Annotated in this window: 38 protein-coding genes (1 of these 38 only partly in view); 33 read left to right on the top strand and 5 right to left on the bottom strand. The window is 57.9% G+C overall.

The genetic code is table 11. The features are described 5' to 3' along the window. Positions 1 to 1,770, bottom strand: partial view of an AAA family ATPase gene (locus I6F31_RS33300; protein WP_225132787.1) — the 5' portion only. Its footprint begins 567 nt before the window's first position; the window shows 1,770 of its 2,337 coding nt (coding positions 1-1,770); it begins with the start codon at positions 1,768 to 1,770; the stop codon falls past the left edge of the window. Between the two features lie 341 nt (positions 1,771 to 2,111). Between I6F31_RS33300 and rfbC the strand changes: the two genes are divergently transcribed. The 19 genes from rfbC (at position 2,112) to I6F31_RS33395 (ending at position 30,023) form a co-directional block, all read left to right on the top strand. Next, a complete protein-coding gene (rfbC, locus tag I6F31_RS33305; protein ID WP_036029165.1) occupies positions 2,112 to 2,669 on the top strand; it encodes a dTDP-4-dehydrorhamnose 3,5-epimerase in 558 nt (185 codons plus the stop codon). Between the two features lie 14 nt (positions 2,670 to 2,683). Next, complete coding sequence (gene rfbB / locus I6F31_RS33310) at positions 2,684 to 3,742, top strand: dTDP-glucose 4,6-dehydratase (protein ID WP_225186821.1); 1,059 nt, start codon at positions 2,684 to 2,686, stop codon at positions 3,740 to 3,742. A 7-nt stretch (positions 3,743 to 3,749) separates the two neighbouring features. Then, on the top strand, positions 3,750 to 4,739 hold the full coding sequence (gene rfbD / locus I6F31_RS33315) for a dTDP-4-dehydrorhamnose reductase (RefSeq protein WP_082641359.1): 990 nt from the start codon (positions 3,750 to 3,752) through the stop codon (positions 4,737 to 4,739). Beyond that, positions 4,648 to 5,535: a glucose-1-phosphate thymidylyltransferase RfbA gene (rfbA, locus tag I6F31_RS33320; RefSeq protein WP_109143414.1), complete on the top strand. Its 888-nt coding sequence runs from the start codon at positions 4,648 to 4,650 to the stop codon at positions 5,533 to 5,535. Before rfbD ends, rfbA begins: the two co-directional genes overlap by 92 nt. A gap of 109 nt (positions 5,536 to 5,644) precedes the next feature. Continuing rightward, positions 5,645 to 12,925 (top strand): DUF4082 domain-containing protein, encoded by a 7,281-nt coding sequence (locus I6F31_RS33325; RefSeq protein ID WP_225186822.1) that lies wholly within the window; start codon positions 5,645 to 5,647, stop codon positions 12,923 to 12,925. A 10-nt stretch (positions 12,926 to 12,935) separates the two neighbouring features. After that, a complete protein-coding gene (locus I6F31_RS33330; protein WP_057029412.1) occupies positions 12,936 to 13,256 on the top strand; it encodes a hypothetical protein in 321 nt (106 codons plus the stop codon). Then, the gene (locus tag I6F31_RS33335) at positions 13,234 to 15,453 is read left to right on the top strand and encodes a peptidase domain-containing ABC transporter (RefSeq protein ID WP_225114281.1); all 2,220 of its coding nucleotides are present in this window, start codon (positions 13,234 to 13,236) and stop codon (positions 15,451 to 15,453) included. The genes I6F31_RS33330 and I6F31_RS33335 overlap by 23 nt, the downstream gene beginning before the upstream one ends. Continuing rightward, entirely contained in the window at positions 15,450 to 16,877 is a 1,428-nt protein-coding gene (locus tag I6F31_RS33340; RefSeq protein WP_074448161.1) for an HlyD family type I secretion periplasmic adaptor subunit, read from the top strand. Before I6F31_RS33335 ends, I6F31_RS33340 begins: the two co-directional genes overlap by 4 nt. 852 nt (positions 16,878 to 17,729) lie before the next feature. After that, positions 17,730 to 18,242 carry a glycosyltransferase gene (locus tag I6F31_RS33345; protein ID WP_036029170.1) on the top strand — a complete coding sequence of 171 codons (513 nt, stop codon included), beginning with the start codon at positions 17,730 to 17,732 and terminating at the stop codon, positions 18,240 to 18,242. A gap of 281 nt (positions 18,243 to 18,523) precedes the next feature. Further along, positions 18,524 to 19,588 carry a Gfo/Idh/MocA family oxidoreductase gene (locus tag I6F31_RS33350; RefSeq protein ID WP_036029172.1) on the top strand — a complete coding sequence of 355 codons (1,065 nt, stop codon included), beginning with the start codon at positions 18,524 to 18,526 and terminating at the stop codon, positions 19,586 to 19,588. A gap of 48 nt (positions 19,589 to 19,636) precedes the next feature. Beyond that, entirely contained in the window at positions 19,637 to 21,109 is a 1,473-nt protein-coding gene (locus I6F31_RS33355) for a lipopolysaccharide biosynthesis protein (protein WP_036029173.1), read from the top strand. A 14-nt stretch (positions 21,110 to 21,123) separates the two neighbouring features. Next, positions 21,124 to 21,651, top strand: a complete 528-nt coding sequence (locus I6F31_RS33360; RefSeq protein ID WP_036029176.1) for an acyltransferase — start codon at positions 21,124 to 21,126, stop codon at positions 21,649 to 21,651. Positions 21,652 to 21,742: 91 nt separating this feature from the next. After that, entirely contained in the window at positions 21,743 to 22,918 is a 1,176-nt protein-coding gene (locus tag I6F31_RS33365; protein WP_225147623.1) for a DegT/DnrJ/EryC1/StrS family aminotransferase, read from the top strand. A gap of 5 nt (positions 22,919 to 22,923) precedes the next feature. Further along, on the top strand, positions 22,924 to 23,916 hold the full coding sequence (locus I6F31_RS33370) for an NAD-dependent epimerase/dehydratase family protein (protein WP_225147708.1): 993 nt from the start codon (positions 22,924 to 22,926) through the stop codon (positions 23,914 to 23,916). A 306-nt stretch (positions 23,917 to 24,222) separates the two neighbouring features. Next, entirely contained in the window at positions 24,223 to 25,080 is an 858-nt protein-coding gene (locus tag I6F31_RS33375; RefSeq protein WP_225147622.1) for a glycosyltransferase, read from the top strand. A 168-nt stretch (positions 25,081 to 25,248) separates the two neighbouring features. Then, entirely contained in the window at positions 25,249 to 25,764 is a 516-nt protein-coding gene (locus I6F31_RS33380) for a UDP-N-acetylglucosamine--LPS N-acetylglucosamine transferase (RefSeq protein ID WP_225139932.1), read from the top strand. Between the two features lie 505 nt (positions 25,765 to 26,269). Further along, positions 26,270 to 27,418 carry a DegT/DnrJ/EryC1/StrS family aminotransferase gene (locus I6F31_RS33385; protein WP_225147621.1) on the top strand — a complete coding sequence of 383 codons (1,149 nt, stop codon included), beginning with the start codon at positions 26,270 to 26,272 and terminating at the stop codon, positions 27,416 to 27,418. Between the two features lie 115 nt (positions 27,419 to 27,533). After that, the gene (locus I6F31_RS33390) at positions 27,534 to 28,691 is read left to right on the top strand and encodes a glycosyltransferase family A protein (protein WP_225114277.1); all 1,158 of its coding nucleotides are present in this window, start codon (positions 27,534 to 27,536) and stop codon (positions 28,689 to 28,691) included. 48 nt (positions 28,692 to 28,739) lie between these two features. Then, on the top strand, positions 28,740 to 30,023 hold the full coding sequence (locus tag I6F31_RS33395) for a glycosyltransferase (RefSeq protein ID WP_225147620.1): 1,284 nt from the start codon (positions 28,740 to 28,742) through the stop codon (positions 30,021 to 30,023). Positions 30,024 to 30,201: 178 nt separating this feature from the next. Here I6F31_RS33395 and I6F31_RS36585 read toward each other — a convergent pair whose 3' ends face one another. Beyond that, complete coding sequence (locus tag I6F31_RS36585) at positions 30,202 to 31,116, bottom strand: class I SAM-dependent methyltransferase (RefSeq protein ID WP_346656510.1); 915 nt, start codon at positions 31,114 to 31,116, stop codon at positions 30,202 to 30,204. A 793-nt stretch (positions 31,117 to 31,909) separates the two neighbouring features. Here I6F31_RS36585 and I6F31_RS33405 point away from each other — a divergent pair. The 5 genes from I6F31_RS33405 (at position 31,910) to I6F31_RS33425 (ending at position 37,416) form a co-directional block, all read left to right on the top strand. After that, positions 31,910 to 32,923 carry a glycosyltransferase family A protein gene (locus tag I6F31_RS33405; protein WP_225114274.1) on the top strand — a complete coding sequence of 338 codons (1,014 nt, stop codon included), beginning with the start codon at positions 31,910 to 31,912 and terminating at the stop codon, positions 32,921 to 32,923. A gap of 225 nt (positions 32,924 to 33,148) precedes the next feature. After that, positions 33,149 to 34,423, top strand: a complete 1,275-nt coding sequence (locus tag I6F31_RS33410) for an O-antigen ligase family protein (protein WP_225139936.1) — start codon at positions 33,149 to 33,151, stop codon at positions 34,421 to 34,423. A 72-nt stretch (positions 34,424 to 34,495) separates the two neighbouring features. Continuing rightward, positions 34,496 to 35,479 carry a glycosyltransferase gene (locus I6F31_RS33415; RefSeq protein ID WP_225114272.1) on the top strand — a complete coding sequence of 328 codons (984 nt, stop codon included), beginning with the start codon at positions 34,496 to 34,498 and terminating at the stop codon, positions 35,477 to 35,479. Between the two features lie 153 nt (positions 35,480 to 35,632). Further along, positions 35,633 to 36,694 carry a glycosyltransferase family 4 protein gene (locus tag I6F31_RS33420; RefSeq protein ID WP_225186826.1) on the top strand — a complete coding sequence of 354 codons (1,062 nt, stop codon included), beginning with the start codon at positions 35,633 to 35,635 and terminating at the stop codon, positions 36,692 to 36,694. After that, positions 36,691 to 37,416, top strand: a complete 726-nt coding sequence (locus tag I6F31_RS33425) for a polysaccharide deacetylase family protein (RefSeq protein WP_057029398.1) — start codon at positions 36,691 to 36,693, stop codon at positions 37,414 to 37,416. Before I6F31_RS33420 ends, I6F31_RS33425 begins: the two co-directional genes overlap by 4 nt. 5 nt (positions 37,417 to 37,421) lie before the next feature. Here I6F31_RS33425 and I6F31_RS33430 read toward each other — a convergent pair whose 3' ends face one another. After that, on the bottom strand, positions 37,422 to 38,105 hold the full coding sequence (locus I6F31_RS33430) for a class I SAM-dependent methyltransferase (RefSeq protein ID WP_057029397.1): 684 nt from the start codon (positions 38,103 to 38,105) through the stop codon (positions 37,422 to 37,424). Between the two features lie 2,415 nt (positions 38,106 to 40,520). On the opposite strand from I6F31_RS33430, the gene I6F31_RS33440 reads away from it, so the two are divergent. From I6F31_RS33440 to I6F31_RS33455, 4 genes are all read left to right on the top strand, one after another. Then, positions 40,521 to 41,537, top strand: coding sequence for an aldo/keto reductase (locus I6F31_RS33440; protein ID WP_225147618.1), 1,017 nt, complete (start codon positions 40,521 to 40,523; stop codon positions 41,535 to 41,537). 771 nt (positions 41,538 to 42,308) lie between these two features. Further along, on the top strand, positions 42,309 to 44,738 hold the full coding sequence (locus I6F31_RS33445) for an Ig-like domain-containing protein (protein WP_225147617.1): 2,430 nt from the start codon (positions 42,309 to 42,311) through the stop codon (positions 44,736 to 44,738). 93 nt (positions 44,739 to 44,831) lie between these two features. After that, complete coding sequence (locus I6F31_RS33450) at positions 44,832 to 46,766, top strand: type I secretion system permease/ATPase (RefSeq protein ID WP_225186823.1); 1,935 nt, start codon at positions 44,832 to 44,834, stop codon at positions 46,764 to 46,766. After that, positions 46,763 to 48,076 (top strand): HlyD family type I secretion periplasmic adaptor subunit, encoded by a 1,314-nt coding sequence (locus tag I6F31_RS33455; RefSeq protein ID WP_036029191.1) that lies wholly within the window; start codon positions 46,763 to 46,765, stop codon positions 48,074 to 48,076. Before I6F31_RS33450 ends, I6F31_RS33455 begins: the two co-directional genes overlap by 4 nt. 313 nt (positions 48,077 to 48,389) lie before the next feature. Here I6F31_RS33455 and I6F31_RS33460 read toward each other — a convergent pair whose 3' ends face one another. Next, entirely contained in the window at positions 48,390 to 48,782 is a 393-nt protein-coding gene (locus I6F31_RS33460; protein ID WP_109143422.1) for a hypothetical protein, read from the bottom strand. A 324-nt stretch (positions 48,783 to 49,106) separates the two neighbouring features. On the opposite strand from I6F31_RS33460, the gene I6F31_RS33465 reads away from it, so the two are divergent. The 5 genes from I6F31_RS33465 to I6F31_RS33485 all read left to right on the top strand — a co-directional run bounded on the left by I6F31_RS33465 (position 49,107) and on the right by I6F31_RS33485 (position 53,888). Then, on the top strand, positions 49,107 to 49,709 hold the full coding sequence (locus tag I6F31_RS33465; RefSeq protein WP_036029196.1) for a transglutaminase-like cysteine peptidase: 603 nt from the start codon (positions 49,107 to 49,109) through the stop codon (positions 49,707 to 49,709). Positions 49,710 to 49,803: 94 nt separating this feature from the next. Next, a complete protein-coding gene (locus tag I6F31_RS33470) occupies positions 49,804 to 50,601 on the top strand; it encodes a hypothetical protein (protein ID WP_225147615.1) in 798 nt (265 codons plus the stop codon). A 462-nt stretch (positions 50,602 to 51,063) separates the two neighbouring features. Further along, the gene (locus I6F31_RS33475; RefSeq protein WP_082641489.1) at positions 51,064 to 52,137 is read left to right on the top strand and encodes a glycosyltransferase family 2 protein; all 1,074 of its coding nucleotides are present in this window, start codon (positions 51,064 to 51,066) and stop codon (positions 52,135 to 52,137) included. Positions 52,138 to 52,143: 6 nt separating this feature from the next. After that, positions 52,144 to 53,058 carry a polysaccharide deacetylase family protein gene (locus I6F31_RS33480; protein WP_057029391.1) on the top strand — a complete coding sequence of 305 codons (915 nt, stop codon included), beginning with the start codon at positions 52,144 to 52,146 and terminating at the stop codon, positions 53,056 to 53,058. Further along, a complete protein-coding gene (locus I6F31_RS33485) occupies positions 53,052 to 53,888 on the top strand; it encodes a formyl transferase (protein WP_082641484.1) in 837 nt (278 codons plus the stop codon). Before I6F31_RS33480 ends, I6F31_RS33485 begins: the two co-directional genes overlap by 7 nt. A gap of 91 nt (positions 53,889 to 53,979) precedes the next feature. Here I6F31_RS33485 and I6F31_RS33490 read toward each other — a convergent pair. Continuing rightward, on the bottom strand, positions 53,980 to 56,510 hold a 2,531-nt coding region (locus I6F31_RS33490), incomplete at its 5' end, for a DUF4082 domain-containing protein (RefSeq protein WP_225186824.1).

Below are 56,510 nucleotides of genomic sequence, written 5' to 3' on the forward strand. Positions count from 1 at the left end.
GGTCTTCCCCTCATTCGGTAACGCAGAGGTAATGCCGACGACCTGGGAAGAGATTTTCGCCGGGTTGTGGTCGATCGCTAGCTTGATGGAACGAATGGCCTCCGTATATCGAGATAGTGGCATCCCGACCACGGTCTGATGAATTGCGGTTGGAGACGAGGCTATCCGTCGCTGAACATCATCATCGGTCTTCTGAAGGCGGATTGGTGGTTTGGGAGATTTGCGGGCCGGCAACAACGGGACCAAAGATAGACAAGGCAACTCCAGTACGGTTTCCACCTGTGAAGAGGTCCGAAAGACGCGGTCCATGAGGTCTCTGAGGAGCGCCAAGCCGATGCCCAGCGCGAGACCGCCGAGAATGCCAAACGCCAGGATCAACCTTGCTTTCGGCTTGCTCTTGCTCGCCGGCGGCGAAGCCGGAAAAAGTACCCGCGTATCCGAGGTGGGAAACGTCTCCTGCTGTGTAGAGCCCATGTAGCGCTGAAGGAAGGTCTCGTACAAGCTATGCAGGCCCTTTGCCTTGCTTTCCAAGTCCTTGATGGTCAGCTCAGCAGAATTGACCGAACGGGATTGCGAAACGGCTTTGGATAATTGCTTTTCGATCTCTTCCTGGCGCTGTTTGGCCAGTTCGAATTCGCTTCGGCTGACCTCGGCAAGTCTCTTGACCTCGTCAAAAATGGAGACGCGGAACTCTCGCGCGCGGTTCCGGATATTGACGACTGCCAAGTGGTCACGACCGACCCTCGCGGCCAACTCGGCCTCCCGTCTGGTGAGCTCCAGATATTGCTGGCGTAGCCCGGTAATAATCTGGCTGTTAAGCGCATCCGTTCCAATAGCATCCAGATTGTCTATAGAGGACGGCTTTTTCGGGTCGACGGCAAGGAGAGTTTCATAACGAGCCAACTTGGCGGTGGCTTCAGATGTCTGAGCACGTGCGGCGGCCAATCGATTGTTGATTTCCGTGATCTGCTGCTCGTCGATGGGCTTTCCACCCAGAGAAACAATGTTGTTCTGAGCCTTGTAGACGTCGACGGCACGTTGCGCGGCGAGGGCTTGGTCCCCCAGATCACGTAGCCTCTCCTGCAGCCAACTGGTTGCCTTGCGATTGGCGTCGAATTTTGCATTGAGCTGGTCTGCAACATAAGTGTCGGCTATCGCATTCACGATCTCCGCGGCCCGAGCTGCGTTGCTCGAGCTGTAGCTGATCTCAATGACCCGGCTGTACCCGACACGTCCAGCGGAAAGCCGACTGAGAAATGCGTCTACGAGAGTGTCCGATGGTTCGCCATTCGTCTCGGGTGGCGCATCCTTCTTCGATCTAGTCGAGGGCCATGGCCAAATTCGTTGCCAGAGCGCCTGCAAAGAGAGGCCGGATGCACTAAAGTCCGGATCCTCGGCCAGTTTCAACTTGTCAATTACTGCAACCGCATTGGCCTTTGATCTCAGGAGCTGAAGCTGTGTCTCGATTTGACTGAGATCGAAGGCCGGCTCGGCGAGGAGTGATTGCTGCTGGACAAATTGAGGCCTGGGATTGGCCAAAAGGATCTGAACCTGCGCCGTATAGGTTGGGGAAGCCACACGGAGATAGAGCAAGCTGGCCGCAGTGGCGAGTACGGCGGTAACAAGGATTACGAGATACTGACGCCGTAGTAGCCCGATGCCGAAATTGATGACGTCGGTGATCCCTCCACCGTCCGCCTGGGCGGGTTGAGCCGGTCCGTTCACCGGCAGCCGCATTCTATCCGCATGTTGAAGATTGTTCTGAAGCATCACGTACCTGTCCGACGATTGGTCACATTGCGCCCGCCCGCCCGCAGGCGGCATTTAAAGCGATCTGCGAGATGGTATGAAATTATATACCTTATAAAAACCTGCTTGCCAAATTAAATAGACAATATATTAATCGAAGCGGAGATGAAAAATGCAGGTGCGGCGGCTTTGCTCAAAGGGGCGTTTGCTAATGCCCTGAGATTTCCGTGACTTGCAGGCTGATCTAACGGCTTTCGCCGAAATCGTGCGACGGTTTCGTGGTTGATTGTGAGCGTGAAGATTAATCTCGACGGGGATTATGGTCCGCCTCAACGAATTGAGAGCGGACAGAAGGGTACCCAATGTTGGAGCTGCGATCCTTGGCGATCCCTGATGTCAAAGTCATTCGCACAGATCGGTTTTCCGACGCCCGCGGTTACTTCTCTGAGACCTTCCAGCGATCAGCGTTTGCAGAGAAGGGAATTCTCCATGACTTTGTTCAAGACAATCAGTCCAGCTCGGATCAGATCGGCACGGTGCGCGGCCTGCACTTCCAGCGGCCGCCGTTCGCCCAGGCGAAGTTGATACGGGTGTTGAGCGGGGCGATTCTCGATATTGCAGTTGACCTCCGGCGTTCATCGCCCAGCTTCGGCAAGCACATCGCGATACAGTTGGATAGTGAAACCGGCGAGCAGGTGTTCATCCCGAAGGGGTTTGCGCACGGCTTCTGTACGCTGCAGCCCAAGACCGTCGTCTTATACAAAGTCGACCAGGTCTATGCCCCAAGTCATGACGGTGGCGTTTATTGGGCTGATCCAAGGTTAGCGATCGAGTGGCCCGTGACGTCCTCAGAAGCCCACGTGTCGCCAAAGGATCAGACTCTTCCTACGCTCAGCCAGCTCGGTTGCGTTTTCGACTAGTGGAGACGAGTAGAATGCGTATCTTGGTGACCGGCGGAGCGGGCTTTATCGGTTCTGCGGTCTGTCGCCGTTTGGTGCTACAGACCGGTGCCGCAGTGATCAACATAGACAAGTTGACGTATGCAGCCAATCTGGCTTCGCTCGCGAGCATCGAGAAGCTGGAGACTTATGCGTTCCTGCAATCCGACATCTGCCATCGCGCGGTCATGGATCTTGCGTTCGCTGACTATGAGCCTGACGCGATCATACATCTGGCCGCCGAAAGCCACGTCGACCGCTCCATCAACGGACCTGACGCCTTCGTCAATACCAATGTGGTTGGCACCTACACGCTGTTGGAGACGGCCAGAGCCTACTACGAACGTCTACCGGCTTCGAGGCGGAAGCACTTCCGATTCATCCATGTGTCGACAGACGAAGTCTACGGCTCGTTGGGACCAGATGATCTATTTCGCGAGGATACACCCTACAGGCCGAGCTCGCCCTATTCGGCGAGCAAGGCCGCCGCGGACCACCTCGCACTCGCGTGGTTTCGGACCTACGGCCTGCCGGTGATCGTGTCGAACTGCTCGAACAATTACGGGCCGTATCAGTTTCCGGAAAAGCTCATCCCGCTGACGATTCTCAATGCGATCGACCGGAAGCCTCTGCCGGTCTATGGCGACGGAAGGAATATCCGCGACTGGCTTCACGTCGATGATCATGCCGCGGGCTTGATACGACTTTTGCACGAAGGAAGGCCCGGCGAGAAGTACAACTTCGGCGGAGATGCCCAGCGATCCAACCTGGAGGTCGTCACCCGGATCTGTGACGTTGTGGATCGCTTATCTCCGGGCGCGGGGTGCAGACGTTCTCTCATTACGTTCGTGCCGGATCGTCCCGGGCATGATGCCCGCTATGCAATAGACGCATCGAAAGCACATCGCGAGCTCGGCTGGAAACCGATCAGAACCTTCGAACACGGCCTGTTCGAAACCGTCGGATGGTATCTCAAGAACCGCGCCTGGTGGGAGCGTGCTCGTAGTGGGGTCTATGACGGCTCGCGTCTGGGTCTCCTGGCCGCCCAAAACTGAGGTGGAGATGACAGATCGACCAATCCTCTTTGCCGGACGGAATGGTCAGCTGGCAATGTGCCTTCGTGATCTTGCCACAACGCGCGGTTTGCCTGCGGTGGCTCTCGGGCGCCCAGAACTCGATCTAGAGAATCGGGAAGGTATCGACAAGCTCATTGCGTCGATCGGGCCGTCTGCGATCATCAACACGGCCGCCTATACGGCGGTAGATCAGGCCGAAGCTGAAGCGGCGAGGGCCTTCAGCATCAATCGCGATGGCGCGGCCGCGCTGGCGGATGTCGCGTGGCAAATGAACATTCCGCTCATCCATCTCTCGACCGACTATGTATTCGACGGTGCGAAACCCGAGGCGTACGACGAAAGCGACATTCCGGCGCCGTTGAACGTCTACGGCGCATCCAAGCTTGCCGGGGAGGCTGCTGTATTGGCAGCGCACCCGCTCGCGACCGTGATCAGATGCTCCTGGCTTTACAGTCCCTATGGCAGCAACTTCGTCCGAACGATGCTGCGGCTATGCGAGACGCAGCAGGTCGTAAGGGTTGTCAGCGACCAACATGGTAACCCGACTTACGCGTTCGACCTCGCAGAAGCCGTCCTTCGGATCGCTCAGCGATCACTAACCGACGATCGCAGGGCCACGGCCGGCATCTTTCATCTCGGTGGCCAAGGCGAGGCAAGCTGGCACGATTTTGCGCAGGCAATCTTCCACGAGTGTTCCCGTCGTGGAGCGCGGATTCGGGCGCTCGAGGCGATCACGACTGAGGAGTTTCCGACCGCTGCGCGCCGGCCTCTGAACTCGCGTCTGGACTCATCCAAGGCCGAACGCGTGTTCGGGATCCGCTTGGCGCCTTGGCGCCATTCACTCCAAGTTTGTCTGGACCAGCTGGTCGGAGAAGGAGAAACCGATGCTGAAGGGAATCGTGCTGGCTGGCGGCAGCGGAACGCGCCTCTATCCGATCACACGAGTGGTCAGCAAGCAGTTACTTCCGATCTATGACAAGCCCATGATCTACTATCCCCTGTCGACGCTGATGCTGGCAGGGATCCGCGAAATTCTGATCATCACCACGCCGTCGGATCGGTGTCAGTTCGAGGGATTGCTAGGCGACGGCAGCCAATGGGGGATCAAGCTTAGCTATGCCGAACAAACCCGCCCCGCTGGTCTGGCAGACGCGTTCATTGTCGGGGCCGATTTCATCGGAAGCGATCGCGTGGCGATGGTGCTTGGGGATAATATTTTCTTCGGAGATGGCCTGAGCGAGTTGCTTGCCAGGGCGGCAGGTCGCGCGGAAGGCGCAACCGTCTTTGCCTATCACGTGCGAGACCCAGAACGGTACGGCGTGGTCGCGTTTGATGAAGCGGACCGCCCCGTGTCGATTGAAGAGAAACCCAAACGGCCGGCTTCGAACTGGGCAATCACGGGGCTGTATTTTTTCGACAACCGCGTCGTCCGCTACGCTCGCCGTGTCGAGCCATCGGCGCGCGGCGAGCTCGAGATTACCGATCTTCAGATGCGTTACCTTTCGGCCAATGCGCTCCACGTTGAACGCATGGGGCGGGGATTTGCGTGGTTGGATACCGGCACGGTCGAATCTCTCATCGACGCAGGAACGTTCGTCCAGACCCTGGAGAAGCGGCAGGGAATGAAGATTGCGTGCCTCGAGGAGGTCGCGTTCAGACTTGGCTTCATTGATCGCGATCAACTTCTAGCGTTGGCTCAACCATTGGAGAAGAGCGGCTACGGCAAATATCTGAGCGAAATCACGCGACTGCCGCAGTTTGCCTCGCGTTAGCACCACTCGGCCGATATCGAATCTGAGTTAAATTAATGTATTGAATTGACCGCAGTTTAAAAGACAATTAAAATATTGAGAGGCGATTATTTATTTAATCGGTATGCTCATGCTGGTTCAAAAGGCGAACGCCTTCGGCCGGGGAACTCGGCACGTTCTTTGGGAGCAGGATGTTCCAGCCCTTTGGCAGGAATTGCCGGTCGCGAGCGCTTTCGCGGGTTTCGACGCACTTGGCCTCTGGGCTCCGCGGGGTGTTGATCGGTCAGTAAGCGGGGCATTCGCTCCAGGGGGGGACGTCTCGTTCTTCGAACGGACGTCTCGGGCCGACTCGGCGGGCTTGCGCGGCGTTTTGCCCGCTCTCTTCGCTGCACCTTCCCGGTCGCGATTGCCTGCGCTGCTATCTTCGACGTCTTTGACGAGCGGTCATAATGGCCTGACGCCAACGCTCTCATTTGTGGCGAGCGAAGCGGCGCGGAAATCACAATCGACTTCCACCCCAGGCGCCACTCACTGGGTGCATCCGATTGACGGAGCCTGGAATGTCGCAGCGAACTGGAGCGCCGGGCTCCCAGGCACCATCGACGCTGCGTTCCTCGATGCAGCCGGAACGTATGTCGTCACGAGCTCGGGCGGTGTTGATATTGGGAGTCTAATCCTCGATGCAGGTGCGACGCTTTCGTTGGATGCCGGCTCGCCATTTATCGTCGAACGCGATGTGCTGAACAATGGGACAGTCGAGGTTGGAGCGTTCCTCGGCAATCGCATTCCGACCGGGGAGTTCAGGGGTGACGTCAGCGGTACTGGATCTTTCGAGATTGCAGACAAGGCGATCTTGGAGATCGGAGGTTCGGTTTCCGGCCAGTTCTTGAATGGATCGTTCTCCGGCATAACGGTGTCGTTCGAAACGGGAACTGGCACGCTTGTCCTCGATCAGTCGGCCAACTTCCACGGCTTGATCGCGGGTTCGTCGCCGGGAGCGCCGCTTGCGCCAGGCAACCTCATCGACTTGAAGGATCTCCCCTTTACATCGTCGATGTCGGCGACCGGCCAATACGACAATAGCTCGAATATCAGCACGGTCGATTTCAGCAACGGTGCGGCCAATGTCTCCTTGCTGTTCTCGGGGATGGACTTGAATTGGAATTTTGAAAGCGATGGGCAGGGAGGCACCATTGTTTCCGATCCGCCCACGAATCCCATTGTACTGGAAAACCAGAAGCCAGGTACGCCGAAGAGTGTCTGGCAGATTCAGCCGGGCGAGAATTCAACTCTGACAGAAGGATTTGCGACAGCAATCAGCACCAATGTCGGAGGGACGGTCCAATTCAAGATCAACAACCTGACCGGCAACCCGAACTATCGCGTCGATGTCTACCGGCTCGGCTATTACGGCGGCGATGGTGCCAGGCTGGTTACGAGCCTGCAGCATCAGGCCGCAACGGCGGTCGTCCAACCCGATCCATTGCGCGATCCGTCGACCGGGCTCGTCGATGCCGGCAATTGGAGCGTGACCGATTCCTGGAGCGTACCGGCCGATGCGGTCTCGGGCGTCTACATAGCCAGCGTCGTCAACGGCACCGAGATTTTCCAGATCCCATTCATCATAAGGAACGACGCTTCGCACAGCGACATCGTCCTCCAGACAAGTGATCAGGACTGGCAAGCCTACAATGGCTGGGGAGGGGCCAACCTATATTTCGGGAATGGTCCGGGCGTCCGTGGATCAGCCTACGCGGTCAGTTACAATCGCCCCCTCATAACGCGTGACGGCGAGGGAACTTTTTCCGAGGGGGGAGACTCCCCGTTCACGGCTGAGTTTGCGGCCATTCAGTGGCTCGAGCAAAACGGGTACGACGTTTCTTACATTTCGGGAATCGATGCTGCGACAAACGGCTCGTTGTTGCTCAATCACAAAATCTTCATGGACGCGGGGCACGACGAGTATTGGACCGAAGCTCAGCGTGCCAACGTACAGGCCGCAGCGCATGCTGGCGTGAACCTTGCATTTCTCACAGGCAACGAGATCTATTGGAAAACAAGGTTGGCACCCAGCATCGATGGCAGCGGATCAGCCAATCGCACACTCATTAGCTACAAGGATACGCACGCAAATGCGTTGATTGATCCAACAGGACAGGCGACCGGCAATTTCTCTGACCCGCGGTTCGGTCCGCCTCTCCCCTCGAACGAGTTGACCGGTACATTGTTCGCGGTCAACGCATTCCGGTACGATACGATCACGATACCGTATCCAATGACCCAGTTGCGCTTCTGGCGCAATACGGCTGTCGCGCAAACGTCACCCGGGCAGACCGCCTCGCTCGTACCTGGCCTGTTAGGCGTTGAATGGGACACGGCGCCGGACAACGGATTTCGCCCAGCGGGGTTGATGAGTGTCTCATCTACCACATTGCAGGTGAATGGACAGCTTCTCCTCGATTATGGCAACACGTTCGCAAACGGCACGGCAACCCACAATCTCGTGCTGCATCGGGATCCCGTCAGTGGCGCACTGATATTCTCGGCCGGTTCGATCAACTGGCCGTGGGCGCTTGCAAGCGACCACGACGGACCTGCGACTCCGGTAGACCCTAATGTCCAGCAGGCGATGGTCAACCTTTTCGCTGATATGGGCGTTCAGCCGGCGACGCTGCAAGCAAACCTGACGGCCGCGATTCGGTCGACCGACACCACGGCGCCGACGTCTAGTATCGGCAATCTCTCGGCTGCCAGCGTTGTCGAGGGGCAATCGATCACGGTGACGGGGACGGCCAATGACGCGGGCGGAAAGATTGCCGGCGTCGAAATTTCCACAGATGGTGGAAACACCTGGCACCCAACCAACAGCAATGTCGGCGCGGCGACCGTGACCTGGTCATACACGTTCGTCACAGGGGCCAAAGGGACCTATAATCTCAAAACCAGGGCGGTCGACGACAGCCTGAACCTGGAAACATCCGGTGCGGGCGCAACCTACACGGTCACACCATCTTCCAACCTGACACTCTTCAGTAGTACCGATACGCCTGCGTTGCTCTCAGACAGCGACTCCGCCTCGGTTGAGCTCGGCGTCAGATTCGTCCCGGCCGTCTCGGGGAAGATCACCGGCATTCGCTTCTACAAAGGGCCTCAGAATACTGGCACCCACATCGGAGATCTCTGGACCGCAAACGGCACGCTGCTTGCGAGCGCCACCTTCACCAACGAAACCGCGAGCGGCTGGCAGCAGGTCAATTTCGCCACGCCTGTGAGCGTGAACGCTGGCACGACGTATGTTGCTTCCTACCACGCGAACACCGGTCACTATTCGTCGACCGACTTCTACTTCATCGGTTATGGAGGCGTTACGAAAGGTGCGCTCACCGCGCCGGGTAGCAGTCTCAACGGTGTCTATGCCTATGGCAGCGGCCCGACCTTCCCCAGCACCGTTTCCTCCACGAAGGCCCCGAATTACTGGGTAGACGTCGTTTTCGATGATTCAGGCGTGGCGTCGCCACAAGCTAATGGCGACAGTGGCTTCACAGTTACCCAGAATGGCTTGCTGAATATTGCGGCATCGACGTTGCTTGCGAACGACACCAACCCGTCCGGGCTGGCTTTCTCGCTTACCAGCGTCGGTAACCCGGTCAACGGAAGCGTAAGCTACAACTCGCAGAACCAGACGGTGACCTTTGCTCCTACCGATGGCTATGCCGGCGCGGCGAGTTTCACGTACACGATCACAGACACGAGCGGCCAAAGTGGTTCCGGCCAAGTGTCCCTCAAGGTCAACTATCCGGTCTCCTCGCAGAGCCTGTTCGGCACCAATGATGCGCCAAGCGTCCCCAATTCCGGGGATACCAGCCCCGTCGAAGTCGGAGTCAAGTTCACCGCATCGGTGAACGGGACGATAACCGGCCTGCGCTTCTACAAGGGATCGTTGAATACGGGTCCCCATATTGCGGATCTCTGGAGCTCGACCGGAACTCTGCTCGCAACTGCGACGTTCACGAACGAGACAGCCAGCGGCTGGCAGCAGGTCAACTTCTCTACGCCTGTGGCGATTACGGCAGGCACCATTTATGTCGCGTCTTACCATACCAACGGCAATTATTCCGGTACCCAGAACTATTTCACGACATCGCTTGCCAACGGGCAGCTAACAGCTCCGGCTGGCAGCAACGGAGTCTATGCCTACGGATCCGGAAACACGTTCCCGACGAATACCTTCAAATCCTCGAACTACTGGGTCGACGTCGTCTTCAACGGCTCCTCTAGTCCCAACAATACGGCGCCAACTGCGGTCGCCGACACCGGTGATGCCACCGAGAAGGGCGGCGTGAGCAACAGCGTCGGTGGCACGGCGGCGACTGGCAACGTGCTGACCAACGATACCGATCCCGACGCGGGCGACACCAAGACGGTCACCGCCGTCAGCTTCGGCTCGACCGGCGGCACACTCGGTTCAGCGCTGTCTGGAGCGCACGGCAGCCTTGTGCTCAATGCCTCGGGCGGCTTCACATATACGGTCAACGAGACCGATGCGGCCGTGCAGGCCTTGCGGCAGTCGACCGACACGCTCAGCGATATCTTCAATTACACGATGCGCGACGCCGCCGGCGCCACGGCATCGTCCACACTCACCGTCACAATCCATGGCGCCAACGACGCGCCGGTGCTGGCCGCCCAGACCGGCAATCAGACCGCAACGGTCGGTACGCCATTCTCGTTGACGCTGCCTGCGGGTACCTTCACCGACGTCGATTCCGGGGATTCGCTCGCCTACACGGCGACAGCCGCCGACGGCACGGCACTTCCCGCATGGCTGACCTTCAACGCCTCGACGCGGACCTTCAGCGGTACACCAACGTCCAGCAATGTTGGCACCCTCAGCATCAAGGCCTCGGCCACCGATCTCGGCGGCCTGTCAGCCAGCGAGACGTTTGATCTCACGGTGACGACAACGCCCTCAACCGTGAGCCTGTTCTCGAGCTCGGACACGCCGGCCATCCTGTCGAATTCCGATGCGTCGCAAGTCAATCTTGGCGTGAAATTCACGTCCTCCGTGGCCGGCACGATCACTGGCGTCAAGTACTACAAGAGTGCAAACGACCCCGGGACTCATACGGGCTCGTTGTGGAGCAGTACCGGCACGCTGCTGGCGAGTGCGACGTTCACCAACGAGGGCAGCAGTGGCTGGCAGACCGTCACATTCAGCAATCCCGTGTCCATCTCGGCTGGCACGACCTATGTGGCGAGCTTTCACAGCAATGGTCATTATGCGTCCACCACCAACTACTTCACCACCGCGCGCACCAGCGGTCCACTCACGGCTCCTGCGAGCATCAACGGCGTCTACACCTACGGCGCCGCTAACCTGTTTCCGACCAGCACGTACAACGCCAGCAATTACTGGGTCGACGTCGTCTTCAACGGCTCCTCCAGTCCCAACAATACGGCGCCAACTGCGGTCGCCGACACCGGTGATGCCACCGAAAAGGGCGGCGTGAGCAACAGCGTCGGTGGCACGGCGGCGATTGGCAACGTGCTGACCAACGATACCGATCCCGACGCGGGCGACACCAAGACGGTCACCGCCGTCAGCTTCGGCTCGACCGGCGGCACACTCGGTTCAGCGCTGTCTGGAGCGCACGGCAGCCTTGTGCTCAATGCCTCGGGCGGCTTCACATATACGGTCAACGAGACCGATGCGGCCGTGCAGGCCTTGCGGCAGTCGACCGACACGCTCAGCGATATCTTCAATTACACGATGCGCGACGCCGCCGGCGCCACGGCATCGTCCACACTCACCGTCACAATCCATGGCGCCAACGACGCGCCGGTGCTGGCCGCCCAGACCGGCAATCAGACCGCAACGGTCGGTACGCCATTCTCGTTGACGCTGCCTGCGGGTACCTTCACCGACGTCGATTCCGGGGATTCGCTCGCCTACACGGCGACAGCCGCCGACGGCACGGCACTTCCCGCATGGCTGACCTTCAACGCCTCGACGCGGACCTTCAGCGGTACACCAACGTCCAGCAATGTTGGCACCCTCAGCATCAAGGCCTCGGCCACCGATCTCGGCGGCCTGTCAGCCAGCGAGACGTTTGATCTCACGGTGACGACAACGCCCTCAACCGTGAGCCTGTTCTCGAGCTCGGACACGCCGGCCATCCTGTCGAATTCCGATGCGTCGCAAGTCAATCTTGGCGTGAAATTCACGTCCTCCGTGGCCGGCACGATCACTGGCGTCAAGTACTACAAGAGTGCAAACGACCCCGGGACTCATACGGGCTCGTTGTGGAGCAGTACCGGCACGCTGCTGGCGAGTGCGACGTTCACCAACGAGGGCAGCAGTGGCTGGCAGACCGTCACATTCAGCAATCCCGTGTCCATCTCGGCTGGCACGACCTATGTGGCGAGCTTTCACAGCAATGGTCATTATGCGTCCACCACCAACTACTTCACCACCGCGCGCACCAGCGGTCCACTCACGGCTCCTGCGAGCATCAACGGCGTCTACACCTACGGCGCCGCTAACCTGTTTCCGACCAGCACGTACAACGCCAGCAATTACTGGGTCGACGTCGTCTTCAACGGAACCAGCGGCAGCAACCAGCAACCGGTGGCTACGACTGACAGCAGCTTCCACGCCACTCAAGGCGTCCCTCTCACTATCGACGGGGCGGCACTGCTTGCCAACGATACCGATCCGAACGGAGACGCTCTGACGATCACTGGCGTGAGCGGTGCCGCTAATGGGACCGCCAGCTTCAACGCCCAGAACAATTCGGTGACGTTTACGTCAGCGAGCGGCTTTACCGGGCCGACTTCTTTCGACTACTCCATCTCAGACGGCCGTGGCGGCACTGCAAGCGCCTCCGTCAACGTGACGGTGCATGCCCCATCGTCCAACGTCGTTAGCCTGTTCAGCTCCAATCCCACGCCGAGTGTTGTATCGGCCAACGATGGCCAGGCGATCGAGGTTGGTATGAAATTCCAGGCCTCCGCCCCAGGTGATATCATCGGGCTACGCTTCTACAAGGGACCGTCCAACACGGGTACGCACGTTGCCGATCTGTGGAGCAGTACCGGCACGCTTCTGGCGACGGCCACGTTCACCAACGAAACGGCGAGTGGCTGGCAGCAGGTCAGCTTCAGCACTCCGGTGACGATCGCGGCGGGGACCACGTATATTGCGTCTTACCACAGTGCGGGGGGCTATTCTGCGGATCCAAACCTCTTCGCCAGCTCCCTCACGAGTGGACCGCTAACGGCTCCGTCGTCGTCGTCGAGCGGCGGCAACGGCGTTTACGCGTATGGGACCGATAGTTTGTTCCCGACGAGCAGTTTCAACGCGACGAGTTACGCCGTAGACGTCCTGTTCAGACCTCAGCTAGCAGCATAGGAGACGTAAGATGCACGCCGAACTTTATACCGATGGAATCGAAGAAATTACCGTCAGTGGAACCATCGTCCGCGTCGATCTGGTCAGTCTTTCACCGACAGAGCGTGACGCCAACAACGCTCCGAAGCGCGTATTTTCTCAGCGGCTGATCTTTTCGGTCGAATCTTTCGCTAACTCGGTCGACGTAATGCAGAAGGCGCTCCAGGGCCTGGTCGATGCGGGCGTCGTCCGGCGGAACCAGCCAGCTCAATCGCACAACGGTGCGTCGGGAGTACGTGATGCGCTGGCGCACAACACACGGTCTCTGAATGTCTCTTCGAACTTCCGCTGACATCGATGCCGCTGGCGGCGCGAAGGACCGGGTTGCGGACGCGCCCGCGCCCGGATTGTCGACCCAGACGGCATTGGAATGCCTGTCCAAGGTTTCCAGTCACCATGGCATAGATCTGCCGGTCGAACGCTTGAAGCATGCGTATGCGGTAGCCGGCCCGCTCTCGTTGAATCTCCTGCTGCGCATGGCGAAGGATGCAGGCCTGCGCGCGAGGAGCACGAAGCTGGATTGGGGCGCGCTGATTCATCTTGGAGAGGCCTATCCGGCGCTGGCGAGGCTCGCCAATGGCAACTGGATCGCCGTTCTTGGTGCGGGACGGCGAACTGATGGCACCGAGGTCGTCAGCATCTTCGACCCGCTCGCCGACCGCAAGCACGAGGTCTTGGTTGTCGAGCGCGATCGATTCTGTGCGCAGTGGGCCGGTGACACGATCCTGATCAAGCGCGAGCAGTTGACACAGGATGGCCGAGGGAGTTTCGGCCTGCGGTGGTTTGTGCCGGAACTGCTTCTTCAATGGCGGCTGTTCAGGGACGTCGCCATTGCCGCCATCCTGCTCTATGCGTTGGGCCTCGTCATCCCGATATTTTTCCAGCTCGTCATCGACAAGGTTTTGGTTCACGAAAGCTTCACCACTCTGTACGTACTCGCGGTAGGAGCGGCCGTAGCGCTCGTCTTTGACGCGATATTCGGCTTTCTGCGGCGCTACTTGTTGCTATATGCGACCAACAGGGTCGACATTCGCGTCGCTACGAAGACGTTCGGTCATCTCCTCGGGCTACCGGTTACGTTTTTCGAGCACATGGCCGCCGGAGTCCTGGTCAAGCACATGCAGCAGGCGGCGAGGATCCGTGAGTTTCTGACCGGGCGCTTGTTTCTGACGACCCTCGATGCGCTTTCGCTGTTCGTCTTCCTGCCGGTCCTTGCGCTTTATAGCGTCAAATTGACTTTGATGGTCCTGGCCTTCACCGCCGCGAGCGGCGCCGTCGTCGGCCTGCTCATGGGTCCATTTCGACGACGACTGTACGATCTATATCAAGCGGAAGGTGCGCGGCAGGCTCTCCTCGTCGAAACAGTTCACGGCATGCGCACCGTGAAATCGCTGGGGATGGAGCCAGTGCAGAGCAGGGTGTGGGATAGCCGCTGCGCGCAGTCCGTGACCATGCGATTCGGTGTCGAGAAGATCTCCGCAGGCGCCCAGGCGCTTACCGGATTTCTGGAGAAGATCATGACGCTCGGAATCATTTCCGTCGGGGCACTCGATGTCTTTGCCGGCGAAATGACAATCGGCGCGTTGGTCGCCTTCAATATGCTGGCCGGCAGGGTCTCCGGACCGCTGGTCCAGCTCGTGACCATGGTGCACGAATACCAGGAAGTGGCTCTTGCCGTGAAAATGCTCGGCGAGGTGATGAATCAGAGGCCTGAGCGCGACGGTCGGAAAGATGGGCTGCGGCCCGACCTTGCCGGCAAAATCGAGTTCGAAAGTGTCTCTTTTCGCTACGGATCCGAGGGATCGCCGGCGCTTGATGATGTCTCCTTTACCGTCGAGCCAGGATCGATCTTCGGGATCGTGGGACGGAGCGGCTCAGGCAAGACGACTCTCACCAGGCTGATTTCGGGCATGTATCCGGTGCAGCAGGGGCTGCTGCGCATCGACGGATATGACTCGAGGGAGCTCGACCTCGCGCATCTGCGCCGAAACCTTGGGATCGTCCTGCAAGACAATTTCCTGTTTCGCGGGACGATTCGCGACAATATCGCCTGCGTGAAACGTGATGCCACCTTTGCCGAGGTCGTCGCTGCAGCTCAGCTCGCAGGCGCCGACGAGTTCATCGAACGGTTGCCGCGTGGCTTCGACACCATGCTTGAGGAGGATGCATCGAACCTGTCCGGCGGGCAGAAGCAGCGGCTCGCGATTGCGAGAGCTCTGATCGTCAATCCAAGGATCTTGATTTTCGATGAAGCGACGAGTGCCCTCGATGCCGAAAGCGAAATGATCATCAGGCGCAATCTCCGCCGTTTGGCGGCAGGACGTACCGTTATCGTCGTCTCGCATCGGTTGTCGATGCTGACCGAAGCAAGCCAGATCCTGGTGATGGACCGCGGCCGAATCGTCGATATGGATCGCCACGACCACCTCCTGTCGAAATGCACTATCTACAGGCATTTGTGGAATCAACAGATGAAGCAGATTGCATGAGGGAGACTGGTCCATCACGCGCGGATGTGAATCCGAACGGTCTCGTTCCGGCCAGATCGGTCGAGCGCCGCCGCAAGCTATTCAGGCCAGTACCGAGGCGAGCGCCAGTCATCGCCGAGTTCCAGTCCGATGCGACCGAACTCGAGCAGCAAGCGCCACCGCGGCTCGCGCGCTTCATCCTTTACGGCGTACTTGCACTAATTGCTTTCGTGGTCATCTGGGCTTCCGTTTCGCAGGTGGAGATGATCGTCACGGCGCAGGGAAAACTTACCACGACGCGTCCCAACCTGGTCGTGCAGCCGTTGGAAACGTCGGTCATACGCGAGATCCACGTCAAGGCCGGTGATCGCGTCAACCGCGGCGACGTTCTGGCGACGCTCGATCCGACGTTTTCGCAGGCGGATTTCGACCAACTGCGCGGCAGAGTGGCTGGATTCGATGCGTCGATCGATCGTCTGAGCGCTGAATTGAACGGAATCGAGTATGCCGTCAAAGAGCTGACGAACGCGGATCAGATCCTGCAAGGCAAGCTGTTCTTGCAGAGGAGAGCCGCCTACGAGGCGCAGATTCAGAACTACGACGCACAGATCGCATCCGCGCAAGCCAATCTCAAGACGGCACAGAATGAAGAGGCGGTTCTCCTTCAACGGCTCGACACGATGCGTTCGATTGAAGCGATGCGGACCACGCTGATGGATAAGGAGGTCGGTTCGAGGCTGAACTTCCTGCTGTCTCGCGATGCTCGGCTCGAGGTCGAAAGCAATCTGGCGCGTGTTCGCGGCAGTATCGCCGATAGTACCCATCGGCTCGAAAAGGCCCGCGCTGATCAGAAAGTGTTCGCCGAGGAGTTTCGTCGCACCACCTATCAGGAACTGGTGGAGACGCTGCCGAAGCGCAATAGCGCGGCAGAGGAATTGAAGAAGGCCGAGCTTCGTCGACAGTTGATCATCCTGCAGGCGCCGGCAGATGCCGTGGTGCTGGATATCGCGAACCGGACAGTCGGCTCGGTGGTTCGCGAGGCCGAAACGTTGTTTGTTCTGGTTCCGCGCGACGTGCCGCTTCAGGCGGAGGTCAACGTCGAGGGGCGGGATATCGGTCAGGTGGCGCTCGGACAGTCGGTTCGGATCAAGTTCGAAGCGTTTCCCTTCCAGAAGTATGGAACTGCAACGGGAGAAGTCCGCGTCATCAGTCAGGATACGTTTTCCCCGGATACGAAGGCCGAAGGTGCGCGCCGCGCGCCAGCTCCCTATTACCGCGTACTGGTCGATTTGTCGGACACGCACCTTCGGCTGCCGGCTGAACGCATTCAACTGATTCCGGGTATGGCGGTGACGGCCGAACTGAAAGTCGGCAAGCGCACCGTGATCTCCTACTTCCTCTATCCATTGCTACGCGGACTGGATGAAAGCATCCGGGAGTACTAGGTAATTCAGCGTAGATGCCGGTTCAGGTAGATCAGTCCTCATCCGGAGAGGGCGCGCGCTCGCGAGAGTCGAACTACGCCCTTTGAGGCTTGGTGCTGCAGCCCGAACATGGCCGCCGGGCGCACACCCATCGTCTGGATGGATCTTTCCCGACCAGTAAAATCGCTCGCAGGAGGCGTGATCTCCAAACGCTCAATGTGTTGCTTGTCTGTCCACCTGCCGCCTGAGAGCACTAGGCCTTAGCAGATACTTCGTCCAACGTCCCTCAGCTGACTGCACTTCAGGGCCGAAGTATGCCTTCGGGGTGGCATTACAGGCGATTGTCGAAGAGTGCTGCGCGCGCTGTCGGGTGCGCGTGTCGGCACTTGCATCGAACTGACGGAGGAAGTCGCGGCGGTGGAGGGCAAGAGCGTCGCACGCTGTTTCATTCCATATCGTCAACCGCGGGGCCGAAAGCTTCAAAGTCGCGAACAAATACCGCGAGAAAATAGGGACGGATCTAAAATTTTAATTTATTTATCTTCTTGAAAATAACCGCCCGGACGGTATTATAGAATAATAATAATTAAATGCTGTTTCGATTGAATAATACATTTTTCTGCAGAGGGTTGCGGTGCGTGCGTGGATGTTTGCGATGGTCCTTCGATACTCAAGGTATGGCCGACACCGTCGATCTCGCGAGCGCGGTTGTGGGCTGGCCGGCGTTCGACATCTTCGCATGCGCAGTGGGCGTCGCCTCGTATGTAATTCCACCGCGAATGGCCGGACCGCATTTGTCAGGAGCCAAGTCGCGTGTGGTGGCGGTACGTCACCTTGTTCGCATGTCAAACGCATCTATGAAGGACTCGCGTTATGATTTTCGTAACAGTCGGAACGCAAGTGCAATTCGACCGTCTGATCCGAACGGTCGACGAATGGGCCGGTGCACGCGCAAGGAGCGATGTTTTCGCTCAGATCGGGCCATCAAACTATCCATTCAAGCACATCCGTACCGAGCGGTTCATTGACCCAAGTCGATTCAAAAGTTGCGTCGAGGCGGCAAGCGTGGTGATCGCTCATGCAGGCATGGGCTCCATTATCACCGCCCTCGAGCTCGGAAAACGAATTATCGTCATGCCACGCCGCGCGAGCCTGGGTGAACACCGAAACGATCATCAGATCGCAACGGCAAAACAGTTCGCCGCGCAAGGCCGTATTGAGGTCGCTTTCGAAGAACGGGAATTAACGGACAAATTGGATCAGTTGGACATCGTCAATCGATGCGAACGCCTCGGTGGTGAAGCATCGCCGCAGCTGATCATGGCAATTCGGAGTTTCATCGAAACGGGACATGTTCGTTCCGGACCTAACAGCGCTTCAGCTTAGGCGGTGGATATGAAAATACAATACGGCCGAGCCTCTTCTCCTGTCCAGTCGTGCCGTAACGATGACGGAGACCTCCGCCTAAGCCAGCAACGAAGATTGCCAAAAGCGCACCGCCCTGCTCGACGTCGCCATGGCAACCGTGAGCTGGAATGTCCTAGACACACTGCGCGTCTGTCCGTGTTCACTTGGCCGCGGAGGTCAGCGGTGTGGCCATCGCCAGGACTGTCGAACTAACCTAGCAAGTTGAAAACCTCACGCGAGTTTTGATCACTGGTGCAGTTATGTCGAACGATACAGTTGGCATTGGGGTTGTCGGATACGGCTATTGGGGACCGAACCTGGTCCGCAATTTCGCTGCTCATCCTTCGGTACGTCTAGTTGGTATAAGCGACCTTGATCCGGAGAAGCTCGCGACCAGCAAGCGTCTTTATCCGGGAGCGATAACGACGTCCTGTTACGACGAATTGTTCAAGAACCCGGCCATCGATGCCGTGGCCATCGCTACGCCGGTTCATACACATTATGAATTGGCGCTATCCGCGCTCAAGGCGGGAAAGCACGTTCTGGTTGAAAAGCCGCTGGCACAAAGTTCAGATCTGGCCCGACGCCTGATCGATGAGGCAGCTCGGCGCGGTCTAATACTGAGCGTGGATCACACTTTCGTCTATACGCCGGCCGTGCGGAAAATCCGCGAGCTCTTGCTTAAGAAGGAGCTCGGTGAAGTCTATTACTACGACAGCACGCGGGCCAGCCTTGGCCTGTTCCAGAGCGACGTCAACGTGATCTGGGACTTAGCGGTGCACGACATTTCGATTATCCACCATATCTTGGATGAGAGGCCTGTTGCAGTTTCGGCGACGGGATCGTGCCATGTGGCCGGCTCGCCGGAAAGCATGGCCCATATCACATTGTTCTTCGATAGCACATGCGTTGCCCATATCAGCGTCAACTGGCTCTCGCCAATCAAGGTCCGCCAGACGTTCATTGGAGGCAGCAAGAAGATGATCGTCTATGACGATCTTGAACCGACGGAAAAGATCAAGGTGTATGACAAGGGTATCACCGTGGACGGCCCCTCCGATCACGCCCATCAATTCCGGATCGGTTATCGGGCTGGAGATATGTGGGCGCCCCACGTCGCTCCTAAGGAAGCGCTGCAGGTCGAGGTCGAGCATTTCATCGCTTGTGTGCGCAATGGGACGCCACCGATCTCGAGTGGCATGTCCGGACTGCGGGTGATCGAGGTCCTGGAGGCTGCATCTCGGTCGATCGCCGAACACGGCAAGCCGGTCCTACTGAAACGGCAGGAGTACAGGAGTCCGGAACGTGCGACGGCGACGGTTTGAAGCATTGGCGGGCGACACGGTATCCGCGAACAGCGCGACGGTCTCGCGATGAATTCGGTAGAACGTTCCATCCTGTTTTCAGCGGCCGACCGCTATGGCAGCCTTATCCTGGTCTTCGTTGCCACCGCTATCCTCGCTCGTCTGCTTTCGCCGGCAGAATTCGGGGTCTATGCAGTCGTCACTGCCATCACGACGGTGATTGGCGCATCCTTTTTTGAGTTCGGGGGCGGAAACTATCTGATTCAGAAGCGTGAATTATCCACGGCGGACGTTCGCTCCGCGTTCACCATCACGCTCGGAATATCGGTAGCAATTGCGCTTCTGCTGTTCGTGCTTGCGGGCCCGCTCTCGGAGCTCTTTGCCCAGGACAGTCTCAGAAAGGGCATCCAGGTGGCGGCGCTGAATTTTGTTCTAGTCCCGTTTCACGGGACAACATCCGCTCTGCTCCGCCGCGACATGAAATTCGGCACGCTGGCCGTGTGCAACCTGGCAACCGGAGCGGCGACGGCCGTCGCATCGATCGTGCTTGCGATGGCGGGATTCAGCTACATGGCGCCAATCTGGGGCGGATTGGCGGGGAGCATTGTATTCACCGTGATGCTGCTTGCCAATCATCGGGACTGGGGCGTCTTGCGTCCATCGCTGCTCGGGCATCGCGAGGTAGTCAACTTCGGTCTTTACTCCAGCGCGGTCAGCGTCATCAATCTCGTCTACAATCTGGCGCCGCAGCTGCTGCTCGCCAAGATCCTGGATTTTGGATCTGTCGGTCTGTACACCCGGGCTACCAATCTGACACAAATGTTCGACCGGCTCGTCGCGCAGGCTCTAAATCCTGTCATTATGCCGGCGATTGTCGCACAACGCAGGGCAGGGGCGGATCTGAAGGCCGTCTATCTCGAGGCAGTTGAACTCCTTTCGGCTGTGCAGTGGCCGTTCTTGATTTTTGTCGCGCTCATGGCTCAGCCGATCGTTCTGATTTGGCTCGGGCAGACGTGGCTGGAAATAGTTCCCTTGGTCCGCATTCTCTGCATTGCAAATCTTGCGCTATTCGCGGCTTGCCTTACCTATCCCGTGTTCCTCGCTGTTGGAAGCGTACGCGACGCCTTGGTGTCTTCGCTCATCTCGCTACCACCTTCGCTTCTGGTCGTTCTGGGCGCATCGTTTTTCGGCGTAGAGGCTGTCGCAAGCGCGGCCCTCGCAACACTGCCGTTCCAGACCGCCGTGGTGATATATTTCCTCAAACGTCATCTGGCCTTCAGTTCAGGGGAGTTTTTCCGCGCCTCTCTGAAGAGCGGCCTGGTGACGTTCGCTATGGCCCCCGGTGTACTGGCTTGCGCCGCATTGATCGAAGCGGGCATGCTTACTTCCCTGACCGGCCTGATACTGTCGTTCCCCATTGCCGGCCTCGGCTGGTGGTGCGGATTGACAATGACCGGCCATCCGCTGCTGCATCAGCTTCGCCACGTTGCAGACGGGCTCTTCCGGAGTGCGCCGAGGCTGCGTCGATCACGTCCGGCATAATCTGGAGGACAACCATGCCAATAACGAAGGATGTGAAGCTAGGCCGTGACGTCAGGATATTTCATCCCGAGCTGGTCAACCTGTATGGTTGCACCGTTGGCGATGAGAGCAAGATTGGAGCCTTCGTCGAGATTCAGGCGGGGGCAAAGATAGGTGCGCGTTGTAAGATTTCGTCGCATACCTTCGTCTGCGAGGGCGTCACGATCGAAGACGAAGTTTTCATCGGCCACGGTGTGATGTTCACGAACGACAAATATCCGAAGGCGACAACCGCAAATGGTCGTCCTCAGCTGGCTTCGGACTGGACACTTCAGCGCACTCACGTCGGTAGGAGAGCCTCCATCGGCTCGAATGCGACCATTCTATGCGGCGTGACGATCGGAGAGGGGGCCTCCGTAGGTGCGGGAGCGGTGGTGACAAAGGACATTCCCCCCGGCGCAGTCGTGGCCGGCGTGCCTGCTCGGATTCTGGCCGCCGCTGACGACGGGGTGCCAAGCGGTCGTAGCTCAGCAGAGCCGCTTCAGAAAGACTATCACCGGTAATATATATTCTGCTTGAATTTAACGCTTGATTAAATTTAATAGTGGGATTTAAATAGCCGATATAATGTCGATCAAATCAAGGCTTTGAATCTTGATACCCTTCCTGGACCTGAAAGCGCAATACAGCCAGATCAAGCCGGAAATCGACGCCGCAGTGGCGAGGGTCGTCAGTAGCGGGCACTTTGTGCTCGGACCCGAGGTCACAGCCTTCGAGGAACGCTTTGCAAACTATTGCAGGACCACCGCTTGTCGCGCGGTGAACAGTGGCACCTCGGCGCTTCACCTTGCCTTGCTGGCGGCCGGCGTCGGATCCGGTGACGAAGTCATCACGGTCTCCATGACGTTCGTCGCAACAACCGCAGCTATTCTCTACAGCGGCGCCAGGCCGGTATTTGTCGACGTTGACCCGGTAACATGGACGATGGATCCCAGCTTGATCGAAGCTGCGATCACACCGCGAACCAAGGCGATTCTGCCAGTTCACCTCCACGGGCTGATGGCCGACATGGATCCGATAATGGCCATAGCGCGTCGTCACGGGCTGGTCGTCATTGAGGACGCCGCGCAGGCGCACGGCGCGGAATATCGCGGACGTCGCGCAGGCTCGATCGGCGATCTGGGATGTTTCAGCTTTTATCCGGGCAAGAACCTCGGAGCGTTTGGCGAGGGTGGGGCGGTCGTCACCGACCGGCCTGAATTCGCACGCCGCGTGTCCCTGTTGCGGGATTGGGGGCAGGAGGCGAAGTACGACCACGTCATTGCCGGATACAACTATCGCATGGACGAAATCCAGAGCGCGGTACTGAATGTCAAGCTGGACTATATTGAGCATTGGACGGACGCACGTCGGTCGCTGGCTGAGCGATACAATGCGCTGCTTTCTGGTCTTCCATTCGCGCGTCCCCAGCCTCCCCAGTACGCCCGCCACGTGTATCACGTCTATGCGGTCAGATCGGAGTGCCGCGACGACGCGCTGAACCGGTTGCGTGATGCCGGGATTGGCGCCGGGATTCACTATCCCGTCCCAGTGCATCTGCAGAGGGCATATGCAGAACTCGGCTATCGGGCCGGTGATCTCCCCGTCACTGAGATGCTCGCGAACGACTTCCTCTCTCTTCCCATCTATCCCGAGTTGCGGCCGGAACGGACGGCCGAGGTTGTCGGAATATTGAGGAGTGCGGCGCTGCGGCCTAGCGCAGACATCAGCACCCGGTCGGAGCATCCACAAAGCTTCATGACATGGTCGCACAACAGGAGAGCGTCTTGATCGATATCAAGGGTAAACGCGTTCTGGTCACCGGCGGGGCAGGATTTATCGGCTCCCACATCGTTGATCTGCTCTGCGACGAGGGCTGCATCGAGATTGTTGCCCTCGACAACATGATCAGAGGCCGGCCGGAAAATCTCCGGCGGGCGCTCGGGCGTGGGCCCGTAAGGCTGGTTCACGGCGACATTCGCGATCGCAAGCTGATGGAAGCGTTGGTCAAGGCTGCCGACATCGTCTTTCACCAGGCCGCGCTCCGCATCACTCATTGTGCGGCCGAACCGCGCCTGGCTAAGGAGGTCATGGTGGATGCCACCTACGACCTGCTGGAGCTGTGCATCAAGCACGATATTGAGAAGATCATCGCGGCCTCTTCGGCATCGGTATATGGCATGGCCGAGGAGTTTCCGACGACAGAGCGGCAGAATGCCTACAATAACCGAACCCTATATGGGGCCGCCAAGGCGTTTAACGAAGGGCTACTGCGGGCTTTCAACGATGCATGCGGCCTCGACTATGTGGCATTCCGGTATTTCAACGTCTATGGCAGCCGGATGGACATCCACGGACGGTACACCGAGGTCTTGATCCGCTGGATGGAGCGGCTGGAAGCCGGATTTCCTCCCGTTATCTTTGGCGACGGCCGTCAGACCATGGATTTCGTCCACGTCCGCGACGTCGCGCGTGCCAACATCCTTGCCGCCAGGGCAAAGATTACCGATGAGGTCTTTAACGTCGGGAGCGGCACTGAAACAAGCCTGACCGAGCTGGCTACGGTACTTGCGTCGGTGATGGGACACCGCGGCCTCACGCCTGAATTCGCGCCGGAGCGCTCGGTCAATCCAGTACCGCGACGGCTGGCCTCGACGGGTAAGGCAGAGCGTTTGCTGGGCTTCCGCACCACGGTTTCGCTGGAGCAAGGGCTCGCAGATCTCGTGAAATGGTGGCGATCCGAGCGCGAGCTCGCTTCGGAACATCAGCGGCAGGCGGCGGCATCGTGATTCCGATCGCAATGTCGCTACTTGCAGATCAAGAGACCGAAGCGGCGCGCCTGGCCGTTCTCTCTGCTTGGGCGTCGGAGCGTTCGAGGCCGAGGCGGAACGCGCGGCCCTGCCATCCGGCTAGGTTCGGTAGAGTCCGCAGACGGGGGTGAGCACGGGTTCGCCCCTGTAGTCGGCTCGGTCGATGCCTGTGCGGCGCCCGCGCAAAGTCATCGGCTGTGAGGCTGAACCACCCCATGAGGCTGATCGAACCTGTGGCAGCCTTAGAGAGGTACGCAAATTTGATCGATCTCGACCGGACCATTCATGATTTCGATCGTCGTCCCAGCCCACAATGAGAGTTCTGTGATCGCACGGACGTTGAGGCAATGGGTTGGCAACCCAGCTTCGGACCAGATCCGTGTGGTCGTCGTCTGCAACGGGTGCTCAGACGACACTGCGAACGTCGCCCGGCGTTTCGGCCCAGCCGTCAATGTTGTGGAATCGAACATCGCAAGGAAGACCCACGCACTGAACCTTGGCGATCAAATCGCGGACGGTTTTCCGCGGATTTATGTTGATGCCGATATTTTGATTACCGTTGATGCCATTCTGGCTTTGGCAAGCCGCCTCGATGATGGTGGCGTTTTGGCGGTCGCGCCTACAGCCGACATCAATCTGGCAGGCTGTTCCTGGCTCGTCCGTAAATACTTCGGAATCCGGTCACGGCTGCCATCCTCGCGTGAGGGTATCGGCGGTTCTGGCGTGTATGCCTTATCTGAGGCGGGACGCAAGCGGTTCGGCCAATTTCCAGACATCACCGCTGATGACACCTTTGTTCGACTTCAGTTCAGACCAGAAGAGCGGGAGACACTGCCCCGCGTTAGGTCCATGGTATTCGCCCCACGCACTCTGCTGCAGCTTATCGCCGTCAGAACTCGTGCCTACAGGGGAACATTCGAGCTCGCCCGGCGCTTTCCTGAACTGCGTGTCAACAAAGGACCGGCGAATGGCCGGGCGCTCATTGCGCTGTTCAAGGAACCTCGCTTATGGGCCGGACTATTGATTTATTGTGGGGTCAACATTGCCGCTCGCTGTAAGGCTACCCTGGGTTCCCGACTTGGAGCTCATCGTTGGCAACGCGACGACACTTCCCGTGCGGTACTATCAGATTCAATCAAGTAAGATTCAAATTCGGCTGGCCTGACAGGAAATCGGACGTACCGCGCATATAAATCGCTTGATTTTAAATGGCGGCATGTTAATTTAAATTAAAATATTAAATGCAGGCGCCGAGGACCCGATCCGTTCATGGGAGCTTGCGAGCTTGCAGCGTTCTAGGGAGGCCAGCCCATGCTTCTCAGCCCGGTTTTTCACCGCAAGACGTTGCTCAAGAACAACACGCCGCGGTCACCCGGCACTCGGCCGAAACTGCTGGCGGTCTCTTCGGGTGGGGGCCATTGGGTGCAGCTGTTGCGGATCAAACCCGCCTTCGAGCATTGCGAAGTCACGTTCGTCACCGTCCACGACTCCTATCAAGCCCAGGTGCCCGACCACAAATTCTACCTTGTCAATGATGCTAACCGGTTGACCAAAATCGCGCTGTTGAAGGCGGCGCGCAGAATGGCCTGGATCGTTTGGAATGAAAGGCCGGACATCGTCGTTTCGACGGGTGCCGCTCCGGGATATTTGGCACTACGGTTTGGACAAATGATGGGTGCGCGCACTATCTGGCTCGACAGCATCGCCAACATCGAGCAGCTTTCGATGTCGGGAGACCGTATTGGTCATTGCGCCGACCTCTGGCTGACGCAGTGGCCCCATCTGGCGCGACCTGAGGGACCTCATTACACAGGCGCGGTGCTATGAGTTTCCTGGCGGTCGGAATGCCGTCACAGCTGGACCAGCAGCTCCATGTCTTCGCGCATCGTGATTTCTCGTGACGGCATTGCTTGCATGATTACCTCAAGCTTGGAAGTGGATGATAGTCATGCCTCCTTGAGGGGGACTGGATCGCAGTTGCCCCCGGGCGACCATCTGCGCTGACGCGGTGGTGTCGCGTGACGTTCGGCTACGCGACCGTCGTGTCGTGCGCATCGGCTGCAGGAAGGCAGGTTGGCGCCTGAAGCTGCCCCCGATAGTGGCAGACATCTACATTAGATTGATTTATTATCGTTGGGTTAATTGACTTAATATAATAATCTATGACAAATAAATCGCGACGCCGCATCGCGCTCCAGGAATAGGAATAGTCCTTGATGTCCTTGTCAGGTTTGAAAGCTCAAGATCGTCGGGCCAGTTCTGAGATCGATGTAGCGCCAAGCCCGGGCAGGGGTTGGTCTGGGCGGCTCGCCAGCAGGAGGGCGATAATCCCGTGATTCCGATCGCATTACCGTTGGTTGCTGAGGAGGAGGCCGACGCAGCTCGCGCAGCTGTACTCTCCGGCTGGGTCTCGCAGGGCCCCCAGGTGGCAGCCTTCGAGCGCGATTTTGCGGCCCTGGTCGGTGCGCCTTATGCCTGCGCCGTTTCCAACTGCACAACCGCCCTGCATTTGGCGCTCGTCGCCCTGGAGATTGGGCCTGGCGACGAGGTCATCACGGCGAGCCACTCGTTTATCGCCACGGCCAATTGCATCCGGTATTGCGGCGCGACTCCGGTCTTTGTCGACATTGATCCCGGTACATACAATATCGACCCTAACCGGGTTGCCGAAGCGATCACTCGGCGCACACGCGCGGTGATCGCCGTCCACCAGATGGGTATGCCCTGCGATCTGACAGCCCTCGCCACGCTGGCCGATCGCCAGGGCATCATCTTGATCGAGGATGCGGCCTGCGCAGCCGGCAGCCAGATCCGAGTGGATGGCAGCTGGGAGCGCGTCGGCAAGCCGCATGGGCGGATCGCCTGCTTCTCCTTTCATCCCCGCAAGGTCATCACGACCGGCGAGGGTGGGATGCTCACCACCTCCGATGCGAAGCTCGACCATAAGTTCAGGCTGTTGCGCCAGCATGGCATGAGCGTTCCGGACATCGTGCGGCACGGCTCACAGCAGGTGATCTTCGAGAACTATCTGGTAGTCGGCTACAACTACCGCATGACCGATATACAGGCCGCGGTCGGACGCGAGCAGCTCGAGCGGCTGCCTGCACTGGTGTCTCGACGCCGCGCGATCGCGGCCCGCTATCGAGAAATGCTCGGCAATTTCGGAGGCCTGAGACTGCCGATCGAGCCCGAATGGGCGCGGTCCAACTGGCAGAGCTATTGCGTTGGGCTGCCGGACCGCGTCGACCAGCTCAAGATCATGCAAAGCCTGCTCGATCAGGGCATCGCGACTCGACGCGGCATTATGTGCTCGCACCGGGAAGCGCCCTACGCCAAGGACAAGCACCGCCACGATCTGCGGCACTCCGAGTTCGCGCAGGACAATTCGATTCTGTTGCCAATTTACGCGCAGATGAACGAGGAAGACCAGGAGCGGGTCGCCTGCGCGTTGCGAAGGGAGCTCCAAGCCTCTGCATTGTAATAGGCCGCGTTCCTCAAGGCCCAAGACGCTCTGTGCGTTCTTCATGGCGCGTCATCGAGCAAGTTACGGCTTAGGCTCATCAAAGTGCGGATCCACAATAGGCGAGTTATTCCAAATGCAAAAGCCGCTTGTTAGCTTTGTCGTCCCTTGCTACCGACTGGCTGCTTTCTTGCCAGAATGTGTCGACAGCATCCTCTCGCAGACCTTTGAGGATTTCGAAATCCTCATCATGGATGATTGCTCTCCGGACAACACGGAAGAAGTTGCCAGAACATTCACAGACAGTCGCGTTACCTATGTCAGGAACGAGCAGAACCTGGGAGCGCTCCGGAATTACAACAAGGGAATACTCTTAAGTCGAGGGAAGTACGTTTGGCTTATATCGGCTGATGATCGCTTGCGCCGACCGTACATACTGCAAAGATACGTCGAAACCCTGGAAAATCATCCGGAGGTCGGCCTCGCGTTCTGCCCCGGGGTTAGCCTGAGACGTGGAAAAGAAGGTGCAGTGATAGATTACTCGACCTATGGAGACGTCGATACGATCGTCAGGGGAGAGGAGATCATCAAGCACTCATTGAAAGTAAAAGGAAATGCGATTCTGGCTGCGTCGGTGCTTGTTCGACGTGACTGTTACGAGACACTGAGCCTCTATCCGGTCGACGTGGTATGGGCCGGAATTCCGGTCGATTTCATATGGGGCGGCGATTGGTACATGTGGCTATTGTTCTCCTTGCACTATCACGTGGCATACTTTGCAGAGCCGATGGTGTGTTACCGTGAACATGAACTCAGTATGACAAACGCCATCACTCAAGAGAAGATCGATATCTGCTGGCACTCCGAGTTGGCCGTCATCACGATGATATCGCAGGCTGCCAAGGAGAAAGGCGCCCTGACAGTATATAAGGCTTGCTTGGGTGCGCTCGCCAACTTCTATGCCAAACATTGTGCCTCAAAACCCTATTCGTGGATGGGGCAGACATCCTGGTCCACTATAGATCTTCAGCAGGTGGAAGCGACACTCGATCGCAGCCCTTATACTGAGCAGGAGAAGGCGTGGATCCGTTCACGCATCATGGTGGCGCTGGCTGAGATCTATTATTCAGAGGGCGATTCTGTATCAGCGAGATCATACTATTTGAAGGGATTGAAGCTGAAGCCTTTCATGCTGCCGGTGTTCTTGAAATTGATTGTTCTTTCATTCGGTGGTCCAGGCCGGCAGGTTCGCGAGTTGCTGCGAACCGCTCGAGAGCATTTGGTGCGAGGCTGATTGAAGGATCAGTTTCCGAGTTTAACCGACTCTTTTGCTGTAAGTTCGATGAAGAAGACCCTAGTGATCAGCGACAGGTTTCCTCTGCCTGAGAAGTTTGGCGCTGACATCAGAACCATGAATCTCGCACGATACTTTGCCGGCCTTGGGCCCGTCGATATTGCGTATCTCTCGGATTTGCCCTCCGGCCTGCGACAGATGGCAGGAGCGGGGGGACATCTCGAAAAGGAGGACGTATTCTCCGGGAAGTATTGTTTACAGAAGCTGGAGTACCCTAGAACCTTGCGGGGACGGTTCGGAATGTCGGTCCGTGGCTTTCCGTATCCCGTTAGAGAGTATAGCAAAGCCTCGATGGAGAAGTTGGTCGCGCTAATAGAGTTTGGCGGCTACGATTTTGTGCTGGTGCGATACCTCCGGAATACCGCCGGGTTTTTTGGATTGTCACAGGCGGCGAAAATGAAGGTCATCGTTGATATTGATGACGTCCTGACTCTTTCACTCTATGATACGCTGTTTACCCCGACGAATAATGCCCTGAGGAAACTGTTCCGTGCCATCAACAAGGTGCTCCTGACTTACTATCAAACTCGTTGTGTGACCGCCTTTGGCGCCTGCTTGGTATGTTCCGAGAAGGATAAATTGGATCTGTGGGGTGAAAAGGCCTCTGAAAGTATCTTCGTTGTGCCAAACACGTTGGGGATGAGAGGTCCAGGAAAACTCCCCATGGGGAGCGGGTTCGCCGGCCGACACATTTTGCTGTTTATTGGTGCGCTTCACTATCAGCCTAATGTCAGCGGCTTGCTCTGGTTTTTGGAGAACGTGTATCCGCTCTACAGGAATGTGTACCCCGATGCCGTTCTTTTGGTTGTTGGACGTGACCCATTGCCAGAGGTGATCGAAGCTTGCGCTCGCTCAAAGGGAGTCGAGTTGCATCCCGATGTCCCTGATGTCGTCGAGTACTACAAGGACTGTAGAGCGGTTGTTGTGCCATTGCTCGAGGGTAGCGGGACGCGGTTAAAGGTTTTGGAGGCGGCACTCTTGGAGAGGCCCATTATCTCTACAAGGAAAGGTGTAGAAGGGCTGGATGTCGTCTCTGGCGTTCATTTTTTGGAGTTCAATGATGATCGTAGCTTCTGCGAGGCGTATAGGGCCTTAAGCAACGAAACGGTCTATGACGCTCTTGTGGCGAGCGCTGAAAGCATGGTTCTAGAAAGATATTCAAACAGCGCTCTTTCTGCTTCAATGAGCAAGGTGGTTGCATATATCGATTCAAGGAAGGCCAAAATGTCCTCGCCGAGGTCTCACACCCCCCGCAGGGCAACCTTCCGGTGAAGCTTTCAATTAGCTACGAATTCTCATCCGTCCAGAGCGCCACTGCCCAGGTGCGGGACCGGGAGGACCCCTGCAGTCCGCGCCGCATGTCGCAGGCTTGGCCGATCTCTTAGTCAATCGCTCTCATGCCCTTGCACTTCAAGCGTGACCCTCGGCTTGGACTTACGGTGATCCAGCCCTAGGCAGCGTTCAGCAGGAAAGCTACCTGGTCGCCCTGCTGTTCAATATTCAGCGTTGCCGCCCTCTTGGCAAACTCTCTCATTTCCCGCCGGCTGAACACATCATCTGGTCTGGATGATGCGAGCGGCTTGGAGTTCCTGTACATTTCGCTTCCCCAGAACTGAAATGCAGTCGAGTCGTCGATTGATTGCCTAACACGCAAACCACAGCGCTCCGCCAATGCACTCATTCCCTTGCGAGAGGGTATCACAACGTGGCGCGGCGCATCCAGTTGCACCCAGTTCGGGCCGTACTCTCTCCACGCATGCGAGGATGAAGTTGGGATGCGAACCAGAATGCGGCCACCGGGCGCAAGTAGCCTTCTTGCATTGCTAAGACTTTGGTCCGGCTCGGGCACGTGTTCTAACGAATGATTGAACATGATGAAGTCAAACTCGCCGGACATACTCTGAAGGTCCGATTTTTGAATCGTCACGGCACCTGCTGCTGGTTCGACAATGTAGGGATCGACTCCTGTAAGATTCTTGAACCCTGCCGCAGACATTCTGTAGAGAAGTTTCCCGGACCCGCAGCCTACGTCAAGCACCCGAGAACTGGGATTAATTCCGAAGCATCCGATGACCGCTACGATGGGGTCGTACCTCACAAAGGACGCCACGGCTCCCAATATGCTTTTGGTGCCAAGTGCGTGCGCGTCCCTGACGGCAGTAACACGCGAATTCCGCGAAGGTTTGGAGAATGAGTAATACCCATCGGGGTAAAGGCGACTCTCATCGGCTACGTCCGATAGGCGCTGGATCGTCCCACAATCACTACATTCCTGGTACTCAAACCGCTCTTTTGTGCCAAACATCATCTCAATAAAGACGTGGTGGCGATGTTCGCTGTCTGACAAGCAAGTTTTACAAATCATATCGAGTACCTAGCCACAACGGCGGATCGACTGCCGGCTCAGCGATCGGTGAGGCCGTAGAGGTGCAGTGTCCTCACTATGACGCGAAACTGACGAGCTTGCCGACGCCTTCGGCCTGATCGCTCTGTCCAACCCCTTGATCGGGCCGTCACTTTGCATGCCCCGCCTGTCGTTCTCGCCGGGTTGCGGCCCGCGGGCAATCAAGCGGAACTCCGTTGGCGCCCGGAGGTCGAAGCTTCTTGTATCTGCAATGAATATAATAAACAAACTGCCGGCTGTCCAAATTAAATAGGCAAAGATCGCATGTTTAATTCCGAGAGCTTCCTCTTAAAGTTCAACCGAAGCCGCGTCGCCCGGGATTAGGCTGCGCCGGCGTGGGCTTTGCCGGCCGCACCCCGTAAACGTTGAGCATGGTCGGGGCGCGAGGCCGGTATTTCAGTCGAAGCTCGATGTTATAATATACCAAAACGCCTCCCTTATATTTAAATAGATGGCGATTGAAAATTAAACCAGATTTAATTATGTTGAGGCGCGGAGGAGCCTTCCGAGGGGCTCCGGGTCTGACAGGCGGGATGCCATGCGTCCTGATGCGACACGGAGTTTTATTCTTGAGTGCAGACAAAGCGGTGAGTAGGCGGAATTTCATGTGCTTGCGGACTGCGTCTCCGGCGGAACCCGAGAAAGCCATTCTTGGTTTGCGCGCTGAAGCATTGCAAAAAGTCTGGCCAGCGAACCGGGAGGTCGTGCAGATGGCGCCGGCGTGTCAGGCTCGACTGAGCAGGAGCATTTCGTGATGTCCAAGGCACATCCGCCCAAGGCTGGAGGAAGGGCTGAAGACCCCTTGGTCACGGTCGTGATGTGCGTGTACAACGCTGGTAAATATTTTCGTCCGTCGCTGTTGAGCATAATTAATCAGACATACAGGAACCTGGATATTCTCATTGTCGACGATGGTAGCTCGGACGGTTGCTTCAGCTCAGTTCAGGATTTGCTGGTAGATGAGCGTGTTCGCGTGATCCATCAAGCGAACTCAGGCAAGCCTGTTGCTATCAATCGAGCGCTCGATCGGATCCGCGGCGAGTTTTACGCAATTCAAGACGCGGATGACATCAGCTATCCAACTAGAATCGAAAAGCAGGTTCGTGCGCTGCTCAACAGCCCGCATTTGGCTGCCGTGTTCTGCGGCAACGAGCTCATCATCAACGAGAGATTCATGGCACCCGTGTTTTCGCCGAAAAGCGAGAGCGACTGCCAGTCCGAGATCAGGGCCTTTCAAATGCCGGCTCTCGATCCCACGGGAATGTTTCGAATGTCATTGGTTGGCGATATCCGGTTCGAGCCGTCGTTAATGGTTGCCGAGACCTGCGATTACATATGGAGAGTCGGGGAGGTGCATCCGATGATCGTATTGGGGGAGTGCCTTTATGCCTACCGCATTCTTCCCAATTCCCTCAGCCGACGGGCGCCAACCTGGCGGAAGCAGTTTGAGGTCGATGTCTTCAGGCGAGCATGCGAGCGGCGCGGTTTGCGGTTTGAGCAGGGTTGCGCGGATGCGATGTGCGGCTACAGAGGATCTAACAACAGTTTATTGGACAACAACATCGCCGCCCATTTCATCAAGAGCGTGCTGGATTGGCGTAGGTCGAACCGTCGGTTGTCGGCATTAAAGACGGGTTGGCAATGTGCGTGTTTGCACCCAGCGGATCCGCACTACTACAAAGCGCTGGTTTACGCCTTGATTTCACCTAGCGTAGCGAGCCGCCTGCGTCGTGACTTCCTGGCGACTCCCCTGGAGACGACGAAATGAAGCGCCTCGTAGGGAGGAACCGTCGCTTTGTGGGGCGCCTCGGCTTCGAGCGCGCTGCTTGTTTGCAGAACTTCTCAGATATTTGAGGTACTCGCGTTGACCCGCAAAAGCTTAGAATTGGAATCGGGTTCTCAGCTTACGTATCTGTATGGTCGGCAGCGGAGTCCAGTTGGTCGCGCGGCGGGGGCGCCGCGTTGGGGGACGGAACTGTATCTGAAGCTATTGTTGGTCGCGATTGTCTTGCCCGAAGGGCTGTCTTTCTTCGTCGGCGATTTTCGCCTCTCGGTTGCTCGAGTTCTAATTTTCTGTTCCTTCATCGCCGCGCTACAGCAGCTTGGACAGCGTCTAGGCACGCGAACCGTCGTCTGCGTCCCATCGGATATCTTGGCCCCGCTTACGGGCGTTTGGATGATGTTGGCTGCCACAGTCACTGATGGTCCGGCGGGTTTTAAAGGGGCTGGAATCGAGGCGCTCGAATTTGTGGGCGCATACCTGACGTTCCGGTTTCTTCTCGGGCCGGTCGATAGTTCCGTTCGAATAGCACGGTTCTCCTGCAAGCTGATGATTGTGATCGTCGGCATAGCGCTCCTTGACCCGCTGAGTGATAAACTGTTCACCTATGAGTTCATCAAAGGTATTACCGGCTATGCGAAGCTCAGTTACGATGGACCATTAGCAATCAGGGCTGACACGTTCTATCGGGACGGTGTCGTTCGCGCCATGGGGCCGCTCGAGCATTCGATATTGTTCGGTGCTGTTTGCGTTTGGTTTGGTGTCGTGGCCTTCACTACGTTTAGGCACCAGGTACTCGGCTGGGGTGTGGCGGGCATCGCCCTCATCGGTGTGTGGTTTTCGCAGGCGCGCAGTCCATTGTTGGCCTATTTGATCGGATTTGCGCTGGCGAGTTTCTATGCCGCAAGCCCTCGCTTCGCTGCCCGATGGAAGTTGGTCGGGTTGTGTGTGACCGCGCTACTCCTTGTTGTTTTCACTTTCTCTGGCAGCCCGGTCGCAACCCTTGTGCGCCTCAGCGGAGTAAGCCCGGAGGCGGCATGGGCTCGCCAAGCGATTTGGGACACGGGAGGACCTGTGGTCCTCGGTTCGCCGATCTTCGGAATTGGTTTGAACGGCGACTGGAATTGGCAGTCGCATGGCGCGCTCGTGAGTTCGAGCGTGGATGCCTTTTGGCTTGCCACCGCAATGTCGTATGGAATTCCGGGAAGCGCATTGATCCTTTTGACAATTGCCAGCGCATGCTGGCTTGGCTCGATCGACAAATCGCCTCACCTTACTCCCGAAGAGAGACGGCTGTCAGTGGCGCTCGGAATTGTAATAGCGACGATCGCGTTTCTAGGGTTCATTGTGCACTTTTGGGGCATTTGTTGGATCCTCATCGCTGTGTTTACCGGGATGCGAGCGAACCTCGCGGAGACCGCCATACTGCGCGATAGAGCCGCACCAGCGGCGCAAACGAGGTGCAACCCGATTACCGGAGACATTTGAAGACGGTGGACCGCGAGGTCATTACGCTGGCAGGGATGCCGATCAGGATTTCTCGCTGCGCAGGACTAAAGCATGAAGGTTTCCATTATCATACGAACTTACAATCGTGCGTACATCATCGGAGAAGCGATCGAGAGTGCCTTGAATCAGACGTATGGGAATTTCGAGATAATCGTCGTTGATGATGGATCCAAAGACGGCACGGCCGCAGCGGTGAAAAAGTTTCGAAGCGACAAAGTACGTTACATTCGGCATGATCGCAATCGCGGGGTCAGTGCGGCAGGCAACACGGGTATAAAGGCCGCCAACGGCGATATCATTGCTCATCTGGATTCGGATGACCTGTGGAAGCCGGAGATGCTCAGCAGTCTCGTCGATGTTTTGCGTCGTCATCGTCAGATTGGCGCGGTGTTCTGTGACGTTGAGGTCGACCGTGGCAGATCCACGTCGTCAATTGTCTCAAGCATGCGTGCATTTCCGAAACTGCTCGCATCGCGCTCGCGCTCTGATTTCGATGTCTTTCTCTTCAGCAGCCGTGAGATGTATCTGTGTTTGCTGGAAGAAGTGCCTATCAAGCCGACTGCGGTATTGATCCGGCGCACTGTTCTGGATGAGCTTAGAGGTTATAATGAATCATGGTGTTCGGGCGAGGACTGGGAACTGTACCTGAGAATCTCGAAGCATCATGGATTTGGATACGTCGATCGCAAGCTCGCAGTTATGCGGGTACTCGAGGATTCAACCCTATCGAAATTCCAGGAGGAGGATAAGTCGTCCTTGCTGCAGCTGGCAGTGAGCGAGAAGAAGGGGCTTCGGCGAGATCGCGAAGCACTCGAAGCGGCAAATCGTGCAATCGCTCGGCATTGCAAGGATCTGGGATGGATCTATCTGCACTCGGGAAGACGAATGAAATCGATCTCAACCTACGCTCGCGGATTTGCCGAAACGGGACACGTACCTCTCGTTATGAGAGCCGGCGTGGCTCTTATGCCTCTGTCGCTTACTGCGGGTTTGAAAAAGCTACTTCTATCCAGCGATCGCTCGCTCGCTCCATGAGAGATCTTTCCGGCGAAGTGGTCGATGGTCCCTGTGTGCGTGAATAGAATGACTCAAAACCACATCTCCGACAGGCCGGCGGCACGGCGGATTGCATTCGCCACGATCGGGGATGGGCGCCTGGTCAGGTTCTGGTCCGGTACCCCGTTTCACATGTCGAGATCGCTCGCAGGTGAAGGTCATGAGGTGGTCCATATCGGTCCGTTGAGCGCACCGATACTGCCTTTATACAAGACGTATTCCAGGCTTTGCCGTGCCTTTCGCAGGCGCGGCCGTTCCCCGTTGCATGCGGGGGCGGTCGTTGCACAGTATGCAGCGGACTCAGCGCGTAAAATCCGAGCGGTGTCGCCCGATATCGTCTTCGCGCCGGCCGGCTCTACCTTCGCATGGAGTGTGCCTAACGGCGTTCCGCTCGTCTATGCGTCCGACGCGACCTTTCGGCTCATTGAGAACTACCATCCTAACTATCGAAACTTGTCGCGAGGTGCTCGGGACATCGCTGAACGCGTGGAGCGGGACACGATCGCGCGCGCGGATCTGATCCTCTACCCGTCGGAATGGGCAGCCGAATCTGCCATCAGGGACTACGGTGCCGACCGTAGCCGGGTGCATGTCATTCCTTGGGGCGCCAACCTCGAAGAAGCGCCGGATCGTGCCTCCGTGCTAGGTTGCCGCAAGCCGGGTCCCTGCCGTCTCCTCTTCATCGGCGCCAACTGGGAGGAGAAGGGCGCTGACATCGCGGTCGGCGTCCTCGCTGAACTGAGGAAGAGGGGCATGGAGGCGGAGCTCGTGATCTGCGGATGTACTCCGCCGAAGTCAGTTGCTCAGGATGGCCTGACGATCATCCCTTATCTCGACAAGTGTGATCGCGAACAGCGCAACCGACTGGATCAACTCTATCGGGACGCGGATCTATTTCTGCTGCCGACCCGGGCGGATTGCTATGGAATTGTGTTCTGTGAAGCCGCGGCCTATGGAGTACCGAGCATTGCGCCGGCCACTGGCGGCGTCCCCTGCGCTGTCCGTAAGGGGGAGACGGGCTTGTTGTTGCCCCCGAACGCGACGAAGGCGGACTATGCGGCGGTCATCTTCGAGACCTTTGCTAACCAGGATCGGCTGGCACGCCTGAGACAATCGAGCCGCGCCGCCTTCGAAGCCCGATTGAACTGGCAGGCTTGGGCCCGGCGGGTTTCAGATCTGATAGAAACTCTATGATCGTCTTGAATTATCATGAGCTGGTGGAAGCCTCGCCTTCGAACGCGTGGTGCCTGACTCATGAGGCGTTCGAAGTGCATCTCGCACTTTGCGGGGAAGCGCTGGTCTCGCCCCAGAATTTTCTGGAGCATTGCTCCGATCCGACATCCCACGGCACCGGCGCGGTCCTGTTGACTTTCGACGATGGATTTATTTCGGACTATACGCATGTCTACGCCCGTTACATGACGACCGGTCGTATTCCGGGTTTCATGTCCTTTATCCCGGTAGACTTTGTAGGCTCGCCGGGACGTATGAGTTGGGACATGATCGAGGAGCTTGACAAGGGGGGTGTTGCGATCGGCTCACATGGCATGGCCCACGTCGATTTGACGACTGTGTCGGACGTAGAGCTCGAGCGCGAGCTCGGTGTGTCCAAGTCGATGCTCGAGGATCGCCTCGGTCGACAGGTAGCTCTCTTCGCCTTCCCATATGGACGGTTTTCCCGACGGGTCTGGGAGGCCGCGCTGAGGGCTGGCTACACACACCTCTTTACAATCCAGCTTGGATATCATCGCGGCTTCGAATCTTTTTTGTACTCCCGCCTTTGTATGACGAACAACATGGATGCGGAGTACATGCGCCGCCACTTGCGCGATCCGGATGCGATGCGCGGCGTTTCCTGGAAAATCAGCACAAAGCTCGGGCTCTATCGCCAACTCATGCGCTTGCGGTATCACTAGCGAATTTAGTATTTTGGCGGTTTCAGTGCTGTGCAAAGCCAGGACATTGCCCGTTGAGTCGTCTTGGCCTCGTCGATCACCTCGAATGCTCGTTTTGCCTCCCGCAACACTGCCAATGATCGCCGTGATGCGGTGTAGTTCGAGACGATGATGCAGCCTCCCGGTTTGAGTGATTGCGCGTAACGCTCGAGCGACCGAACGGGGTCGCGCAAATAGAAAAGAGACTCGTTGAAGACGATGACATCGAAACGGCCGTCGGGTTCGTACACGTCGCCGTCAGCCTGAGAAAAGTCAGTGCGATCGTCGTTGTACAGACGGAGCTTCTCGATTGCCACGTCAGAGATGTCCACTCCGACGTAGCGTTCATATCCAAGCTGCTTGAAGCGCTCGAATAGCATGCCGTCTCCGCAGCCGATCTCGAGGTACTCGCCGCCACGTCTAAAAGCGTCCATGAAACCAATGAGTGTCCAGTAGCGAGCTACTTCGCGCTGCATGTAGGTCCAGAGGCCATCGCTGTACTCGGCGTCCCAAGTGGATTTCGCTTTTGGGCTGTCACCGAACCCCTGCGCAGTCTCCCACTCGCTAACGGCACGCCCCAGCGCGTCGCCAAAAGGCAGCCGGGCCAATCCGAAGGCATAGTACGCGGCGCGCACCCGGCGCCATGCGTGGTAGTGAAGTGCTGCAAGCATTCCCAACCTGCCAACGCGTATTCGACGTCAGATAGTTTAATACAGGTGAAGTTATCGACAGATCAAGAGTGTACGGCGGGCGAGAACTGCAGATTTCATAGTACCTGTGAGGTGAGCTTCGCCCGGTCAATTCGCCTGCGCATCTCGGACCTTTGTCCGTGAGCCGCCAAGGAACGATTCCCGCAAATGTCTTGCGCTCCTATCGTTCCGTGATCGGATCGAGAGTACCACGCTCCGCAGAATCACAGCACGTCCCAATAACTCGCCCCGCTGCCAACGCGCGGGCATCATCAGGTAGTGGCTGGACGCTGCCACATCGGGTCTTCCGTTGTCGCGGATCGGGTCTAAAGCATTGTTTCTAGCTGAAAGCCGGCCGGGAGTATTGTCCGCGAGAAGGTAGTGCTTTTGGCAGGAGCTACACACTCCGAATATTCGGAGAAATGGGTTGGCTTGTGCAATGCAAAAATTAAATGCCTATTAACAGTTGACGGATGTATTTAACTGCGCCTATCATTATTCGTTTTTGCAATTTGTGACAGAAAATCAAAGCCATGAGTAATGGTTTTGCGGAAGCGATAATTTCCCTTTCATTGCATGCATTGCCAGGGCGGTTGCGCCTAAGCGTTAAACCTGGAGCGCTCGGTTACCGGGTTGGTCGACGGATTTGTCTTAAGTCGCTGTTTACAGCTGGTGGCCCATCGCTGTCCGCTTGGCATGCTAGCCCCCGACCAATTTTCGCTTGAAGGGAGTTGTCATGCAGATCGGGCCGGCGCTTTCAGGTGTATTAGGTACCACGACGATTGAGGAGTTGCGGCGCCCGGGAGCGCAGGATGCGATCGTGATCGGCGGGGGAGCCGCCGGGGGATTGGCGGCGCTCTTACTCGCCGAGGCTGGCCTGCGCGTGCTTGTGCTTGAGGCCGGGTGGCAGAATTCGCCGCGAACGACTGGGATGCGCCGAGCTATAGCCGGGATGAGCCGTAGGCTCGCGGACCCTGCGACACTTCGGTTGCTCCCTCCTGCGGTTGTTCCCTTTGGCAAGATGGCCTTGAGAGGCCTCGGCATGTTGCGCCAGCCCATCCAATCTCGCTGCAGCATCTGGGGCCGAGCACCGGACTCGTTTGTAGATGATCATGACCTGCCTTACGTGACGCCACGGAGCCAACCTTTTGTCTGGATACGCGCGCGAAAGCTCGGCGGACGCGTGGGCCTTCCAGGGCACGGCCGGCAATACTATCGGCTGAACTCCTCCGACCTTGCGCCGTGCGATGGATTGAGCGCGCCTTGGCCGCTAGAGCCGGGTGAGTTGGACCCCTGGTATTCGATGGTCGAGCGACGGCTAGCGCTTGCCGGTGCCATGGATGGCGTACCATGGCAGCCTGACAGTCACCTCTCGCGAGAACTTGAACCTTCACCGAATCAGTTCGCGCTGATGGCAGCGATCCGCGCACGGTGGCCTCACTCGCGGCCGATGCTCACGCGCTTTGCCGCACCGCTGGATGCCTTGGAAACTGCTGCTCTTACAGGGCGCCTTCGATGCCGTGAGGGCGCAGTCGTACGGCAAATCGATGTTGATCGATCAGGTCGCGTAGGCGGCGTAGTCTGGTTCGATCAACAAAGTGGAACCGACGTACGTGCTTGCGCTCCGTTGGTCTTTCTGTGCGCGTCCTCGTTAGAGTCGACACGAATACTCTTGCTTTCGCGTTCATCCAAAGGGGGCCAGGGGCTCGGTGCAGGATCTGACGCGCTGGGGCGCTACTTGATGGACCATATTGTCGTAACTGGGTGGGGTGGAGGTGCGCCGCTGAAGCCCAGCCCAGTGCTCGAAGATGGGTGCGCGATTTACCTTCCACGCTTCGATGCGCGCGACGGGCCCGCGCCCCTCGGCGGGCGAGGTTTTGGCGTGCAGTTGTATCAATTTCCAGGAGGGCACGGGCGTTCCCATTTTACTGCGGTTAGCTTCGGTGAAATGCTTCCTCGTGCCGAAAACCGAGTAATGCTACATCCTACGCGACGGGATATATGGGGAATCCCCGTATTGCATATCGACTGCCGCTATAGCGAAGCGGATTTGGCGCGTGCCCGCGATCAGGCAGCTGCCATACGCGAGATCGCCGCAACAGCTGGCGTGACGTTGAGCCGCGTTAATGAACGGCCGGCCCCGCCTGGCTCCGCGATTCATGAATGCGGGACCGCCCGGATGGGTATCGACCCCGCGACCTCCGTGCTCGATCCAAATAACCAGTGCTGGGACGCACAGGGATTGTACGTTACGGATGGTGCCTGTTTCCCGTCCCAGGGCACGCAAAATCCCACGTTGACCATTCTCGCTCTGACCGCGCGCGCATGCCATCATGCGGTGAGCACCGTCGCCCAAACAAAGCGAGAAGCTGCATTCGGACTAGCCGGAGGCGCGTCATGACGGTGGCTGCTGCCGCGCCGTTTCGAGAAATCCTTCCGCGAAACATGCTCCCCCTAGGTTTTGGATCCGGCGCACTGTTGAGCAAGCGACGAACCCGCCGTGAGGCTCTTAAGTTGCTCGAAGCAGCTATGGATTGTGGGGTCACATATTTTGATACTGCGCGAATGTATGGCGCCGGTCGCGCAGAGGGCATTCTGGGAGAGTTGGCGGCGCGAAAGCGGGAGCGCCTGGTTCTGGCAAGCAAGGCGGGCATTGTCCCACAAAGTCATGCACTTCATGTCCGCGCAATGGGTCGTAGCATTCGTCTTCTGCACAATGTCGCGCCAAGCTCAAAGAATTACCTGCCTGTGCCGTCCAACTATCTGCCGCGTTTCGGAGCCTTTGGTCTCGTGGAGTTCCGAAAAAGTGTCGAGACTAGTCTCAAGGAATTGCGTACAGACTATCTCGATATTCTACTCCTGCACGAGTGCAGCGCTGCCGACGTAGAGGAAACGGACCTGATCCGTCTTCTCGATGATCTCAAGCGTGAAGGGAAGGTTCGCGCCATTGGCATAGCGACAGGCATAGAGGAGACGGTGTCCATCCTCCAAAGACATGCAGCGCTGTTCGACGTTGTGCAGATTCCAAATGCCATCTGGAATATGAACGTCAGGAAAGTTCCGGCAACTAACCGCCTCGTGATTACGCATTCGTCTCTTACCAGCCGATTTAAAATACTGCTTGATCGATTGTTGTCCGATGAGCGGATGGCGGCTGAATGGCGTTCGCTGACGCAGGTAGATCCACGCGATTCGACAGAACTGGCTCATCTACTGCTGGCTCATGCGCTGAATGCAAATCAAAACGGGATCGTCATCTTTTTCTCATCCAATCCGTCGAATGTTGTGGCAAACGTGAGATCTGTCAGCAGTCGAGCTATCGACGAGAAGCAGATCGCGGGTTTGAACGCATTATTGGCGAGAAAGCATGTTGCCGAATTTCTTGACGCGAGCTTTCGAGATCTGAGTTTCTGATCGGTGCAGACCGACGACGGTGGCTTGACTTTGCATCAGTCAGACGCGGCAGAGTATGGCCAGGTCGTCGGCAGGACCTGATCGAACATCTTGTTGCGACCCTGCCGGGGAAGCGGGTCACTGTGTGCTGGGCTCGGGGGACATCAACGATCAGGATAATCGGCGCGCGCTCGTAACTCTCGATCTGAATGGTGTGTCCGCAACGGTATTTGCTTTGCTTGGCGTTTTTGGATGGCGCTGGATGGGCCATTACCTGAATCGGGCAATATGGGTTCGGATTGTTCGCAGCGCGATGTGTGCTCAAATGCTCTTGCTCGACGCTTGCGCTCTTGATTGTCCGGGCAAAAATTATGTCGTGTTTGGCGGTGGATAATCTTGTGGATCGAAATATTTAATTGGTTTTCTGCTGTGGCGCCGTCGACGACACTTGGTAAGCTGTTGTCTAGTGGCGAAGGCGTAACATCGATTCCGGCATACTTTTGTATATCTTCGACCGCTCCGTGTGGCCCTCGTTCAATGCGGTGCACGAGTGGTTGATCGGACTGAAGAAATTTCCGGCATTTAATTCGCGCGATGCGAATGTGTCTAGGGTAGCTCAGGAAATTACCTTGGGTGAGCCGTCGTGTCGTCGCAAAAAAGCCTCCACCCGCCGGGAAGACGCACCCCAACGGCGCTGCGCCAGCAGAGTCGCACTTGGGGTCGCGTCGCTTGGGGAAACAATTGGGCGCGTGCCAGGGGCAAACCAGATTGAAATTAACAGGAGAAAACTAGATGGCATCCATTCCTCTGACATGGAATGATCCGATGTTTAGCGACCAGACCAATTCGGGGACGGTCTGGCTTGGAAATGGAGAGACGATTTCGGGTGTGAGCATTTCCGACCAGAGCGACACTGTCGCCGTCGGAGGGAGCGGCTCGTTCACCATCGACGACGTCCGTATTTCTTCAAGGGAAGGCGTGCGCATTGGGGGCAGCGGTGATGTCACCATCAACAATACGTACATCGAGACAACGGGACTGTCGGGCGATCACGCCGACGGAATTCAGGCCTATGCTCCCGGCGCCACCGGGAATCTGACCATTACAAACTCGACGATTGTATCGCACGACCAGAATGCCACTGCTGGGCTGTTCATCGCAGATGGTTATAGCGGAACGTTCACTTTCAATAACGTGGTGTTCGACGGTGGCCCATTTGGTCTGCGCATTGCCGCGGACGCAGGAGCCGGTCACGATGACTACCTCGCCCTCAAGGACGTGTATTTTGTGGGGCCATTTGCGTATGGCGCGCTTTGGTTGGAGGAGGTCAATGCGAACATACACATCACGCAATGGGAGAATGTTCGCTACGCAACGATCGTGGACGGTCAACTCATCCCGGGCGACCTTATCCCGCCTCCGCTTCCGGTTGAAGGACCGACCGCACCCAGCACGCCGACCGTGCCGGATGCTCCGACTATCGCGTCGTTCTCGACCGACAGCGGCACCGCTGGCGACAAGATTACCAACGACAATACCATCGAGCTCAAGGGCACCGCGGCTGCCGGCAGCACGGTCAAGATCTACGACGGTACGACCCAAATTGGTTCGACGACTACGGACTCGAGCGGCAGTTGGGACTACATCACCAAGATCCTGACCGACGCCAAACATACGCTGACCGCAACGGCGACCAGCTCGTCGGGTCAGACCAGCGCGGCGTCGTCTGCGTTGGCAATCACTATCGATACCAAGGCTCCGACTGCGCCGACCATTGCCAGCCATACCGTGAACACCGCCAATCAGGTGGTGATGTCGGGCAGTGCCGAAGCGAGCAGCGTCGTGAAGGTGTTCGACGGCACGACCCAGATCGGGACCGCGACTGCCAACAGCACCGGCGGGTGGAGCTATACAACCAGCGCCCTTGCGGCCGGTTCGCACAGCCTTACCGCGACGGCAACGGATGCAGCAGGCAATACCGGCCCGGCGTCCACTGCGTTCACCGCCAGCATCACCGGCACCTCGGCGCCAGCCACACCGACCTCGCCGACGTCACCGACGTCGCCGACTGCCGGCACGGTGGTCGAGTCAGCTGGCGCGACAACTCTCGTTGAGAGCGGCGGCAAATATTACCTCAATGGCAGCACCGGATCGGGTCCCACGCTGAAGGACAACGGTGTGCAGTTTGTGAAAGGGTCGGATGGCACCTGGACTCCCATCGGTGCGGAGAAGACGGCGACGGGCTATGTGGTTGCGTGGAAGGAGACGAGCACGGGTCAGTACACGGCGTGGAACACCGACAATAACGGCAACTACGTGTCCCATGTCAGCTCCCTGACCGGCTCCACAGACGGTGGCTCGGTGTCGGGTACTGACTCTGGCCTTAAGTCGCTCGAGACGAGCTTCCATCAGGATCTGAACGGTGACGGGCAGGTAGGTACTTCCACTGCGACCATCCCGACGTCGCCAACCCCGACGACTGGCAAGGTCGTCGAATCGGCTGGTGTGACAAGTCTCGTTGAGAGTGGCGGCAAATACTACCTCAACGGCAGCACCGGCACTGGCCCGGCGCTAAAGGATGACGGCGTGGATTTCGTGGGCGGGTCCGATGGCACCTGGACTCCCATTGGAGCGGAGAAGACGGCGACGGGCTATCAAGTTGCCTGGAAGGAGACGAGCACCGGTCAGTACACTGCGTGGAATACCGACAATAACGGCAACTACGTGTCTCATGTCAGCTCCCTGACCGGCTCCACGGACGGTGGCTCGGTGTCGGGTACGGACTCTGGCCTCAAGACGCTGGAGACCAGCTTCCATCAGGACCTGAACAGTGACGGGCAGATCGGTACGTCCAGCGTAGCTACGTCATCCACTGCAACCGGTAGCAACGCGGCTATTGCGGGCAGTACGTTCATCGCTTCGCCGGGCAACACGACCCTGACCAGCACTTCCGGCGATGACACCTTCGTTGGCAGCAGCCAGGCCGATACTTTCGTGTTTGGCGCGAACTTCGGCAACGACGTCATCAAGGGCTTCGTTGCCCGCGGACCTGCTCACGACACGATCGAGTTCAGCAAGAGTGTGTTCGACAGTTTTGCCAGCGTTCTTTCCCACGCGACCCAGTCCGGCACCGATGTCGTGATCGCGACGGGGAGCGATACGCTCACGCTGAAGAACGCCAAGCTCGGCTCGTTGACCAGCAACGACTTCCACTTCGCGTAGGGGACGGCATCCACAGAGAGCAATCTTCAACAACTGCCTTGGGGGATCTCTTGAGGGATCTTCCAACAAAGGCGCGTTTCAGGGGCAGAAGCCATGATTGACTTTGGACGGCGGGGGGTATTCCCCCCGCCCGCAAATCTCTATCGAATTCCATTTCTTCACATATCAGGACTCTGGTCAGCCGGACGGCAGTGGGCGGAAAACGCTCAACTGCAGACGCCGCAACTGATCGGCTGGGCAAAGGGCCTGATCGAAGTGCTGCGGTCACGGATATTCGCTGGTCGACCCCGGCCAGTGGATCACTATGACGAGTCGCAGTCAGAGTTGTCGGCGTTCCTGCGGTCTTGCCGCCGGATCTTCTGGGCGTTAGCGGCATTCAGCGGCATGAGCAACCTTCTCATGCTCACCGGCTCGTTCTTCATGCTGCAAGTCTATGATCGGGTGCTGCCCGGACGCAGTATACCGACTCTTGTCGCTCTGTTGGCTCTGGCAACGGTGCTCTACCTGTTTCAGGGCGGGCTCGACTTCGTCAGGAGCAGGATCAGCGCCCGGGTGGGCCGGTATTTCGATGAAAGTCTCGGGGTTCGCATCTTCGAGGCTCTTGTTCGCCTGCCTTTGAAGACCAGAGCGGATGGCGATGGCCTGCAGCCGGTGCGGGACCTCGATCAGGTCCGCAGCTTCCTGTCGAGCGGCGGGCCGACGGCGCTCTTCGATCTGCCCTGGATGCCGATCTATCTCGGCGTCTGCTTCCTCTTTCACTTCTGGATTGGCATCACTGCGCTGGCTGGTGCGTTGGTGCTGGTCGGCATTACGATGCTCACGGAAACGCGTACCCGAGGTCCGGCAAAGGCGACCTCGCGTCTTGCCATTTCGCGAACTGCCCTCGCGCTCGAGGGACGGCGCAATGCCGAAGTTCTGCAGGCCATGGGTATGCGGCAACAAGCGGCTTTGCGTTGGCAGGATGCCAATGCAAAGTACCTCGCAGCCCATGAACGGGCCAGCGATGTCGCAAACGGACTCGGTGGTGCCTCGAAGATTTTCCGCGCGATCTTGCAATCGCTGGTTCTTGCCGTTGGCGCCGTCCTCGTCATCAACCAGGAATCGACGGCCGGCATCATCATTGCCGGGTCGATCCTCACCGCGAGGGCCCTTGCGCCTGTCGAAATGGCAATTGCGAACTGGAAGGGGTTCGTCGCGGCGCGCCAATCGGGACAACGGCTCGATTACTTGCTGAAACTTCTTCCTCAGGAGGAGGAGCGGTTGGCATTGCCTGCGCCTGTGGAAACCCTTAGCGCCGAGAACCTCTATATCAGTGCTCCGAACTCCGAGAGACCCACTCTCAGCGAAGTGTCATTCCAGCTGCGGAGTGGGCAGGCGGTCGGAATCATCGGTCCGAGCGGATCCGGCAAGTCGACGCTGGCGCGTGCGCTGGTTGGCGTGTGGCCGTGCATTCGAGGCAGGATCCGGCTCGACAACGCCGCCCTCGATCACTGGTCTTCGGACGACCTCGGCAAGCACATCGGTTATCTGCCCCAAGACGTAGAATTGTTCGACGGCAGCATTGCGATGAACATTGCACGCTTCGACCCGAACGCAACCGCCGCCGCTGTTCTGGAAGCCGCCCGCGCCGCGGGCGCGCATGACCTCGTCCTCTCACTGCCGGACGGGTACAGCACGAAGATCGGCGAGGGAGGGCTGGCGCTGTCGGCGGGGCAGCGGCAGCGTATCGCGCTTGCGCGCGCTTTTTACGGGAAACCCTTCCTGGTCGTGCTTGACGAACCCTCTTCCAATCTCGATGCGGAGGGCGAGGAGGCTCTGACAGAGGCGATCCTGAACGTGCGACGCCGCGGAGGGATTGTAGCCGTTGTCGCTCATCGGCCGAAGGCGCTGGAAGGTGTGGACCATGTATTGTGCCTCGGCGAAGGCAGAGTTCAGTCCTTCGGCAAGCGAGAGGAGGTACTCAAGAGAGTGCTGCGGACTCCGGTGCCGCTGAAGGTCGTCGCAGAAGCTCAAGGAGGCGGCCGATGAACGATCAGATAGCGCCGGCGTTGCAGTCCATCCAACGTTACATGATCGTCGGAATGATCATGTTCGCTTTGGTGACTTTTGGGGTCGGCGGCTGGGCGACGACTTCCCAGTTGTCGGGCGCGGTGATCGCGCAGGGCGTGGTCGTGGTGGATTCGAGCGTCAAGAAGGTCCAGCACGCCACGGGTGGAATCGTCGGAGAGTTGCGCGTGCGCCAGGGCGATCGGGTCAATGCAGGCGACATTCTGATCCGCCTCGACGAGACGCAGACGCTCGCGAATGCGACGATCGTCACCAATAGCATCGACGAATTGCTGGCGCGGCAGGCCCGTCTCGAGGCCGAGCGCGACAGTGCCGAGCAGGTCGTGTTTCCAAAGGTACTGCTCGACCGAGCCAAAGAGAGCAACTCCGAGGCGAGCCGTGCAATCGCCGCGGAGCGGAAGCTGTTCGACCTGCGTCGTCAGGCGAGGAGCGGCCAAAAAGCGCAGTTGCAGGAGAAGAGCGCGCAGTTGGAGAACGAAATCAAGGGCTATATGGGGCAGACGGAGGCCAAGCAGAAGGAAGTGGAGTTCATCCGACAGGAGCTGGAGGGCGTGCGCAGCCTCTGGCAGAAGAACCTGGTGCCGATCACCCGGCTCAATTCCCTCGAGCGCGACTCCGCCCGCATCGAGGGCGAGCGCAGCCAGCTCGCAGGAATGATCGCTCAGTCGAAGGGCAAGATCTCCGAAATCGGACTCCAGATCATTCAGATCGACCAGGACCTCCGTACCGAGGTCGGCAAGGACCTGATCGAAACCCGCTCGAAACTCTCCGAGCTGGGCGAGCGCAAGACTGCGGCGGTGGATCAGTTGAATCGGGTCGATATCCGGGCGCCACAATCCGGTCGCGTCCACGAGCTCAGCGTCCACACGGTCGGGGGGGTGATCTCTCCGGGCGAGCAAATCATGCTGATCGTTCCTGACGCGGACTCGCTCGCGGTCGAAGTCAAGATCGCACCGAAGGATATCGATCAGGTCTACGTGGGGCAGACCGCTACAATGCGCTTCGCAGCATTCAACCAGAAGACCACGCCCGAAATCGACGGCGAGGTCAGCATGGTCTCGGCAGACATCACGCAGGATCAGCGTGCCGGCACGAGTTACTACACAGGCCGCGTCTTGCTGAAGACGGAAGAGCTGGTGAAGCTCGGCTCGGCCAAGTTGCTGCCCGGCATGCCTGTCGAGGTCTTCATCAAGACGGCAGGGCGGACCGCGTTGTCCTACCTGCTCAAGCCGCTACACGATCAGGCGCAGCGCGCATTCAAAGAGCGCTGAGCCCTTTGGATTTGAAATGACACAGCCCCGAGTGGACCCGCACTCGGGGCTGAGAGGAATCTCAAGAGTGTGTCCATTGCTGCGAACAACATTGATGTTCAAGACGAAAAAGAAGCCCAAATGAAAAGATAACGACGGGCTTGCAGGCGTGCCGTGAGCTGGGTGAACACCGAGGAGAGCTGCTCGCTGCGGATGGCTCGCCGCTCGTCGCATTGCATCCGAAGCCTATCGTTTGGCTTCGACCGCCCGGAGCTCAAGATTGCGCCGCGAGATCGATCGAGTCGATGCGGGGTAGACCGCAACGTTGGCCGCATCAACGAGCACCGAGCTGACGACGAGCCCCTGCAATGAGGCTGGAGGTGGACGGCGTGGCTTGAGGGCGCTCTGGCCGCCAGGAACGAGCCACAAGGGTGGACAGCTTTCGCACCTTCGTCAGGCTTGATTGGGCGTGTCTGAGCAGCCGCCAGAGATTGGCTGGGGTGAGCTTGGCAATACCGATCCACGTCGTCAGCGCCGACAGCAAAGCTCCTGCGCGCGCACGGACCGAGTATGGCGCAGGCTTGCTGTGTTGGCCGGCGGACCAGCTAGCCGCCCGGCGGTGCAGCCCGCTCAGCACATCCATTCGCTTGTTGTGCAGAGTCATCGCTGTGACGAAGACAAGCAGGATGGCTTCAGCCCCCAAAATGACGAGCAGTTCTTCCGGCATATGCAATCTCGATTGTGAGGCGGAGAGGTCGTTCGGAATACGATCTGCCGGGGGGCACATTAAATCAACGATTAATTCGTCGGAGCCGTTAAATTGTTGCCTTATTTGCCGGCGATGCGCCGGGGGCCGGGACGCGTCTGCGGGGGCGATCTGCTTGTGGCTGTACTGGATAATGCGCAAACGGATTATTTCTTCCTGCCGATTATATTTAATTGACAATTAAATTAAATAAATTAAAGATGAAATATGGTTGCCGCGGGACTGTCGGTGTCAGCCTGCCAGCGGATCCGAGCCTCAGTTTTGCGTTTGCGAGGGGATCGGCAGATGTATCGAACCTTCGGCTCCGTCGTGGCGGTCGCTATCATGCTCGGAGGAGTTCAATGGGCGGGGGCGGGGCGCATGTCCTTGCCGGCGACGCCGCGGTCAGGGCAGCACATTGAACTGGGAAACCCGACGCTGCCGCCCCTTGCGTACACGGTGTTCTGCCTGCGCTACGAGGCGGAATGTCTTCCGCCGCGCTCGTTTCGTGGTGGGCCGATCCGGCTGACCGAGGACCGCTGGGCGGCTCTGCAGGAGGTCAATCGCGCGGTCAATCTCGCCATCGTGCCGGCGCGCAACGAGCTCGGCCTTGCCGGCGAGGAATGGGTCATCAACCCGAAGCACGGCGATTGCAATGACTACGCCGTGAGCAAGCGCCACGAATTGCTTCGGCGCGGCTGGCCTGCGCGAGTCCTGCTACTGAGCGAAGTCGTCGTCAGTTCCGGAGAGCACCACCTCGTGCTTCTCGTGCGCACGCGAAATGGCGATTTCGTTCTCGACAATCTATCACCCGAAATCAAACCATGGTCGCGCGTTCACTATCGCTGGGTTCGGGTACAAATGCCACGCCACATTCTGTGGGCGAGGATCGAAGGGAAGGGAGCATGAACCCGACAACCATTCAATGAAATATCTCTGGTTAAGATCGCCTGCGGTGTGAACGCGCAATCCGCATGGTCGCAATCATTTGAAGGGGAAATCTGTGCAGAAATTATCGCGTTGGCGAGGCTTTGGCTGGGCGCAAATAGCCGCCGGCTTGTGTTACGCCGGTTCCGCACTGGCGGATCAAACACTTTCCTCCAGCCAAGCGCCAGGTCCTGCCTCCTCGCGTTTGCCTTCTCCTGCGTCGGCTCCTCCACTCTCATTTGATGACCCCCGCTTTGCTGGAAATTCCTCCGAGCCATACACCCGTTACGGGAAGTTCTTCAGCAACGGTGAAGTCGTCGAGCATCGTTCCTGGGACCACAACAACGATGGAAGCTCGGTCGTTTGCGGGGATTGCACTCTGAAAAATTCCCGCATTCGATCCAACGAGGGATTCCGGTGTATTGGCTCCGACGGTATTGGCGGCATCAACATTGATGGCGTCTACATCGAAACCAAAGGTTTGCCGGGCGATCACGCAGACGGGCTTCAGTGTTATGATCCTGGCAAAACCAACGCCATCACGGTTCGCAATACAACATTCAAGACCTACAACAACACCAATGCAACGGCCGGATTCTTCTACGCTGATGGATTAGGGGGCTCAGTTAGCTTTGAGAACGTCCTGTTCTGGGGCGGACCTTACGGGTTGCGAATGCATCCCGATGGCATGAACGTCACTGTTTCCCTTAAGGATGTGTATTTCGTTGGCCCGTTCCTATACGGCGCATTTCTGATCAACAATGCGGGCGGCGGAACAATGACGATCACCAAATGGGAAAACGTCAGGAGTGCAACCATCGTCAATGGCCAGCTCGTCCCGGGGAGTTTGCTTCCTCAGCCTCGGATCCGCTGATCCATTTTCCTGCCCCAGCCCCGCGGCTTGCATTCTCGGATTAAGGTCGCCCGTCCGGAAATAATAACTTGCAAATTAAACCAATTTAATAATATAAATGTTTAATAGTGGGTTCCAGCCGGTTATGCCATACAGAAGACGAGGAAGGCTGTCGTTTCCATTTGAGCTTGGGATTCGCAGTGGATGTGGGTGGTAAAATGGTGGCCGGCCCGGGCCGCACGCAGCGACCGGGCGGTGCAGTTGCGAAGGAACCGGGAAAAGCTCGTGTTTACAGGAGCGCGCACTTAGCATGGCCGACCTGGGTCGCCAGGCACTCACCACATTGATGAGCCAATTCCGGATGGTTTGGCGACCATCAGGAAGGACGGGCCTGACAAATCGCGTTCGAGCGAGATGGTTGTCGAAGATGGGTTCGGTCGAACATTGAAGGGGGGCCTGACGTATCGCATGAGGCTGAATCCCATGTCGGATGCAATTTATCGGGCCGCTGAGCCCGACATTTCGATCATCATCGTGAGCTACAACACGCGCACCATGACGCTCGAATGTATTCGATCTGTCTTGGCACAAACAACGACAGTACTCTACGAAGTCATCGTTTTCGATAACGCTTCAACAGACGGATCTCCGGAAGCCATTCGCGCAAACTTCCCTCAACTCGAGCTCATCGCGTCGCAAGAAAATCTTGGGTTTGCCGGCGCCAACAACATCGCCGCGATGCGGGCGCGGGGGCGCCGGTTTCTGTTGCTCAACCCGGACACCCTGATCTTGAATCACGCAATCGATCATCTGCACGAGTTCGCCGATGCGAATCCGCGCTTTGGGATCTGGGGCGGGCGCACCGTGCTGTCTGACGGCCGCTTGAATCCTGGCTCCTGTTGGGGAGATGCCACCTTATGGAGCATCTTCTGTTTTGCTACTGGTCTGACCAGCTTGAAGCGCAGCAGCTCGGTTTTCAATCCCGAAGGATACGGCGGTTGGAAGCGTGACAGCATTCGTGCAGTCGACATTGTCACGGGCTGCTTTCTTCTCATAGACCGCGAACTTTGGAAGCAACTTGACGGCTTTGATCCCGAGTTTTTCATGTACGGTGAAGAAGCGGACTTGTGCCGCCGGGCGCGCAAGCTTGGTGCATCCCCAACCATCACGCCTGCAGCTACCATCATTCATTACGGCCAGTCTTCCGAGCCCGATCAAGCAGAGCAACGCATCAAGGTCCTTGCCGGCCGGATCACGTTGTTGCGGCGTCACAATTCTGCTGCGACGATTCTCGCAGGCAAGACACTGTACATGCTTCTCCCCCTCCTGCGCTTGCTCGGGTACGGAACGGCCGGCCTGGTCTCCGGCAGAAGTGATTTGCGTGAAAAGGCGCGAAACTGGCGCTATGTCTGGCAGCATCGTCAACGTTGGGTGAATGGCTGGAGCAATGTCGGCGTGAGGAGAGCGCGCGGCAATCCGCGCAACAACCTGCCAGAGGAGGTAGCTGCTGTGGAACGTCCGTTAGGGGACGCGTTATCCCGCTCGCGCCAGGGATAGCCACTGATGCGGCGCGACGTTACCATTGTGGTCTATCATCATATCGCGGACCATGAAGACCCGTTAACCGGCAAGCTTGGAGTTGTTACAAGGCCAGAGGTTTTTGAGAAGCACGTCAAGTATTTCGCGCGTCATTTTGACGTGGTGAGCGGATCGGACCTTGTAAGTGGCACTCTGCCGCGTAAACCTTTGCTGATCACCTTCGATGACGCATATCGCTCAGTTCTCGATACCGCAAGTACTGTCCTTAAAGCGGCAAATGCACCTTCGCTGTTCTTCGTTAATCCGACAACGCTGCTCGGAAGCAGATTGCCAGTGGATAATATCCTATCGTTGGCAGCGGTGGTGCTCGGTAAACAGCAACTGATAGCTCTCCTGAACATCAACGAAACCGGACCAACATCAGTCCCTAGGCTCATCGCCAACGTGATTTCAAAATGGACTCAGGCGCAAATTGCGGAGGCGAAGCAGCAGCTGTGTACCGCAATGGGCACCAATGAATTGGAGCTCCGGCGTACATCGAAGCTTTTTCTTAATATCACCGATATCAAGCGGTTTGCGAGCTTAGGGATTGAAGTAGGAAACCACTCGATGAGCCACACGTTCTTTCGTTCGCTTTCATCGAGCGAGTTGGAGACCGAGATCGTGCAAAGCCGAGAGCTTCTGGAGAAGTTATCGGGACAAACGGTTCAATGCCTGAGTATTCCTTATGGGAATGCATTGGACGCGACCGAAGGTGCGCTGCGGGCCGCACGGCGTAATCACAAGGCGATCTTTCTAGTGCATGCGAAAAGCAACCGCTTTAAACCAGCGGCTGACATTTTCTATCGGATTAGCCTGGGGAACGCCGCGCCAGAAGAGATTCCGTTCAAGCTCCGGATTATGCCTGTACTACGGTGTGCGAGAGATTGGCTATGGTAGCTGGGCAGCCCGAACAAAAGAGAATAGTGATTCTGACGCGAGATGGCCCAGAACATCGTTATGTCGCAAACATGCTTTGCGCTGGACTCTCCATTGACCGCATCATTGTGGACCGGTCAGCACGGAGAACAAGACTGCGGCGCGCCGTACGGAAGGGGTTGGTGCATTTCTTAGGAAAGGCAACCCGTGCTGTCTTTCTCAAGATGATTCGAGACGATGAGGCCCGGACTCGGTCACTTGAAAGTCTGTTGGGGCAAAAGGCTCAAACATTCTATGCATCTGATCGAATCGACTATGTCGAGGGCATAAACGGCACCGCAAGCTTGGAAGTCCTGCGGCAGAGACGCCCCGATGCGATTCTTATTTACGGCACGTCGGTCGTGAAGAATGCGGTCCTCGACTCTGCAACCGATATCTGCATCAATCTGCATACAGGTATTAGCCCGCAGTATCGCGGAACCGCGTGCAGCTTTTGGCCTGTAGTCAACGACGAGTTGGACATGCTCGGTGCGACCATTCACGAATGCACGTCCGGCGTCGACAGCGGACCGATCTTTGAGACAGTGCATTCGAGATACGAACCAGGGGACGATTTGCATAGGATTTTTGGCCGAGCCGTGATGGTCGGTGCCGAAGCGTATGTACGAGTGGTTCAACGCTATGTGGCGGGCACCTTGAGCGGAGTTTCGCAAGATCTCAGCCTTGGGCGCGAGTACCGTGGAGCCGATTTGACCATTGGTCCGGAATTGGTGGCGCGACGCCGGCTCGCCCGTCTGAGGTCCATCGCCGAAATCTCGATCATTGGTCAAAACGACAGGGTAGTTCGCTGACGCAATCGTGCAAAAGCTCGCCTTATCGACCGAAGTCGTAAGCCGCCCCAGCAGATCGTCATCGATGGGGGAAAGCCGTGACCGGCGCCTGCTAGGACGACGCTGCGAGCCCCAGCGCCGTAACCGCTGAGGGGTCGACCCAACGTCGGATAGTGCCGTCAATCAAATTGGCCCCATACATCCAGCCATCAGGGCCCTTCTGCATGTCGACGATGCCTTGTACGTTGTCCACCAACTGGACGCTGGTGACCTGCCGGCTTGCGTTCAGGGTCGCAGCGAAGATCGTTCCGTTTTGGACATCGTCGAAAAAAATGGTGTTCTGATTGTAGAAATCTCCCGCGGTAATCACGTGGGCATTGTCGGGGGCCCCGTGGCTTAGAGACAGGATCGGAAATACGGCGGGCGGGTCTGACGTATTGTTCCGATTGCCATTGTTATAGAAGGTGATTGCCTGCGCGAGATTTTGGTAGCTGCCGGTCCTGTCGGGGCCTTCGAGATAGGGCCATCCAAAGTTCGAGCCGGCTGGCCCCGTATTCAGCTCTTCCCAGCTGTTCCAGCCCACATCCCCGAGCACAGGAAGATTAGTAACTGGATCGAAGCTGAAGCGGTACGCGTTGCGAACACCGTAGTAGAACACCTTCGACGCATTACTGTTTGGATCGCTTGCCTGATAGAACGGATTGCCGGGCACTCCCTCACCTGTAACGGGATCGATCCGCAACAACTTGCCCGATAGATTGTGGATGTCTTGGACGCGCACTCCCCGGGGGTCGACGAAGTTGTACGACACGCCATCGCCGACGGTGAGGTAGAGATAGCCGTCCGGGCCGAAATGAACAGCGCCTACGCCGTGCGAATCGCTATCAGTCGCCAGATAGTCACGAATGTTTTGGTTCTGGATGCCGGTCCGATCCGGATCGTTGTCCTGCGATCCACTCTCGATCTGGCTCGCCGGAGCTGTGATCGTGGTGCCGTTGACGATGCCGGAAGGAGCGATGCTCGGATCGCCTGTGCTGTTTACGTCGGGACGGCTCGTATAGGCCCAGATGCTGTTCTTTCCGACCAGTACTACCTCGCTCGCCGGATCGGCAATCATTGTGGTTGGGTCAACGGTGACCCTCACCAGGCGAGCAGGTCGGTTGCCGGCCTGATCGGGGCCGGCAAGGCCGGGCTGGCCCGCCGTTTCGGGTGGATCGTAGGTATAGAGCAGGTAGACATAATGGTTCGTTGCGAAATTCGGGTTCACCGCGATACCCAGCAATCCGCGATCGTTGACGTCATTTACCTCGCTCGAAATGTCGATCAGCGGAGTTGATCGAAGTTCTCCGTTATCCACCACACGCACCACGCCGTCCTTTTGGGCAACCAGCATGTAGCGGCCGTCTGGAGTCCAATCGATCGCCGTTGGCCCGCCGGCATACCCTTGGCCCAGTCCCGTCACGTACGTCTCGCCCGCCAGATTGCCGAGATTGGGGTTGTCATTATCCAGGATTTTCACAGTCGTCGTTGTCTCGGCGCCGAGAGTGGCACCGGTCGGGTTGCTCAACGTGACCGTGAAGGTCTCATCATTCTCCGGTGTCGCATCGTTGAGGATCGGTACCGTGATCGTCTGGGTCACCTGGCCAGCAGCGAAAGTCACCGTGCCTGACGAGGCGGTGTAGTCGGAACCCGCGAGGGCGCTGCCGTTGCTTGTCGTGAAGCCGACAGTAGCTGTTTGACTGGTGTTGCCGCTGCGCAGCAGCGTAATCGTTGCCGTCTGTGTATTCTCGGTAACGCTTATCGCCGCGTCCGCCATTGAGATCGCGACGGGCGAGTCGTTGTCGATGATGGTCACGAGTACTGTGCGCGGGGTCCCGAGAGAACCGGAACCGGGATTCTGAAGCCCGACCGCGAACGTCTCGTTACCCTCGGTGAGCTGATCGTTCACAATTGAGATGGTGAAGCTCTTGGTGCTCTCTCCCGGGTTGAAGACGACCTGACCGGTGTTCGACCGGCCATTAAACGTGGGCTGGATGAAGTCCTGGCCTGCCGTAGCTGTGCCGCCGGTGCCGATTTCGTTCGTCGTGTACTCCACGGTTGCTTGAGATTGGAGGTCGCCGGAGCGTACGACGGTGATGGTAGCCATCCCTCCCGTCTCACTGACATAGACTGTGGAACTGCTAAGTAGTGAGATGACATTGCCCGCAGCGAACACGACGTCGCGGAAATAGTTTGCATTCTGATAGACATTGGTGGGGAAGGCGCCCTTGGACAGGTCGAAGACGCCGGCACCTACCGGGGCGTTCAGGCCACCATTGCTGATGGCTGAGGCGAAGCCCTGCGTGGTGGAGACGTAGTTGCTGTTGATGTTGACGGAGACGATGTAGGTCGTGCCGGACTGGATGGTCAGCGGCGTGGCGAGCGCCTGCTGCTGCCAGCCCGATGCGCCTTCGTTGGTAAACGTGACCGTCGCCAGCTCCTGGCCGGTGGCCGACCAGATGTGGCCGATATGCGTGCCCGTCTCGCCCGGAGCCTTGTAGTACCGGATTGCCTGGATCGAGCCGGAGGTGTCGCTGGTGAAGCGCATCCCCAACTCATAACCTACTCCGTCGCTGGCATTGGTGATGACAGGCGTCTGGGTGG

This window comes from Bradyrhizobium sp. NBAIM01 (assembly GCF_020194115.1).
Lineage (GTDB): Bacteria > Pseudomonadota > Alphaproteobacteria > Rhizobiales > Xanthobacteraceae > Bradyrhizobium > Bradyrhizobium yuanmingense.

Coding starts and splice junctions, on each gene's coding strand:
- rfbC (WP_036029165.1), top strand. CDS start 2,112: ATGTTGGAGCTGCGATCCTTGGCGATCCCTGATGTCAAAGTCATTCGC.
- rfbB (WP_225186821.1), top strand. CDS start 2,684: ATGCGTATCTTGGTGACCGGCGGAGCGGGCTTTATCGGTTCTGCGGTC.
- rfbD (WP_082641359.1), top strand. CDS start 3,750: ATGACAGATCGACCAATCCTCTTTGCCGGACGGAATGGTCAGCTGGCA.
- rfbA (WP_109143414.1), top strand. CDS start 4,648: ATGCTGAAGGGAATCGTGCTGGCTGGCGGCAGCGGAACGCGCCTCTAT.
- I6F31_RS33325 (WP_225186822.1), top strand. CDS start 5,645: ATGCTGGTTCAAAAGGCGAACGCCTTCGGCCGGGGAACTCGGCACGTT.
- I6F31_RS33330 (WP_057029412.1), top strand. CDS start 12,936: ATGCACGCCGAACTTTATACCGATGGAATCGAAGAAATTACCGTCAGT.
- I6F31_RS33335 (WP_225114281.1), top strand. CDS start 13,234: ATGTCTCTTCGAACTTCCGCTGACATCGATGCCGCTGGCGGCGCGAAG.
- I6F31_RS33340 (WP_074448161.1), top strand. CDS start 15,450: ATGAGGGAGACTGGTCCATCACGCGCGGATGTGAATCCGAACGGTCTC.
- I6F31_RS33345 (WP_036029170.1), top strand. CDS start 17,730: ATGATTTTCGTAACAGTCGGAACGCAAGTGCAATTCGACCGTCTGATC.
- I6F31_RS33350 (WP_036029172.1), top strand. CDS start 18,524: ATGTCGAACGATACAGTTGGCATTGGGGTTGTCGGATACGGCTATTGG.
- I6F31_RS33355 (WP_036029173.1), top strand. CDS start 19,637: ATGAATTCGGTAGAACGTTCCATCCTGTTTTCAGCGGCCGACCGCTAT.
- I6F31_RS33360 (WP_036029176.1), top strand. CDS start 21,124: ATGCCAATAACGAAGGATGTGAAGCTAGGCCGTGACGTCAGGATATTT.
- I6F31_RS33375 (WP_225147622.1), top strand. CDS start 24,223: ATGATTTCGATCGTCGTCCCAGCCCACAATGAGAGTTCTGTGATCGCA.
- I6F31_RS33380 (WP_225139932.1), top strand. CDS start 25,249: ATGCTTCTCAGCCCGGTTTTTCACCGCAAGACGTTGCTCAAGAACAAC.
- I6F31_RS33390 (WP_225114277.1), top strand. CDS start 27,534: ATGCAAAAGCCGCTTGTTAGCTTTGTCGTCCCTTGCTACCGACTGGCT.
- I6F31_RS33395 (WP_225147620.1), top strand. CDS start 28,740: ATGAAGAAGACCCTAGTGATCAGCGACAGGTTTCCTCTGCCTGAGAAG.
- I6F31_RS36585 (WP_346656510.1), bottom strand. CDS start 31,116: ATGATTTGTAAAACTTGCTTGTCAGACAGCGAACATCGCCACCACGTC.
- I6F31_RS33405 (WP_225114274.1), top strand. CDS start 31,910: ATGTCCAAGGCACATCCGCCCAAGGCTGGAGGAAGGGCTGAAGACCCC.
- I6F31_RS33415 (WP_225114272.1), top strand. CDS start 34,496: ATGAAGGTTTCCATTATCATACGAACTTACAATCGTGCGTACATCATC.
- I6F31_RS33420 (WP_225186826.1), top strand. CDS start 35,633: ATGTCGAGATCGCTCGCAGGTGAAGGTCATGAGGTGGTCCATATCGGT.
- I6F31_RS33425 (WP_057029398.1), top strand. CDS start 36,691: ATGATCGTCTTGAATTATCATGAGCTGGTGGAAGCCTCGCCTTCGAAC.
- I6F31_RS33430 (WP_057029397.1), bottom strand. CDS start 38,105: ATGCTTGCAGCACTTCACTACCACGCATGGCGCCGGGTGCGCGCCGCG.
- I6F31_RS33440 (WP_225147618.1), top strand. CDS start 40,521: ATGACGGTGGCTGCTGCCGCGCCGTTTCGAGAAATCCTTCCGCGAAAC.
- I6F31_RS33445 (WP_225147617.1), top strand. CDS start 42,309: ATGGCATCCATTCCTCTGACATGGAATGATCCGATGTTTAGCGACCAG.
- I6F31_RS33450 (WP_225186823.1), top strand. CDS start 44,832: ATGATTGACTTTGGACGGCGGGGGGTATTCCCCCCGCCCGCAAATCTC.
- I6F31_RS33455 (WP_036029191.1), top strand. CDS start 46,763: ATGAACGATCAGATAGCGCCGGCGTTGCAGTCCATCCAACGTTACATG.
- I6F31_RS33460 (WP_109143422.1), bottom strand. CDS start 48,782: ATGCCGGAAGAACTGCTCGTCATTTTGGGGGCTGAAGCCATCCTGCTT.
- I6F31_RS33465 (WP_036029196.1), top strand. CDS start 49,107: ATGTATCGAACCTTCGGCTCCGTCGTGGCGGTCGCTATCATGCTCGGA.
- I6F31_RS33475 (WP_082641489.1), top strand. CDS start 51,064: ATGTCGGATGCAATTTATCGGGCCGCTGAGCCCGACATTTCGATCATC.
- I6F31_RS33480 (WP_057029391.1), top strand. CDS start 52,144: ATGCGGCGCGACGTTACCATTGTGGTCTATCATCATATCGCGGACCAT.
- I6F31_RS33485 (WP_082641484.1), top strand. CDS start 53,052: ATGGTAGCTGGGCAGCCCGAACAAAAGAGAATAGTGATTCTGACGCGA.